49 protein-coding genes and 1 pseudogene (2 of these 50 running past the window's edge) are annotated in these 57,671 nt (G+C 58.9%); 25 read left to right on the forward strand and 25 right to left on the reverse strand.

Annotated features, from left to right (window positions below; translation table 11 throughout):
- The 3 genes from CUN63_RS07930 to pmbA form a co-directional block, all read right to left on the reverse strand.
- Nucleotides 1–1,046 carry the 5' portion of an aspartate ammonia-lyase gene (locus tag CUN63_RS07930; protein ID WP_129438488.1) on the reverse strand. Its footprint begins 337 nt before the window's first position, so the window shows 1,046 of its 1,383 coding nt (coding positions 1–1,046); the start codon lies at nt 1,044–1,046; the stop codon falls past the left edge of the window.
- Between the two features lie 252 nt (nt 1,047–1,298).
- Nucleotides 1,299–1,694, reverse strand: coding sequence for a FagA protein (locus CUN63_RS07935; RefSeq protein ID WP_129438490.1), 396 nt, complete (start codon nt 1,692–1,694; stop codon nt 1,299–1,301).
- Between the two features lie 180 nt (nt 1,695–1,874).
- Nucleotides 1,875–3,221 carry a metalloprotease PmbA gene (gene pmbA / locus CUN63_RS07940; RefSeq protein WP_129438492.1) on the reverse strand — a complete coding sequence of 449 codons (1,347 nt, stop codon included), beginning with the start codon at nt 3,219–3,221 and terminating at the stop codon, nt 1,875–1,877.
- A 108-nt stretch (nt 3,222–3,329) separates the two neighbouring features.
- Here pmbA and yjgA point away from each other — a divergent pair, with 108 nt between their 5' ends.
- The gene (gene yjgA / locus CUN63_RS07945; protein ID WP_033058015.1) at nt 3,330–3,854 is read left to right on the forward strand and encodes a ribosome biogenesis factor YjgA; all 525 of its coding nucleotides are present in this window, start codon (nt 3,330–3,332) and stop codon (nt 3,852–3,854) included.
- 48 nt (nt 3,855–3,902) lie between these two features.
- On the opposite strand, the gene tldD is transcribed toward yjgA, so the two are convergent.
- The 8 genes from tldD to mreB all read right to left on the reverse strand — a co-directional run bounded on the left by tldD (nt 3,903) and on the right by mreB (nt 15,254).
- Nucleotides 3,903–5,345: a metalloprotease TldD gene (tldD, locus tag CUN63_RS07950; RefSeq protein ID WP_129438494.1), complete on the reverse strand. Its 1,443-nt coding sequence runs from the start codon at nt 5,343–5,345 to the stop codon at nt 3,903–3,905.
- Between the two features lie 18 nt (nt 5,346–5,363).
- Nucleotides 5,364–6,212: a carbon-nitrogen hydrolase family protein gene (locus CUN63_RS07955; protein ID WP_129438496.1), complete on the reverse strand. Its 849-nt coding sequence runs from the start codon at nt 6,210–6,212 to the stop codon at nt 5,364–5,366.
- Nucleotides 6,213–6,390: 178 nt separating this feature from the next.
- Nucleotides 6,391–10,194 carry a YhdP family protein gene (locus tag CUN63_RS07960; protein WP_129438498.1) on the reverse strand — a complete coding sequence of 1,268 codons (3,804 nt, stop codon included), beginning with the start codon at nt 10,192–10,194 and terminating at the stop codon, nt 6,391–6,393.
- Between the two features lie 75 nt (nt 10,195–10,269).
- Nucleotides 10,270–11,727, reverse strand: coding sequence for a ribonuclease G (rng, locus tag CUN63_RS07965; RefSeq protein ID WP_033058026.1), 1,458 nt, complete (start codon nt 11,725–11,727; stop codon nt 10,270–10,272).
- A gap of 57 nt (nt 11,728–11,784) precedes the next feature.
- Nucleotides 11,785–12,381 (reverse strand): nucleoside triphosphate pyrophosphatase, encoded by a 597-nt coding sequence (locus tag CUN63_RS07970; protein ID WP_129438501.1) that lies wholly within the window; start codon nt 12,379–12,381, stop codon nt 11,785–11,787.
- Nucleotides 12,382–12,425: 44 nt separating this feature from the next.
- Nucleotides 12,426–12,917 (reverse strand): rod shape-determining protein MreD, encoded by a 492-nt coding sequence (gene mreD, locus CUN63_RS07975; protein ID WP_129438504.1) that lies wholly within the window; start codon nt 12,915–12,917, stop codon nt 12,426–12,428.
- A complete protein-coding gene (gene mreC / locus CUN63_RS07980; protein WP_129438506.1) occupies nt 12,917–14,074 on the reverse strand; it encodes a rod shape-determining protein MreC in 1,158 nt (385 codons plus the stop codon). The genes mreD and mreC overlap by 1 nt, the downstream gene beginning before the upstream one ends.
- A 142-nt stretch (nt 14,075–14,216) precedes the next feature.
- Nucleotides 14,217–15,254 (reverse strand): rod shape-determining protein MreB, encoded by a 1,038-nt coding sequence (gene mreB / locus CUN63_RS07985; RefSeq protein ID WP_002555108.1) that lies wholly within the window; start codon nt 15,252–15,254, stop codon nt 14,217–14,219.
- A 214-nt stretch (nt 15,255–15,468) separates the two neighbouring features.
- Here mreB and gatC point away from each other — a divergent pair, with 214 nt between their 5' ends.
- The 6 genes from gatC to CUN63_RS08015 all read left to right on the forward strand — a co-directional run bounded on the left by gatC (nt 15,469) and on the right by CUN63_RS08015 (nt 20,693).
- Nucleotides 15,469–15,756 (forward strand): Asp-tRNA(Asn)/Glu-tRNA(Gln) amidotransferase subunit GatC, encoded by a 288-nt coding sequence (gene gatC, locus CUN63_RS07990; RefSeq protein ID WP_008026876.1) that lies wholly within the window; start codon nt 15,469–15,471, stop codon nt 15,754–15,756.
- Between the two features lie 16 nt (nt 15,757–15,772).
- Complete coding sequence (gene gatA, locus CUN63_RS07995; RefSeq protein ID WP_129438508.1) at nt 15,773–17,224, forward strand: Asp-tRNA(Asn)/Glu-tRNA(Gln) amidotransferase subunit GatA; 1,452 nt, start codon at nt 15,773–15,775, stop codon at nt 17,222–17,224.
- Nucleotides 17,225–17,234: 10 nt separating this feature from the next.
- Nucleotides 17,235–18,680, forward strand: coding sequence for an Asp-tRNA(Asn)/Glu-tRNA(Gln) amidotransferase subunit GatB (gene gatB / locus CUN63_RS08000; RefSeq protein ID WP_095129458.1), 1,446 nt, complete (start codon nt 17,235–17,237; stop codon nt 18,678–18,680).
- Between the two features lie 149 nt (nt 18,681–18,829).
- Nucleotides 18,830–19,204, forward strand: coding sequence for a septal ring lytic transglycosylase RlpA family protein (locus tag CUN63_RS08005; protein ID WP_129438510.1), 375 nt, complete (start codon nt 18,830–18,832; stop codon nt 19,202–19,204).
- A 50-nt stretch (nt 19,205–19,254) separates the two neighbouring features.
- Nucleotides 19,255–20,316: a calcium/sodium antiporter gene (locus tag CUN63_RS08010; RefSeq protein ID WP_129438512.1), complete on the forward strand. Its 1,062-nt coding sequence runs from the start codon at nt 19,255–19,257 to the stop codon at nt 20,314–20,316.
- A complete protein-coding gene (locus CUN63_RS08015; RefSeq protein ID WP_123365263.1) occupies nt 20,313–20,693 on the forward strand; it encodes a carboxymuconolactone decarboxylase family protein in 381 nt (126 codons plus the stop codon). The genes CUN63_RS08010 and CUN63_RS08015 overlap by 4 nt, the downstream gene beginning before the upstream one ends.
- 95 nt (nt 20,694–20,788) lie before the next feature.
- Here CUN63_RS08015 and CUN63_RS08020 read toward each other — a convergent pair whose 3' ends face one another.
- The 5 genes from CUN63_RS08020 to kdgD form a co-directional block, all read right to left on the reverse strand.
- Nucleotides 20,789–21,730 (reverse strand): AEC family transporter, encoded by a 942-nt coding sequence (locus tag CUN63_RS08020; protein ID WP_129438515.1) that lies wholly within the window; start codon nt 21,728–21,730, stop codon nt 20,789–20,791.
- A gap of 159 nt (nt 21,731–21,889) precedes the next feature.
- Complete coding sequence (garD, locus tag CUN63_RS08025; protein ID WP_129438517.1) at nt 21,890–23,443, reverse strand: galactarate dehydratase; 1,554 nt, start codon at nt 23,441–23,443, stop codon at nt 21,890–21,892.
- Nucleotides 23,444–23,454: 11 nt separating this feature from the next.
- Nucleotides 23,455–24,822: an MFS transporter gene (locus tag CUN63_RS08030; protein WP_129438519.1), complete on the reverse strand. Its 1,368-nt coding sequence runs from the start codon at nt 24,820–24,822 to the stop codon at nt 23,455–23,457.
- Between the two features lie 182 nt (nt 24,823–25,004).
- Complete coding sequence (locus tag CUN63_RS08035; protein ID WP_129438521.1) at nt 25,005–26,450, reverse strand: aldehyde dehydrogenase family protein; 1,446 nt, start codon at nt 26,448–26,450, stop codon at nt 25,005–25,007.
- 61 nt (nt 26,451–26,511) lie between these two features.
- Complete coding sequence (gene kdgD / locus CUN63_RS08040) at nt 26,512–27,423, reverse strand: 5-dehydro-4-deoxyglucarate dehydratase (protein ID WP_046045831.1); 912 nt, start codon at nt 27,421–27,423, stop codon at nt 26,512–26,514.
- 238 nt (nt 27,424–27,661) lie between these two features.
- Here kdgD and CUN63_RS08045 point away from each other — a divergent pair, with 238 nt between their 5' ends.
- Nucleotides 27,662–28,978 (forward strand): phospholipase, encoded by a 1,317-nt coding sequence (locus CUN63_RS08045; protein ID WP_129438523.1) that lies wholly within the window; start codon nt 27,662–27,664, stop codon nt 28,976–28,978.
- 14 nt (nt 28,979–28,992) lie between these two features.
- On the forward strand, nt 28,993–29,184 hold the full coding sequence (locus CUN63_RS08050; protein WP_129438525.1) for a hypothetical protein: 192 nt from the start codon (nt 28,993–28,995) through the stop codon (nt 29,182–29,184).
- A gap of 166 nt (nt 29,185–29,350) precedes the next feature.
- Here CUN63_RS08050 and CUN63_RS08055 read toward each other — a convergent pair whose 3' ends face one another.
- Nucleotides 29,351–30,100 (reverse strand): FadR/GntR family transcriptional regulator, encoded by a 750-nt coding sequence (locus tag CUN63_RS08055; protein WP_046045828.1) that lies wholly within the window; start codon nt 30,098–30,100, stop codon nt 29,351–29,353.
- A gap of 188 nt (nt 30,101–30,288) precedes the next feature.
- On the reverse strand, nt 30,289–32,016 hold the full coding sequence (locus CUN63_RS08060) for an ABC transporter ATP-binding protein/permease (protein ID WP_129438527.1): 1,728 nt from the start codon (nt 32,014–32,016) through the stop codon (nt 30,289–30,291).
- Nucleotides 32,017–32,280: 264 nt separating this feature from the next.
- On the opposite strand from CUN63_RS08060, the gene CUN63_RS08065 reads away from it, so the two are divergent.
- Nucleotides 32,281–32,619, forward strand: coding sequence for a hypothetical protein (locus CUN63_RS08065; RefSeq protein WP_129438529.1), 339 nt, complete (start codon nt 32,281–32,283; stop codon nt 32,617–32,619).
- Nucleotides 32,620–32,689: 70 nt separating this feature from the next.
- Here CUN63_RS08065 and CUN63_RS08070 read toward each other — a convergent pair whose 3' ends face one another.
- Both CUN63_RS08070 and CUN63_RS08075 read right to left on the reverse strand, forming a co-directional pair.
- Nucleotides 32,690–33,256 (reverse strand): response regulator transcription factor, encoded by a 567-nt coding sequence (locus tag CUN63_RS08070; protein ID WP_008148925.1) that lies wholly within the window; start codon nt 33,254–33,256, stop codon nt 32,690–32,692.
- Nucleotides 33,249–34,511, reverse strand: coding sequence for an ATP-binding protein (locus CUN63_RS08075; RefSeq protein ID WP_046045825.1), 1,263 nt, complete (start codon nt 34,509–34,511; stop codon nt 33,249–33,251). Before CUN63_RS08075 ends, CUN63_RS08070 begins: the two co-directional genes overlap by 8 nt.
- Before the next feature lie 363 nt (nt 34,512–34,874).
- Between CUN63_RS08075 and CUN63_RS08080 the strand changes: the two genes are divergently transcribed.
- Entirely contained in the window at nt 34,875–35,591 is a 717-nt protein-coding gene (locus CUN63_RS08080; RefSeq protein ID WP_129438531.1) for an SIMPL domain-containing protein, read from the forward strand.
- 310 nt (nt 35,592–35,901) lie between these two features.
- On the opposite strand, the gene CUN63_RS08085 is transcribed toward CUN63_RS08080, so the two are convergent.
- Nucleotides 35,902–36,252: an NIPSNAP family protein gene (locus CUN63_RS08085; protein ID WP_129438533.1), complete on the reverse strand. Its 351-nt coding sequence runs from the start codon at nt 36,250–36,252 to the stop codon at nt 35,902–35,904.
- 145 nt (nt 36,253–36,397) lie between these two features.
- On the opposite strand from CUN63_RS08085, the pseudogene CUN63_RS08090 reads away from it, so the two are divergent.
- The 9 genes and pseudogenes from CUN63_RS08090 to CUN63_RS08130 form a co-directional block, all read left to right on the forward strand.
- A pseudogene (locus CUN63_RS08090) lies at nt 36,398–36,718 on the forward strand (ABC transporter substrate-binding protein); the annotation flags it as partial.
- A 259-nt stretch (nt 36,719–36,977) separates the two neighbouring features.
- A complete protein-coding gene (locus tag CUN63_RS08095; RefSeq protein ID WP_129438535.1) occupies nt 36,978–38,603 on the forward strand; it encodes an ABC transporter substrate-binding protein in 1,626 nt (541 codons plus the stop codon).
- 308 nt (nt 38,604–38,911) lie between these two features.
- The gene (locus tag CUN63_RS08100; RefSeq protein WP_129438537.1) at nt 38,912–40,513 is read left to right on the forward strand and encodes an ABC transporter substrate-binding protein; all 1,602 of its coding nucleotides are present in this window, start codon (nt 38,912–38,914) and stop codon (nt 40,511–40,513) included.
- A 174-nt stretch (nt 40,514–40,687) separates the two neighbouring features.
- Nucleotides 40,688–42,103, forward strand: a complete 1,416-nt coding sequence (locus CUN63_RS08105; RefSeq protein ID WP_129438539.1) for an OprD family porin — start codon at nt 40,688–40,690, stop codon at nt 42,101–42,103.
- 79 nt (nt 42,104–42,182) lie between these two features.
- The gene (locus tag CUN63_RS08110; protein ID WP_129438541.1) at nt 42,183–43,778 is read left to right on the forward strand and encodes an ABC transporter substrate-binding protein; all 1,596 of its coding nucleotides are present in this window, start codon (nt 42,183–42,185) and stop codon (nt 43,776–43,778) included.
- A gap of 72 nt (nt 43,779–43,850) precedes the next feature.
- A complete protein-coding gene (locus tag CUN63_RS08115) occupies nt 43,851–44,861 on the forward strand; it encodes an ABC transporter permease subunit (protein WP_129438543.1) in 1,011 nt (336 codons plus the stop codon).
- Between the two features lie 13 nt (nt 44,862–44,874).
- A complete protein-coding gene (locus CUN63_RS08120) occupies nt 44,875–45,786 on the forward strand; it encodes an ABC transporter permease subunit (RefSeq protein ID WP_046046053.1) in 912 nt (303 codons plus the stop codon).
- Between the two features lie 10 nt (nt 45,787–45,796).
- A complete protein-coding gene (locus CUN63_RS08125) occupies nt 45,797–46,765 on the forward strand; it encodes an ABC transporter ATP-binding protein (protein ID WP_129438545.1) in 969 nt (322 codons plus the stop codon).
- The gene (locus CUN63_RS08130; RefSeq protein ID WP_129438547.1) at nt 46,765–47,745 is read left to right on the forward strand and encodes a peptide ABC transporter ATP-binding protein; all 981 of its coding nucleotides are present in this window, start codon (nt 46,765–46,767) and stop codon (nt 47,743–47,745) included. Before CUN63_RS08125 ends, CUN63_RS08130 begins: the two co-directional genes overlap by 1 nt.
- Nucleotides 47,746–47,933: 188 nt before the next feature.
- Here the strand turns inward: CUN63_RS08130 and CUN63_RS08135 are convergent, their stop codons facing one another.
- Nucleotides 47,934–48,179 (reverse strand): hypothetical protein, encoded by a 246-nt coding sequence (locus CUN63_RS08135; RefSeq protein WP_129438549.1) that lies wholly within the window; start codon nt 48,177–48,179, stop codon nt 47,934–47,936.
- A 334-nt stretch (nt 48,180–48,513) separates the two neighbouring features.
- Nucleotides 48,514–50,097, reverse strand: a complete 1,584-nt coding sequence (locus tag CUN63_RS08145) for a peptide chain release factor 3 (protein ID WP_129438551.1) — start codon at nt 50,095–50,097, stop codon at nt 48,514–48,516.
- A 442-nt stretch (nt 50,098–50,539) separates the two neighbouring features.
- Here CUN63_RS08145 and CUN63_RS08155 point away from each other — a divergent pair, with 442 nt between their 5' ends.
- From CUN63_RS08155 to CUN63_RS08175, 5 genes are all read left to right on the forward strand, one after another.
- Entirely contained in the window at nt 50,540–51,256 is a 717-nt protein-coding gene (locus CUN63_RS08155) for an ABC transporter permease (protein ID WP_129438555.1), read from the forward strand.
- A 20-nt stretch (nt 51,257–51,276) separates the two neighbouring features.
- Nucleotides 51,277–52,185, forward strand: a complete 909-nt coding sequence (locus tag CUN63_RS08160) for a glycine betaine ABC transporter substrate-binding protein (RefSeq protein ID WP_129438557.1) — start codon at nt 51,277–51,279, stop codon at nt 52,183–52,185.
- A 12-nt stretch (nt 52,186–52,197) separates the two neighbouring features.
- A complete protein-coding gene (locus tag CUN63_RS08165; RefSeq protein WP_008148960.1) occupies nt 52,198–52,851 on the forward strand; it encodes an ABC transporter permease in 654 nt (217 codons plus the stop codon).
- Nucleotides 52,848–54,005, forward strand: a complete 1,158-nt coding sequence (locus CUN63_RS08170; RefSeq protein ID WP_008148962.1) for a betaine/proline/choline family ABC transporter ATP-binding protein — start codon at nt 52,848–52,850, stop codon at nt 54,003–54,005. Before CUN63_RS08165 ends, CUN63_RS08170 begins: the two co-directional genes overlap by 4 nt.
- 736 nt (nt 54,006–54,741) lie before the next feature.
- Nucleotides 54,742–55,905, forward strand: coding sequence for a type III PLP-dependent enzyme (locus tag CUN63_RS08175; RefSeq protein ID WP_033058084.1), 1,164 nt, complete (start codon nt 54,742–54,744; stop codon nt 55,903–55,905).
- 44 nt (nt 55,906–55,949) lie between these two features.
- Here the strand turns inward: CUN63_RS08175 and CUN63_RS08180 are convergent, their stop codons facing one another.
- The gene (locus CUN63_RS08180) at nt 55,950–56,828 is read right to left on the reverse strand and encodes a hypothetical protein (RefSeq protein ID WP_129438559.1); all 879 of its coding nucleotides are present in this window, start codon (nt 56,826–56,828) and stop codon (nt 55,950–55,952) included.
- 46 nt (nt 56,829–56,874) lie between these two features.
- Nucleotides 56,875–57,671, reverse strand: the 3' portion of a protein-coding gene (locus CUN63_RS08185) for an alpha-xenorhabdolysin family binary toxin subunit A (protein ID WP_256657676.1). 853 nt of this gene lie beyond the right edge of the window; only the last 797 of its 1,650 coding nucleotides appear in the window; the start codon falls outside the window, past its right edge — the gene reads right to left on this strand; it ends in the stop codon at nt 56,875–56,877.

Raw genomic sequence — 57,671 nt, forward strand, 5'->3', positions numbered from 1 at the left:
GACTGACCGGCAATGGTGATGACCGTGTCATTGCCGATGACCTGAGCGGCGACCATGGCGGTCGCTTCCGGGATCACCGGGTTGACCTTGCCTGGCATGATCGAAGAACCCGGCTGCAAGGCTTCGAGTTCGATTTCACCAAGACCGGCCAGCGGGCCGGAGTTCATCCAGCGCAGGTCGTTGGCGATTTTCATCAGCGAAACGGCCGTGGCCTTGAGCTGACCGGAAACACTGACCGCCGTGTCCTGAGAACCAATCAGCGCAAACAGATCCTCGCCCGGCTGGAATTGCACCTGAGTCAGCTTGCTCAGTTGCTCACTGAAACGCGCCGCGAATTGCGGATGAGCGTTGATTCCGGTGCCCACTGCCGTGCCGCCCTGAGCCAGGGATTGCAGACTCGGCAGCAGATCCTGCAGATGACCGATGTTGGCCTTGAGCTGCTGCGCCCAACCGTTGAGCACCTGGCTCATGCGCACCGGCATCGCGTCCATCAAGTGAGTGCGGCCGGTTTTGACGTGGTGATGAACCTCATCGGCCTTGCGCTCGATCACCTGAACCAGACGCACCAGCGCCGGCAACAATTGCTCGTGCAACGCCAACGCAGCACTGACGTGGATGGTGGTCGGGATGATGTCGTTGCTGCTTTGGCCGCAATTGACGTGATCGTTGGGGTTCACCGGCTCGCCGAGCAGGCGGCTCGCCAGGGTGGCGATCACTTCGTTGGCGTTCATGTTCGAACTGGTGCCGGAACCGGTCTGGAAGATATCCACCGGAAAATGCTGCATGAAGTCGCTTTGGAGCAGACCCAGCGCCGCATCGACGATGGCTGTGCCCTGGGACTCGCTGATTTGCTTGAGCTCGACATTGGCTCGGGCAGCGGCGGCCTTGGCCAGGATCAGCGCGCGGATAAACTGCACCGGCATCGGTTTGCCGCTGATGGGAAAGTTATCCACCGCGCGCTGGGTCTGCGCGCCATAGAGCGCATCCACTGGGACCTGAAGTTCGCCCATGCTGTCGCGTTCAATGCGTGTCTGAGGGTCTGTCATCAGTTATTTCCTATGCCGCGTTGTGTATGAAAGCGGGCCAGGCAAGGCGCAGTCCGCTGGTAATGTTTTTCCCTTGCCAAGGACTGCAACGCAGTCTGGCCCGCTTTCAGACACAACCCGGAGGGCCGGGCCTGCGGTGGCGCAGGGCTGCGTTGCTCGGAGCTTATTTGGAATGACCAAACCACGCTCCTCGCGCCTTGCCCTGCACCACAGCAGGCCCGGCGCGGCATAGGAAATAACTGATGACAGACCCTACTCATCAGAAAATCCTTGCACCTGTTCTATGAGAGGAATCGAGGGCTGCAACTCGCAGGTCGCCAGTTGCCAGGTGTAGCTCTGCCAGCGCTTGAGGCGGCACTTGCACAGAGAGAGGCGTTCCAGATCGCGCAACGGCCGCCAGGCCTGGTCCAGACAAAAGGTGCGCCAGTGCCAGGGCAGCGCGACATCGGCGGCGGTGTCGAGTAACAGGCGCAAAGAAGTTTCGGCGATGGTCCAGGGAGAGGTTGCCGTGCAACAGGCGAGATAACGACCTTCGGCCAGGTAATGTTCGATCAAGCGGGGCTCGTCAGGGTCCATCGCGCAACGGATCTGGCGACTCATCCAGCGCCAGCTTTCGAGGTAAGGCTGCTCGTGCAAGGCAGAACTCATGATCCGGGCCCATTCGGTAATGAGATTTATTATTAGATGATAATGAGAACCAAAACAACCCCGGCGAAATACATGCTGTTCAATGTGGGAGCAAGCTCACTCCCACAGGGGACTGCGCAAGGCGCATAAAAAAAGGCGCGCCACCCAATGGGTGGCGCGCCTCTTTTGTATCGGTTGGGTTTAGCTACCCGCCACCGTCATGCGTTCTATCAGCACAGAACCTGTACGGATGTTGCTGCGCAGTTCCAGGTCATTACCCACCGCAACGATCTGTTTGAACATGTCACGCATGTTGCCGGCGATGGTCACTTCCTGGACCGCAAACTGGATTTCGCCGTTCTCGACCCAGTAACCCGCCGCGCCACGGGAGTAATCGCCAGTGACCATGTTCAGACCCTGACCCATCAATTCAGTCACCAGCAGGCCGCGACCCATACGGCGCAGCAAGGCTGCCTGGTCTTCGTCGCCATGGGTGACGAACAGGTTGTGCACGCCGCCGGCGTTGGCGGTGCTCGGCATGCCGAGTTTGCGGCCGGAGTACGTGCCAAGGATGTACGACACCAACTCGCCTTTTTCGACGAACGGTTTGGCGTAAGTTGCCAGACCATCACCATCGAACGCCGAACTGCCCATGGCCCGCATCAAGTGCGGACGCTCATCGATGGTCAGCCATTCCGGGAACAGTTTCTGCCCCAGCGTGCCTTCAAGGAACGAGGATTTGCGATACAGGCTGCCGCCGGAGATCGCCGAGAGGAAACTGCCGAACAAACCACCGGCCAGCTCCGCGGAAAACAGCACCGGCACTTCGCAGGTCGGCACCGGGCGCGCGCCCAGACGGCTCGCCGCTCGTTGCGCGGCACGCTGGCCGATGCTCACCGGGTCGGCCAGCAAGTTGCCCTGACGGTTCACGTCGTACCAGTAATCGCGCTGCATCTGGCCGTCGGCCTCGGCGATCATCACGCAGCTCAGGCTGTGCCGGGTCGACGCGTAACCGCCGATAAAACCATGGCTGTTGCCATAAACACGGCAGCCCTGATGGGTGCTGAGGGTGGTGCCATCGGCGTTCTTGATCCGGCTGTCGGTGGCAAACGCCGCCGCTTCACAGGTCAGGGCCTGCTCGATGGCTTGCTCCGGGGTGATGTCCCATTCGTGGAACAGGTCAAAATCCTGCAGATCCTTGGCCATCAGCGCGGCGTCTGCCAAACCCGAAGCTTCGTCTTCAGACGTGTGCTTGGCGATGGCCAGTGCGGCGGCGACGGTTTCGCGAATCGCCTCCGGACCGCTGGCGGACGTGCTGGCCGAGCCCTTGCGCTGTCCGACGTACAAGGTGATGCCGAAGCCCTGATCGCGGTTGAATTCGACGGTTTCGACTTCACGCTGACGCACCGAGGTCGACAGGCCCTGCTCCAGGGACACCGCCACTTCACAGGCACTGGCGCCCTGACGCTTGGCTTCAGCGATGATCTGCTCGACTTGTTCTTGCAGTGCCGGCAACGCTTGTGGGCCGACGCTTTCAACTGCACTCATGCTGTTCTCCACTCAAATTCTGCTTTCGGCTGGGGCCTTCGAGCGACCGGGCCGGACAAGCGGCCCCCGACTGGTTATCATGGCGGCGTTTCTTTGCGGACGGCCACCATGGTTGATTCTTACGACGACTCCCTCGATACGGGAGAAAAAAGCAAATCCCAGGTTAAACGCGAGCTTCATGCTCTGGTTGACCTCGGCGAGCGCCTTACAACGCTCAAGCCTGACTTGCTGGCAAAACTGCCGTTGACCGACGCTATGCGCCGGGCACTGGCCGATGCGCCCAAGCACACCGCGAATATCGCGCGTAAACGGCACCTTATGTTCATCGGTAAACTGATGCGCGATCAGGACACTGACGCCATTCTGACTCTGCTCGATCAACTCGATGCCTCCACTCGGCAGTACAACGAACGTTTCCATGGCCTGGAACGCTGGCGTGATCGCTTGATCGCTGGCGACGATGCGGTCCTGGAGAAGTTCGTGGTCGACTACCCGGAGGCTGATCGTCAGCAATTGCGCTCCCTGATCCGTCAGGCCCAGCACGAACTGGCGACCAACAAGCCACCGGCATCGAGCCGTAAAATCTTCAAGTACATCCGTGAGCTGGACGAGACTCAACGCGGTCTGCGTTAAGTCCCGAATCGGGTGAGTCGCTACGCGGTTCACCCGAAGCTCCATCCCTCAAGATCCTGTGCCACCCACAGTGATCGCATCGATTTTCAGCGTTGGCTGGCCGACACCCACCGGCACCGACTGCCCATCCTTGCCACACGTCCCGACGCCGCTGTCCAGCGCCAGATCGTTACCGACCATCGACACCTTGCTCATGGCTTCAGGGCCATTGCCGATCAACGTCGCGCCTTTGACCGGGGCAGTGATTTTGCCGTCTTCGATCAGGTACGCCTCGCTGGTGGAGAACACGAATTTGCCGCTGGTGATGTCCACCTGACCGCCGCCGAGGTTGGCGCAGTAGATGCCGCGCTTCACCGAAGCGATGATTTCCGCCGGATCGCTTTCGCCCGCCAGCATGTAGGTGTTGGTCATGCGCGGCATCGGCAGGTGCGCGTAGGATTCGCGACGACCGTTACCGGTACGGGCCACGCCCATCAGACGGGCGTTGAGTTTGTCCTGCATATAGCCTTTGAGTACGCCGTTTTCGATCAGTGTCGTGCACTCGGTCGGGGTGCCTTCATCATCGACGCTCAGGGAACCGCGACGCCCGGCCAGCGTGCCGTCATCGACGATGGTGCAAAGCTTGGACGCAACCATCTCGCCCATGCGCCCGCTGTAGGCGGAACTGCCCTTGCGGTTGAAGTCGCCTTCCAGACCGTGGCCGACTGCTTCGTGCAGCAACACGCCGGACCAACCCGAACCCAGCACCACCGGTAACGTACCGGCCGGCGCAGGGATGGCTTCCAGATTCACCAACGCCTGACGCAACGCTTCACGGGCGTAGCTCATGGCGCGGTCATCGCTGAGGAAATAACGGTAATCGGTACGACCGCCACCGCCATGACCGCCGCGCTCACGGCGACCGTTCTGCTCGACGATCACGCTGACGTTAAAGCGCACCAACGGCCGTACATCGGCAGCCAGGCCGCCATCGGTGGAAGCCACGAGGATTCGTTCCCAGACACCGGCCATGCTCACGGTGACTTGCTGGATACGCGGGTCGAGGGCGCGAGTCGCGACGTCGATACGCTTGAGCAGTTCGACCTTCTCGGCACGGGTCATCACTTCCAACGGGTTGTCCGGCCCGTACAACTGGGCGACATCCTGGGTCGTGAACGCTTGCACCGTGCCGTTCTGACCGGTGCGGGAGATCGAACGCGCCGCACGGGCCGCGGCGCCGAGGGCTTCGAGAGTAATGGCATTGCTGTAGGCAAAACCGGTTTTCTCACCCGATTGCGCTCGCACGCCGACACCTTGGTCGAGATTGAAGCTGCCTTCCTTGACGATCCCGTCTTCCAGCGCCCAGGACTCGGAAATCTGCCCCTGGAAATACAGGTCGGCAGCATCGATGCCCGGGCCGGCCAGATCGCCGAGCACCCCTTGCAGGCTCTCGATTGTTACGCCGCCGGGCGCCAGGAGGTGTTCACTGACTGAGGACAACAACTCGCTCATATGCTTTACGCCTTAAATTCATCGTTCTGAGGCAGGTCGCCGGGCGCCCTGCGAGAAAAAGCGCCGGTGACTGGACACCGGCATCCGCGCCCTGATGGACGCCTGTTCGCTGCTATCGCGTTCGGCCAGCAGCACGGCCTCGCCTTGATCCTGTTGCGCCAGCACACGTCCCCACGGGTCGACAATCGCGGCATGGCCAAAGGTTTCCCGCGGCCCCGGATGCGTCCCACCCTGGGCAGCCGCGAGCACATAACATTGAGTTTCGATGGCCCGCGCGCGAATCAACACCTCCCAATGCGCCGCGCCGGTCACCGCGGTAAAGGCCGACGGCGCGGTAATCAACTCCGCACCAGCCGCGCGTAACTCGCTGTACAGCTCCGGGAAGCGCAGGTCGTAACACACTGTCAGCCCGACTCGACCGACAGGCGTGTCCGCCACGACAACCCCACTGCCATAAGCATAGTCATCGGATTCGCGATAACGCCCGCGATTGTCCGCCACATCGACGTCGAAAAGGTGCAACTTGTCATACCGTGCAACGGTTTCGCCGTGGTCATCCACCAGCAGCGAGCAGGCATGCACTTTGGCCGTCGGTTGATCCACCGGCGGCAACGGCAATGTGCCGGCCACTATCCATAACTTGAGGTCGCGGGCGGTCTGTTTCAACCAGGGCAGGATTGGGCCTTCGCCCAATGCCTCGGCGCGGCCAATGTCGGCGATGTCGCGACGGCCCATGGCGGCGAAGTTTTCCGGCAGTACGGCAAGCTGCGCACCACTGGTCGCCGCTTGCTCGAGCAGCCGACGGGCCTGGGCCAGATTGGCCAGCACATCGCTCTGGCTGACCATTTGAATCACCGCTACAGACATGGCCTTTTCCTGATCTGGAATCAACACATACCTGTAGGAGCTGACGAGTGAAACGAGGCTGCGATTTTTTGATCTTGATCTTAAAAGGAAAAATCAAAAGATCGCAGCCTCGTTTCACTCGTCAGCTCCTACAGGGACTTACGGCCATGCTACTCCATCGGCCTTAGGCGTGGCGTTGTCAAAAAGGCTTGTCGAAGGTGATTTTCGGCTCTTTCCACGGCCCCTTGACGGTGTATTGGACGCTGGCGAAACGCGCCACACGGTCACCGATCAGCTTATCGATCAGGAACAGCGCGCCGCCGATAGCCGGTGCACCGACGATCAGCGCGGCAATCGGCAGGTTGTTGGTCACAGGTAACGTCACCAGCAACTTGGCATCGACCTTATCGCCCACCAGGTCCAGCGTCCCGTTGAGTTCGATGTTGCTCGACGGACCGGTCAACAGGATCGGCTCACGCGTCACGTATACGCCGTTGTTCGCGACCAGCAGGCCTTTGACCCGGTCGTAACTCAAGCCTTTGCCGAACAGGTCGGAGAAGTCCAGGCGCAGCCGGCGGCCGATGGAGTTGAAGTTCAGCAAGCCAAACACGCGCAATGCCTGGGCGCTGCCCTCAACTTCAACGAACTGGCCTTTATTCAGCGAAGCATCGAGGGTTCCAGAGAAGCGCTTGGTGGCCAGCCAGGCCGGCGAACCGGGCCAGCGACCATCGACATTCATATGAAAATCTTCACTGGTGACACTCGGCGCAAATCCCCAGCCCTTCAGCACATCGGCGAGATTCTTGCCGCTGATCCGGCCTTTGTACCAGCTGCTGCTGGAACCGGGCATACCTTCCCAACCGCCGCTGCCCTGCAGGAGAATGCCCTTGAGGCCCAGATCCAGCGTGGTAAACGCAATGCCCTTGGCGCTCGGACGAACTTTCAGATACCAGGCCCCGACGAGGTCGTTGCCCTGGAACAGCTGATTGATGGTGATATCCAGTGCAGGGATCTTCGTCGGATCCACCGAGGCCAGCGGATCTGGCGAGTTTTCGTCGGCCAGGACCGTCGGGTCTGGCGCCGGCAAACGCACGTATTGCAGATTGATCGCAATCGGCGTGGCTTTCGCATCGGGGATGCTGGCGCTGCCCTTGACCTGCTGACTGTCGAGTTGCAAGGCCCATGTGGCAGGTTTGCGGTTCAACTGCACCGACGCCTGATCGAGCGTAGTGCCGACACCGCTGAGCTTGCCAATCTTGAAATCCGCGCTGCTGAGCAACTGTTTGGCGTTGCCGCCCGGATTCTTGCCTGCGTACTTGTCTACCAGGTCCTTCCAGGGGCGGACGTCCAGTTCCGACAGCACACCGCGCACCCGCAGGCCTTTGGCGCCGGGCAGCACGGCATTGCCGCCCCCCAGGAACAACTCGCCACGACCGTCGGCAAAATTGCCGGGCGGTGCCGCAAACGTGAAGTTAGCCAGCTCACCGTAATTGACCCAGTAGCGTCGCTCCGGCCCCTGCAGCGTCATGCGGAACGTGGTGTCGCGACCGACGTTGGCTGCCATGCCGAACGGCGCCGGCAAATCGATTGCTACGCCCTTGAGGTTGGAGCTGACCATCAATTGACTGTCGGCCCCATCAAGGTTCAGTTGCAGCTGATAAGGGATCACACCGGACACTGGCAACGGCTGAGTAACACTCAGCCAGTCCGTCAGTCTCTTGACCTCGACCTGGCCCGAGGCAGCGACGCGAGTCTTGAGGTTGCCGGGGCCGCCATCGGCGAAAATCTGTGCGGTGACAGGTTTATCAAAAGCGCGCGCGGTGATGTTTTGCCCACTCAAACCCTTGGTGCTGTCGAAACGGAAATCGCCCTTGAGCTGAGTCAGCTCCAGGGTTGGCTCGGCCAGTTTCAGACGGGCCTTGGCGGTCTTGAAGTCGACGAGGATCTTCGGCTGCTCGCCTTTGACCAGCGGAATATCCAGTTTCAGTTTGCCTTGCAGATCGCCTTCACCTTCCCAATCGGCAAAGGTGGCTGCGGTGCCGATCGGCGCTTCCTGGAGAATCTTCAGGCCATCGCCCAACCCGCCCGCGAATCCGCCGTCGAGGAACAGATGGACGTTTTGCCCTGCTGGCACATGGGGAATATTGACGTAAATGTCGCTGACCTCGGTATTGAGCAATTGACCCTTGCTGGCCAGTATCCGCACACCGCTGTCTTCAACAAACACGTCACCCGTGACCTTGCTGACATGTGGCCAGCCTGGCTGGAAGGCCAGTTCCGCATCGTGAACCTTGAAGAACAGACTGATGCTGCGGGCAGTCTCGGCGGCCCCGTGGTTCAGCGAACCCTGGTACTGGAAGAAGCCTTCGTCCACCGCACCTTTGAGAATCGCCGTACGCAGCCATTCGTCCAGCCCCGGGCTGAGCATTGTCGGCAAGTACTTGGCGGTGTAACGACCGTCGCCGTCCACCAGACCGACCCGCAGGTCCATGTAGTCTTCCTGGGTGTGGTCGAAATGCAGGCGGATCAGGAAGTCGCCAGCAATCTTGCCCTCCTCGCCCAGCACCTTCAGGTATGGCGCGATCAAGGTGAAAGCTTCTTTGTCGAGCTTCCAGGTCAGTCGGGCATTGGCCTGAATGTACTGCCATGGCTTGGCGAAGATCGGGTCCAAGTGCAGGGAAAAATCCTTGCTGTCCATGCGCAGCTCGCCACCGCCCAGATCACCGCTGATGCTGCCACTGACATTTCGTGCCGCCGGAGCGCCGTGATAGGCATCGAAGCCGACCCGATCCAGGTTAGCGGCAAAGCTGAATTTGCTGTCGTCGGTGGCATTGGGCCGGAAGTCGATCAGCACGTTGCGCAGGCCGCCGGTCACTTTGAGTCGCTCGACGGCGGTGGCGATGCCTTCGGGCAGCGGCCCCAAGGCATTCAGTAGCGGGGTGATCGGGGTGAGGTCGAGGCGGTCGGCTTGCAGATGCCAAAGCTCTTCAGTCTTGTCGGTCGCCTCGTTTTGCTTGAGTTGCAGATGCGATTCCCAACGGGTCTCGCCAAGGTTCATGGCCAGCGAATCCAGGGTAACCAGCACGCCTTCGGAGCTGCGCTGAAAATAGCCATTGAGCGCCAGATTGTTGATCTGGATCGGCTTGCGCTCGGCGTACGCGCCCTTGAGTTGCGGCGCGTTCAAGCGAATCGCAGCACTTTGCAGGGCGCCCTTGTTCCAGTTCACCCAAAGCTCGCCGCCGGCCTTGAACTCGGAAAAATTCCATTGTTGGGTCAGGCGCTCAGGCAACCATTTCGACCAGTCGCTTTGCGGCAGGCTCAAATAAGCTTCGGCCTCGCCGTCTTTCCATTCGCTGGCGCGCAGACGGGTACGCAGACTGATGGCCACCGGTTGTCCGTCGGGCAGGGTCAAACGGGCGTCGAGTCGCTGGCGGGAGACGCCGGTTTTCAGATTCAGCCCGACGTAAGTCAGGGTCAGCGGCTGCTCTTGCAGTGGCTGCAAAGTGACTTGGCTATCGAGCACCGACAGCTGCTGAACCCTCTGCATGCGATTGAGCATTTGTTCAGGATCCAGCGGCTGATCCTGCTGCACCGGCAAACCTTCCAGCGCCCAAGTCCCGTCCTCGCTTTCCTTGAGGCTGATCTTCAGGCCGCTGAGTTCCAGGTGAGCGATGCGCACTTCACGAGCCAGCAGACTGGCCCACAGATCCGGCACCGCGCGCACCTGATCCAGCCGCAGGGCATTGGCGCCCTCGCCGACCATCACATCGTGAGCCAGCATGATCGGCGCAAAGCCGCTCCAGTTGCCTTCCAATTCGCCGATAGTCAGCGGCATGCCCAAGGCAGCGCTGGCTTTGGCTTCGACTTCGGCACGGTACTCGGCCACCAGCGGCGTCAGCTCTCGGCCGAGGCTGACGTATAACGCCATCAACACCAATGCCAACGCACACAGCCCCAGCCCCCAGCGGGTCAGTGCGGCCAAAATGCGTGTCAGACGTTCCATGTCAGTTGGCTCCCATGGCAAAAATACTGCAAAAAGCTGAGGCCAGCCGTTCTAGCAGGGTTGAAATACAGCGATTCAGAGCAGCACCACGTCGTATTGTTCCTGGGAATACATGGTTTCCACCTGGAACCGGATGGTGCGTCCGATAAAACCTTCGAGCTCGGCGACATTGCCCGATTCTTCATCGAGCAAACGGTCGACCACTTTCTGGTTTGCCAATACACGATAGCCTTCCGCCTGATAGGCGCGAGCCTCTCGGAGGATTTCGCGGAAAATCTCGTAGCAAACGGTTTCCGGCGTCTTGAGCTTGCCGCGACCCTGACAGCTGCTGCACGGCTCGCACAGCACTTGTTCAAGACTTTCGCGGGTACGCTTGCGGGTCATCTGCACCAGGCCCAACTCGGTGATGCCGATGATGTTGGTCTTGGCGTGATCGCGCTCCAGTTGCTTCTCGAGGGTGCGCAGCACCTGACGCTGGTGCTCTTCATCTTCCATGTCGATGAAGTCGATGATGATGATCCCGCCCAGGTTGCGCAGGCGCAGCTGGCGAGCAATGGCGGTCGCGGCTTCGAGGTTGGTCTTGAAAATGGTTTCTTCGAGGTTGCGATGACCGACGAACGCCCCGGTGTTGACGTCGATGGTGCTCATGGCTTCCGCCGGATCGACCACCAGGTAACCGCCGGACTTCAGCGGGACTTTGCGCTCCAGGGCCTTCTGGATTTCGTCTTCGACGCCGTACAGGTCGAAGATCGGCCGCTCACCCGGGTAATGCTCAAGACGATCGGCGATTTCCGGCATCAGCTCGGCGACGAACTGTGTGGTTTTCTGGAAGGTTTCCCGGGAGTCGATCCGGATCTTCTCGATCTTCGGGCTCACCAGATCACGCAAGGTGCGCAGCGCCAGGCCGAGGTCTTCGTAGATCACACTCGGTGCGCTGATGGTTTTGATCTGCTCGTTGATCTGATCCCAGAGCCGACGCAGGTAGCGGATGTCCATGAGGATTTCATCGGCACCGGCACCTTCGGCAGCGGTACGCAGGATGAAGCCACCGGCCTCTTGGATGCCTTCTTTGGCCACGCAATCAGTGACCACTTGTTTGAGACGTTCACGCTCGGCTTCGTCTTCAATCTTCAACGAAATGCCAACGTGTGCAGTGCGCGGCATGTACACCAGATAACGCGATGGAATCGACAACTGAGTCGTCAGGCGTGCGCCTTTGGAGCCGATCGGGTCCTTGGTCACTTGCACCACCAGGCTCTGACCCTCATGAACCAGAGCGCTGATGCTCTCGACCGCCGGGCCTTCGCGCAGGGAGATTTCCGAGGCGTGAATGAACGCGGCGCGGTCCAGTCCGATGTCGACGAATGCCGCCTGCATGCCGGGTAATACCCGCACGACCTTGCCTTTATAGATGTTGCCGACGATCCCGCGCTTTTGCGTGCGCTCGACGTGGACCTCTTGCAAAACACCGTTTTCAACCACCGCCACGCGCGATTCCATCGGCGTGATGTTGATCAGGATCTCTTCACTCATGGCAGGGTCTCGTTCAGGCATGTTCACGATAATGGCCGCATCTTGTCAGTACGACGCTCAACGCGCGTTAAGGGTTTGCCAACAGGGTATGCCGAAATGGCCAAGCAGCTCAGCGGTTTCGCACAGAGGTAGTCCGACCACCGCCGAGTAACTGCCATTGAGCCCGGCGACAAATACCGCGCCGAGCCCTTGAATGCCGTAGCCGCCGGCCTTGTCCTGCGGCTCGCCGCTGGCCCAGTAGGTCACCGCTTCATCACGACTGATGTTGCGAAAACGCACCAGACTGCTCACCACCCGAGACTCGCAACGCTCACCCTCTCGCACCGCAATCGCCGTCAGGACTTCATGCTCACACCCGGACAACATCATAAGCATGGCGCACGCCTCGGCTTCATCAACCGGCTTGCCGAGAATTTTTCCGTCCAGCACCACGGCGGTGTCGGCGCCCAGCACGCAAAAATCTGCGGCGGACACGACAGTCCCGCGCCCGGCCTCGGCTTTGCCGCACGCCAGGCGCTCGACATAGGCCGAAGGGGATTCATTTTCTAAAGGGGTTTCATCGATGTCCGCGCTGATGGCGGAGAACGGCACGCCGATCTGCGTGAGCAGTTCACGCCGACGCGGCGAGCCTGAGGCGAGGTACAACAACTTCATCAAGACATCTCCCTTGTCGAGGTGCGGGCAAATGCCTGACCGAATTAATTGATTTTGTAGCGTCGACGCAAACCGCGCAAACCGTAGCTGATCCACGGCCAGAGCAATGCGCTGACCAGTGCCGGCAAGACCAGCGCCAGCGTCGGCTGACGATTGCCGGTCAGGGCGCTGAGCCATAGTTGAACAAGCTGCGCGAGGCCGAAGATCACCAGGATCACCAGGCTCTGTTGCCACATCGGGAACATGCGCAGACGCTGTTGCAGCGCCAGCACCAGGTACGTGATCAGCGTCAGGATCAATGCGTTCTGGCCCAGCAGCGTGCCATAAAGCACGTCTTCGGCCAGGCCCAGGCACCACGCGGTGACCATCCCGACTTTCTGCGGCATGGCTAACGCCCAGAATGCCAGCAGCAAGGCCAGCCACAGTGGACGGAGGATTTCCATGAATTGTGGCAGCGGCGAAACGCTGAGCAGCATACCTATGGCGAATGTCAGCCAGACCATCCAGTCGTTTCGGGAGGCAGTAGCACCAACCATTATTCTCGTCCCCCAGTGGTAGCCGGCGCAGAGACAGGCGGTTTGGCTGCAGGCTTCACGGCAGCGGGTGGCGTGGCCGGCGGTTTAGCAGCCGCAGGCTGCGTCGCGGGAGGCTTGCTGGCGGCAGGTTTCGCAGGAGCAGGATGAGTTGCCGCAGGTTTGGGCAGGGTTGTAGCCGCTGGGGTAGCCGTCGGCGCAACCGGAGTCACGGGTGCAGCGACAGCAGCCGGGACGATGGCAGGTTTCGGCACTGTCGCTGGAATGATTGGTCCACCACCGTGCTGGTCCAAGGCTTCTTGAGCCTGGGCAGCTTCGTTGGCGCGCTCTTCGGCCGTGCGGCCGTCGGTGAACACCAGCAACAGGTAACGGCTGCGGTTCAAGGCGGCGGTCGGCACGGCACGCACAATAGCGAACGGCTGACCGGAATCGTGAATCACTTCCTTGACCGTCGCTACCGGATAACCCGCCGGGAACCGCTGACCCAGACCAGAGCTGACCAGCAGATCGCCTTCTTTAATGTCGGCGGTATCGGCCACGTGACGCAGCTCCAGGCGTTCCGGGTTACCGGTGCCGCTGGCAATCGCCCGCAGACCGTTGCGGTTCACCTGCACCGGAATGCTGTGAGTGGTGTCGGTCAGCAACAGCACACGAGAGGTGTATGGCATCAACTCGACCACCTGGCCCATCAAGCCACGGGCATCGAGCACCGGCTGACCGAGGACCACACCGTCACGCTCACCTTTATTGATGATGATGCGATGGGTGAAGGGATTGGGGTCCATGCCGATCAGCTCGGCCACTTCGACCTTCTCGTTGACCAGCGCGGAGGAGTTGAGCAACTCGCGCAGCCGAACGTTCTGCTCGGTGAGGGCGGCAAGCTTTTGCATGCGGCCTTGCAACAGCAGGTTTTCGGTTTTGAGTTTTTCGTTTTCGGCGACGAGTTCGGTACGGCTGCCAAACTGGCTGGCCACACCCTGCCATAACCGCTGTGGCAGGTCGGTGATCCAGTAAGACTGCATCAGCACCAGCGACATTTGGCTACGCACTGGCTTGAGCAGTGTGAAGCGGGCATCGACCACCATCAGCGCGACCGATAGCACGACCAGCACCAACAAGCGCACGCCCAGTGAAGGCCCTTTGGTGAAAAGCGGTTTAATAAGCCGCTCCTCCCAGGCAAATGTTCTCTTTATTCATACGGCATCAAACCGGCCTGGATGCAGACTGACAGAAGATAAACGCCAACAGGCAGCACTGCAAAGTGCTGCCTGCGCGCCAACAGCATAGATGCGTCGGGCGAGATCACTCGCTCGACAGCAGGTCCATGGTGTGTTTATCCATCATTTCCAATGCACGGCCACCGCCGCGAGCAACGCAGGTCAGCGGATCTTCCGCGACGATTACCGGCAGACCGGTTTCCTGGGCCAGCAACTTGTCGAGGTCACGCAGCAAGGCGCCACCACCGGTCAGTACCAGACCACGCTCGGCGATATCGGAAGCCAGTTCCGGAGGCGATTGCTCCAGTGCACTTTTCACAGCCTGAACGATGGTGGCCAGGGACTCTTGCAGAGCTTCCAGCACTTCATTGGAGTTCAGGGTGAATGCGCGTGGAACGCCTTCGGCCAGGTTACGGCCACGAACGTCGACTTCGCGAACTTCGCCGCCCGGGTAGGCAGTACCGATTTCCTGCTTTATGCGCTCGGCAGTGGATTCGCCGATCAGGCTACCGTAGTTGCGACGCACGTAAGTGATGATCGCTTCGTCGAAGCGGTCGCCGCCAACCCGTACGGACTCGGCGTAAACCACACCGTTCAGGGAGATCAGCGCGATTTCAGTGGTACCGCCACCGATATCGACAACCATCGAGCCGCGAGCTTCTTCAACCGGCAGGCCGGCACCGATCGCGGCAGCCATTGGCTCTTCGATCAGGAACACTTCACGGGCACCGGCACCGAGGGCCGATTCACGGATGGCACGACGCTCAACCTGGGTGGATTTGCACGGAACGCAGATCAACACACGAGGGCTAGGCTGCAGGAAGCTGTTTTCGTGAACCTTGTTGATAAAGTATTGCAGCATCTTTTCGCAGACGCTGAAGTCGGCAATCACGCCGTCCTTCATCGGACGAATGGCAGCAATGTTGCCCGGCGTACGGCCGAGCATGCGCTTGGCCTCGGTGCCGACAGCAACGACACTTTTCTGGTTACCGTGTGTCCGAATAGCCACAACCGAGGGCTCATTCAGGACGATACCGCGCTCGCGCACGTAAATAAGGGTGTTGGCAGTGCCCAGGTCAATGGAAAGATCGCTGGAAAACATGCCACGCAGTTTCTTGAACATGGGAAAGGGACCCTAGGCAACGCGTGGGTAAAAAAGTGCGGCAAACTCTAACAACGACAGGGATTTTGGGCAAGGCGCCAATATGTTAAATTGGCCGCTTTTCTGTGCACCAACCCCCACAATCGCGGCCTTATGACCGTAGAAATGCGGTAGTGTTCCGACAATCTAACACACGGATAGCATCCGTTCTGTTTTCCTTCCACTGGAGAATCCCATGACGCTTGAACGCTCCGACGTGGAAAAAATCGCTCATCTGGCCTGTCTTGGCCTTAATGATGCCGATCTTCCACACATCACTTCGGCCCTGAACAGCATTCTGGGACTGGTCGACGAAATGCAGGCGGTCAATACCGACGGTATCGAGCCGCTCGCCCACCCACTGGAAGCCAGCCAGCGCCTGCGTGCAGACGTCGTGACCGAGACCAATCATCGCGAGGCCTATCAGTCCATCGCACCAGCGGTCGAAAACGGCCTGTACCTGGTTCCGAAAGTCATCGACTAAAGGGAAAGAGCCTGCAATGCATCAATTGACTCTGGCCGAGATCGCCCGCGGACTCGCCGATAAAAAGTTTTCTTCCGAAGAGCTGACCAAAACCCTGCTGGCGCGTATCGCCCAGCTCGACCCTCAGCTCAACAGTTTCATCAGCCTCACCGAAGACCTGGCGCTCCAGCAGGCGAAAGCCGCTGACGCACGCCGGGCCAATGGTGAGAGCGGCGCCCTGCTCGGTGCGCCGATCGCCCATAAAGACCTGTTCTGCACCCAGGGCATCCGCACCAGCTGCGGATCGAAGATGCTCGACAACTTTAAAGCCCCATACGACGCCACCGTGGTCGCCAAGCTGGCCGCCGCTGGTGCCGTGACGCTAGGCAAGACCAACATGGACGAATTCGCCATGGGTTCGGCCAACGAGTCGAGCTACTACGGCGCAGTGAAAAACCCGTGGAACCTGGAACACGTGCCCGGCGGTTCGTCCGGTGGTTCGGCCGCAGCCGTTGCCGCTCGTCTGTTGCCGGCCGCCACTGCCACCGACACCGGCGGCTCGATCCGCCAGCCGGCCGCGTTTACCAACCTGACCGGTCTGAAACCGACGTACGGTCGCGTTTCGCGCTGGGGCATGATCGCTTACGCCTCCAGTCTCGATCAGGGCGGCCCATTGGCGCGCACAGCCGAAGACTGCGCCATCCTGCTGCAAGGCATGGCCGGTTTCGACCCGCAAGACTCCACCAGCATCGACGAGCCCGTGCCGGATTACAGCGCCGGCCTCAACGGTTCGCTGCAAGGCCTGCGCATTGGCGTTCCTAAAGAGTATTTCAGCGCCGGTCTCGACCCGCGCATCGCCGAGCTGATCCACAACAGCGTCAAGGAGCTGGAAAAGCTCGGTGCTGTGGTCAAGGAAATCAGCCTGCCGAACATGCAGCACGCGATCCCTGCGTACTACGTGATCGCCCCGGCAGAAGCGTCTTCCAACCTGTCGCGTTTCGACGGCGTGCGTTTCGGCTATCGCTGCGAAGACCCGAAAAACCTGGAAGACCTCTACAAGCGTTCCCGTGGCGAAGGTTTCGGCCCGGAAGTGCAGCGCCGGATCATGGTCGGTGCCTACGCGCTGTCCGCCGGTTACTACGACGCTTACTACCTGAAGGCGCAGAAGATTCGCCGTTTGGTGAAGAACGACTTCATGGCTGCCTTCAATGAGGTCGACATCATCCTCGGCCCAACCACGCCTAACCCGGCCTGGAAGCTTGGCGCCAAGAGCAGCGACCCGGTTGCTGCGTACCTGGAAGACGTCTACACCATCACCGCCAACCTCGCCGGTTTGCCGGGCTTGTCCATGCCAGCCGGTTTTGTCGACGGCCTGCCGGTCGGCGTGCAATTGCTCGCCCCGTATTTCCAGGAAGGTCGCCTGTTGAACGTTGCCCACCAGTATCAGCTGAACACTGACTGGCACACCCGCACCCCAACCGGCTTCTGAGGAGAAACACATGCAATGGGAAGTCGTGATCGGGCTGGAGATTCACACCCAGCTCACCACCCGGTCGAAAATCTTTTCCGGTAGCTCCACCACTTTCGGTTCCGAGCCGAACACCCAGGCCAGCCTGGTTGACCTCGGTATGCCCGGCGTATTGCCGGTGCTGAACCAGGAAGCGGTGCGCATGGCGGTGATGTTCGGTCTGGCCATCGATGCCGAGATCGGCCAGCACAACGTGTTCGCCCGTAAAAACTATTTCTACCCGGACCTGCCCAAGGGCTACCAGATCAGCCAGATGGAATTGCCGATCGTTGGCAAAGGCCACCTGGACATCGCGCTGGAAGACGGCACGGTCAAGCGCGTCGGCATCACCCGCGCGCACCTGGAAGAAGACGCCGGTAAAAGCCTGCACGAAGAATTCAGCGGTGCCACCGGTATCGACCTGAACCGTGCCGGCACGCCGCTGCTGGAAATCGTTTCCGAGCCGGACATGCGCAGCGCCAAGGAAGCCGTGGCTTACGTCAAGGCTGTCCACGCGATGGTCCGTTACCTGGGCATTTGCGACGGCAACATGGCCGAAGGCTCGCTGCGTTGCGACTGCAACGTGTCGATCCGTCCAAAAGGCCAGGTTGAATTCGGCACTCGCTGCGAGATCAAGAACGTCAACTCGTTCCGTTTCATCGAGAAGGCGATCAACACCGAAGTGCAGCGTCAGATCGAACTGATCGAAGACGGCGGCAGGGTGATCCAGCAGACCCGCCTGTACGATCCGAACAAGGACGAAACCCGCCCGATGCGCAGCAAAGAGGAAGCCAACGACTACCGTTACTTCCCCGATCCGGACCTGCTGCCGGTGGTCATCGAAGACTCGTTCCTCGACGACGTGCGCGCCACCCTGCCGGAATTGCCACCGCAGAAACGCGAGCGCTTCCAGGCGCAGTTCGGTCTGTCGGTCTACGACGCCAGCGTCCTGGCCACCAGCCGCGAGCAAGCCGATTACTTCGAGAAAGTCGTGAGCATCGGCGGCGACGCCAAGCTGGCGGCCAACTGGGTGATGGTTGAACTGGGTAGCCTGTTGAACAAACAGGGCCTGGACATCGACCAGTCACCGGTCTCGGCCGAGCAACTGGGCGGCATGCTCCTGCGCATCACCGACAACACCATCTCCGGCAAGATCGCCAAAGTGGTGTTTGAAGCCATGGCCAACGGCGAAGGCAGCGCGGACGAGATCATCGACAAGCGCGGTTTGAAGCAAGTGACCGACACCGGCGCGATCTCGGCAGTGTTGGACGAAATGCTCGCGGCCAATGCCGAACAAGTTGAACAGTATCGCGCGGCAGACGAAGCCAAACGCGGCAAGATGTTCGGCTTCTTCGTCGGGCAGGCCATGAAAGCCTCCAAAGGCAAGGCCAACCCGCAACAGGTCAACGAACTGCTGAAAAGCAAGCTCGAAGGCTGATGAGAATGGAGCCAGATTTAAAGCCTGGCTCTAATCCCTGTGGGAGCGGGCTTGCTCGCGAAAGCGGTGTATCAGTCAACATTGATGTTGGATGTGATGCCCCCTTCGCGAGCAAGCCCGCTCCCACATTTGTATGTGGAAACCTTCGAATGAAACGCTTCCTCAGTACCTGTGCCCTGCTCTCTCTGCTGGCCGGTTGCGCCAGCACCGACACCATCGATCCACACGGCTATGACAAGACCGGTGTTGCCTCGTATTACGGCGCCAAACACCAAGGTAAACGCACCGCCAGTGGCGAGCGTTTCAACAAGAATTCCCTGACCTCCGCCCATCGCCAGTTGCCCTTTGGCACGCGAGTGAAGGTCACCAATCTGAACAACGACAAGTCCTGCGTGGTTCGCATCAACGATCGCGGGCCGCACACCCGTGGGCGTCTGATCGATGTTTCACATGAAGCGGCCGAACAACTGGGTATGCTCAGTAGCGGCACCGCGAAGGTTCGCGTGCAAGCCCTCGACGACTGATAGACGGAGCGCTGACCATTTTCGGACTTGCCGATTTACCCCTGATCAGCGTGATTGAATTGCTCAGCGGCTTGCTGTTGCTGATCGCCGGCGCCGAGTTGATGGTGCGCGCCGCCGTGCGCCTCGCCGCGCGCCTGCATGTACGGCCGCTGATTATCGGCCTGACCATCGTCGCCCTCGGCAGCAGCGCACCGCAGATGGCAGTCAGCCTGCAAGCCACCCTGGCGCAGAACGCCGACATCGCCGTCGGCAGCGTGATCGGCAGTAGCATCTTTAACATTCTCGTCACCCTCGGACTCTCGGCGCTGATCATCCCGCTGCGGGTTTCACGGCAACTGGTGCGCCTGGATATTCCGCTGATGATCGGCGCCAGCCTGCTGGTGTTCGTATTGGCGTGGAACGAAGAACTGACCCGCGTCGATGGCGTGATGCTGCTCTCGGCACTGGTGCTGTATCTGGGCCTGCTGCTGCGCCAGTCGCGACACTCGACCCGTCCGCAATCGACGACCCACGAAGTCCCGCAAGCGCCATGGCTCAGCAGTCTGCTGATGATCGTCGTGGGTTTGGCGATGCTGGTCTACGCCGGGCACTTGCTGTTGGGCGCGGCGGTTTCGGTCGCGACCGATCTGGGATTGTCGGAGCGGATCATCGGCCTGACCATCGTCGCCGTCAGCACCTCCCTGCCGGAACTGGCCACCTCGTTGATCGCCGCGTTGCGCGGTCAGCGCGACATCGCCGTGGGCAACGTGATCGGCAGCAACCTGTTCAACCTCTTGGGCGTGCTGGGCTTCACCGCGTTGATCGCGCCGTCGCCGCTGTCGGTATCGCCCAACGCCCTGGACTTCGACTTGCCAGTGATGCTCGGCGTCGCGGTGTTGTGCCTGCCGGTGTTCTATTCCGGTTACCGGGTGACCCGCGCCGAAGGTCTGATGTTTTTGGGTTTGTATCTGGCTTACGGTCTGCACGTGGTGTCGTTCACCACCGGCATGCCGCTGGCCGGCAAGCTTGAACACCTGATGCTGTTTTTTGCCCTGCCGGCGCTGGTGGCGTTTTTGCTGTTCACGTCGCTGCGCGCCTGGCGTCGCCAACACCACAATAAGGAATTGCCATGACCGATGATAAAAAACCTGGGGTTGAAGTACGCCGCCAAGTGATGGGCGACGCCTTCGTCGACCGCGCGCTGGGCAATGCCACCGAGTTCACTCAACCGCTGCAGGATTTCGTCAACGAGCACGCCTGGGGCAGCGTCTGGAACCGCGAAGGTTTGCCATTGAAAACCCGCAGCCTGATCACCCTCGCCGCGCTGACCGCGTTGAAGTGCCCGCAGGAATTGAAAGGTCACGTGCGCGGTGCGCTGAACAATGGCTGCACCGTGGAAGAGATTCGTGAAGCGCTGCTGCATTGCGCGGTGTATGCCGGTGTACCGGCGGCCATCGATGCGTTTCGCGCGGCGCAGGAAGTGATTGATACCTACCAAAAACCTGAATAATTTGTAGGAGCTGCCGAAGGCTGCGATCTTTTGATCTTCAACACTTTCGAACACCCCGAAAAATAAGATCAAAAGATCGCAGCCTTCGGCAGCTCCTACATCCATCCGCCCAATTGCAATACGAAGATCCCGAGGTTGGTGGTAACCGCCGCCATCAACGTGGTGATCACGATGATCGCTGCCGCCAGTTCATGATTGCCATTGGCCTGACGGGCCATGACAAAACTGGCCGCGGCGGTCGGGCTGCCGAAGTACAGAAACAGAATCCCCAACTCCGCACCACGAAAGCCCCAGAGCCACGCCCCCAGTGTCGCCAGCACCGGCAGGCCGATCATCTTCACCAGGCTTGAACTCAGCGCCATGTTGCCGCTTTTGCGCAGGGCCGCCAGCGACAGCGTGCCGCCAATGCAGATCAGCGCCAATGGCAGGGTGGTTTGCGCCAGGTATTGACCGGACGTCTCCAGCCATCCCGGCAAGCTGATCTTGAAGTAGGCAAACGGCGCCGCCGCAAACACGCTGATGATCAGCGGATTGACCATCACACTTTTGCAGATACTCCAGGGGTCGGACTTGATCACCGGGCTGTACACCGCCAGCACAATGGTCGAGAGCGTGTTGTAAAACAGGATGACCAACGCCGCGAGAATCGCACCGAGGGAAATCCCGTAGTCGCCGTACATGCTCGCCGCCAATGCGAGGCCGATCACCCCGTTGTTGCCGCGAAAGGCGCCTTGGGTATAAATCCCCCGATCTTCCCGCGGGCACTTCCAGATCGCCCAGCCCCAGGCGATGGCAAAACACACCAGCGTCGCCAGCGAGAAATAGATCAGCAGCGCCGGTTGCAACGCGGCGTGCAGGTCGGCATGCAAGATGCCCAGAAACAGCAACGCCGGCATGGTGACGTTAAACACCAGGGCCGACGCGGTGTGGATGAAGTTGTCGTTGATCCAGTCGATGCGCTTGAGCAGCGCCCCCAGAAACAGCATGGCAAACACCGGCGCGGTGATGTTCAGGGTTTCGAGGAAGATAGCCAGCATGCCGGGGATAACCTTGGGTGAGCGTCGTTAGGGGGCTAATGATAAGCCACTAGGGACTCCGCCGTCTGATAGACCGCTTTCGCGAGCAAGCCCGCTCCCACAGGGGAATGCATTTCAAATGTGGGAGCGGGCTTGCTCGCGAAGAACGATAACGCGGTTTCAGGTGATTGGCGCCGGGTTAAACAGGGTGATGTCGTTATGCAGCTTGTGCTTCTCCGCCCAGGTTTGCTTCTTGCCGCTGGCCACATCCAGGTAGTAGTGGAACAACTCCCAGCCGAGGTCTTCGATCGACGCCCGCCCGGTCGCAATCCGCCCGGCATCGATGTCGATCAAATCCGGCCAGCGCTGCGCCAGCTCGGTCCGGGTCGACACTTTCACCACCGGCGCCATCGCCAAACCATACGGCGTGCCACGCCCGGTGGTGAATACGTGCAGGTTCATCCCCGCCGCCAATTGCAACGTCCCGCAGACAAAATCACTGGCCGGGGTCGCACAGAAGATCAGGCCTTTGCGCTTGAAGCGCTCGCCAGGACCCAGCACCCCGTTGATCGCGCTGCTGCCGGATTTGACGATCGAGCCCAAGGACTTCTCGACAATGTTCGACAACCCGCCCTTCTTGTTGCCCGGCGTGGTGTTGGCGCTGCGATCCGCTTCGCCTTTGGCCAGGTAACGGTCGTACCAGTCCATCTCGCGCACCAGTTCCTGAGCGACTTCCTCGGTTTCCGCACGTGAAGTCAGCAGGTAAATCGCATCGCGCACTTCGGTGACTTCGGAAAACATCACCGTCGCGCCGGCCCGCAACAACAGGTCCGAGGCATAACCCAGCGCCGGGTTGGCGGTGATGCCGGAAAACGCATCGCTGCCGCCGCACTGCATGCCGAGAATCAGCTCGGACGCCGGCACGGTTTCCCGGCGACGCTGATCGAGCTTCTTCAAACGGGTCTCGGCCAGCGCCATGATCTGCTCAATCATCTCGGTGAAACCGTGACTCGAATCCTGCAAGCGGTACAACCACGGATCGCTCAAATCCACCGAGCTGTCGTTCTCGTGCATCACCTGCCCGGCCTGCAATTTCTCGCAGCCCAGGCTGATGACCAAGGCCTCGCCACCCAGGTTCGGGTTGCGCGCGAGGTTGCGCACCGTGCGGATCGGGATGTACGCGTCAGTCGCGGTAATCGCTACACCACAGCCGTAACTGTGGGTCAGCGCGACCACGTCATCAACGTGCGGATACTTGGGCAGCAACTCGTCCTTGATGCGTTTGACTGCATGATCCAGCACGCCGGTGACGCACTGAACCGTTGTGGTAATCCCCAGAATGTTGCGCGTGCCGACGGTGCCGTCGGCGTTGCGATAACCCTCGAACGTGAAGCCTTCCAGCGGTGCCTGCGGCGCCGGCACTTCGGTGGACAGCGGCAAGCTGTCCAGCGGTGGCGCGGTGGGCATGCGCAGTTGATCTTCCTTGACCCAGCTGCCGCGCGGAATCGGCTGCAATGCGTAGCCGATGGTCTGCCCGTAACGAATCACCTGGCCACCCACAGGAATGTCTTCCAGGGTGACCTTGTGGCTCTGTGGCACGAAATCCACGGTGACCAGGCCGTCCGGAAACTCGGTGCCGGCCGGCACGCCTTGGTCATTGACCACGATCACTACGTTGTCCCGCTCGTGCAGGCGGATATAGCGCGGCGAGTCGGAATGTTCAATCAACTGCATGACGCCGCTCCTCAGGAATGCGCTTGAGACAATTTGTTATTGGTTTCAGGACCGCTGACGGGCGGCTCCTTGAGCACCACACGTTTGATCGGACCAACGATTACCAGGTAGCTGAACACCGCGACCAGGGCGTTGCAGCCGACAAACACCAGCGCCCATTTGAACGACCCGGTGGAGCTGATGATGTAGCCGATGACGATCGGGGTGGTGATGGAGGCGATGTTGCCGAACATGTTGAACAGGCCGCCACTCAAACCCGCGATCTGTTTTGGCGAGGTGTCGGACACCACCGCCCAGCCCAGTGCGCCAACGCCTTTACCGAAGAATGCCAGGGCCATGAAGCCGACGACCATCCATTCGATGTCCACGTAGTTGCAGGCCACGATGCTGCTGGAGACCAGCAAGCCAGCAATTATCGGCGCCTTGCGGGCGAAGGTCAGGGAATGGCCCTTGCGCAGCAGGTAGTCGGAAATCACGCCGCCGAGCACGCCACCAATGAAGCCGCAGATCGCCGGCAACGAGGCAATGAAACCGGCCTTGAGGATGGTCATGCCGCGTTCTTGCACCAGGTACACCGGGAACCAGGTCAGGAAGAAGTAGGTGATGCCGTTGATGCAGTATTGGCCAAGGTACACGCCGAGCATCATGCGGTTGGTCAACAACTGGCGGATGTAGTCCCACTTCGGACCGTCGACCTTTTTGCCTTTGCCTTTGTCCTGGTCCATGTCGACCATGCCGCCGTTGTCGGCGATGTGTTTGAACTCGGCGTCATTGATCATCGGATGCTGACGCGGGCTGTGGATAACCTTCAGCCAGATCCCCGAGAAGATGATGCCGATCACGCCCATGACGATAAACACGTGCTGCCAGCCGAAGCTGTAAACGATCCAGCCCATCAGCGGCGCAAACAACACGGTGGCGAAGTATTGCGCCGAGTTGAAAATCGCAGACGCCGTACCGCGTTCAGCGGTCGGAAACCAGGCCGCAACGATGCGTGCGTTACCGGGGAAGGATGGCGCTTCGGCCAGGCCCACCAGGAAGCGCAGCATGAACAGCGCAACCACCGCCGTGGACATGCCGAACTCACCGACATAGCCCTGCAACACGGTGAACAGCGACCAGGTGAAGATGCTGAGCGCGTAGATTTTTTTCGAGCCGAAACGGTCCAGCAGCCAGCCACCGGGAATTTGCCCGGCCACGTAGGCCCAACCGAATGCGGAGAAGATATAACCGAGAGTGACCGCGTCGATGCCGAGGTCTTTTTGCAGGCTGGAGCCCGCGATGGCGATGGTAGCCCGGTCGGCATAGTTGATCGTGGTCACCAGAAAAAGCATGAGCAAAATCAAATAGCGGACGTGGGTCGGCTTGGTCGCTTGCATTTAGATGTACTCCCACTGATTATTTTTATGCGCGGGTGAAACGGGTGCATTCCCTGTAGGAGCTGTCGAGTGCAACGAGGCTGCGATCTTTTGATCTTTAAAAGCAAAGATCGCAGCCTCGTTGCACTCGACAGCTCCTACAGGGGGTTGCGGTGTTCGGTTGAGCCGGACACCGTGATGTATCAGGAGCCGATGTAGCTGGTCTTCACCACGGTGTAAAACTCTTGCGCGTAGCGACCTTGCTCGCGGGAGCCATAGGATGAACCTTTACGCCCACCGAATGGAACGTGGTAATCCACGCCCGCCGTCGGCAGGTTGACCATCACCATCCCGGCCTGGGAGTGGCGTTTGAAGTGGTTGGCGTACTTCAACGACGTGGTGGCGATGCCCGCCGACAGACCGAACTCGGTGTCGTTGGCCATGGCCAGCGCGGCCTCGTAATCCGCTACGCGAACCACGTTGGCCACCGGGCCGAAGATCTCTTCGCGGCTGATACGCATCGCAGCTTCGCTGTCGGCAAACAGGGTTGGCGCGAGGTAATAGCCTTCGGTATCGCAGGTCACCAGACCGCCGCCGCTGACCAGACGTGCACCTTCGGACTGGCCGATGTCGATGTACTTCATGTCCTGTTCAAGCTGCGCTTGCGAGACGACCGGACCAATGTCGGTGCCGGTTTTCAACGCATGACCGACCTTGATCGACTTCATGCGCTCAGCCACGGCTTCGACGAACTTGTCGTGAATACCGGCAGTGACGATGAAGCGGCTCGAAGCCGTGCAACGCTGGCCGGTGGAGTAGAACGCGCTCTGTACCGACAGCTCGACCGCTTGCTTGAGGTCGGCGTCGTCGAGAATGATCTGCGGGTTCTTGCCGCCCATTTCGAGCTGAACCTTGGCCTGGCGCGACACGCAGCTGACCGCGATCTGACGACCGACACCCACGGAACCGGTGAAGCTGATGCCGTCGACTTTCGGGCTCTGAACCAGCGCATCGCCAACCACACGACCGCTGCCCATCACCAGGTTGAACACGCCGGCCGGGAAGCCTGCGCGGGAGATGATTTCGGACAGCGCCCAGGCGCAACCCGGCACCAGATCGGCCGGTTTCAGGACGACGCAGTTGCCGTAGGCCAGGGCCGGGGCGATTTTCCACGCTGGGATCGCGATCGGGAAGTTCCATGGCGTGATCAGACCGACCACGCCCAGCGCTTCGCGAGTCACTTCGACGTTCACACCCGGACGCACCGACGGCAGATAGTCGCCGGACAGACGCAGGCATTCACCGGCGAAGAACTTAAAGATGTTACCGGCGCGAGTCACTTCGCCGATGGCTTCGGGCAGGGTCTTGCCCTCTTCCCGAGCCAGCAAGGTGCCGAGCTCTTCGCGGCGAGCGAGGATTTCAGTGCCGACTTTATCCAGCGAATCGTGGCGGGCCTGAATGCCCGACGTGGACCAGGCCGGGAACGCGGCGCGAGCGGCGTCGATGGCGGCGTGGACCTGCGCCAGATCGGCTTTGGCGTATTCGCCAATGGTGTCGGTCAACTCCGACGGGTTGATGTTGGTGGAGTAATCGCTACCCGCAACCCATTCACCGTTGATGTAGTTATCAAAGCGTTTTGCATCTGCCACTGGATATTCTCCTCACGCAAAAGGCCGCTGATTACTCAGCGGCCTTGTTTAATCGGATGTGTTACTGCGCACCTTGCTTGTCGATCAGCGCGGCGAGCATTTCGTACTCTTCGCCCGTCAGATCGGTCAGCGGCGCACGCACAGGACCTGCGTCATAGCCGACAATTTTTGCCCCGGCCTTGACGATGCTCACCGCGTAACCGGCTTTGCGGTTACGGATGTCCAGGTACGGCAGGAAGAAGTCGTCGATGATCTTGCCGACAGTGGCGTGATCTTCGCGGGCAATCGCGTGGTAGAAATCCATCGCGGTTTTCGGGATGAAGTTGAACACCGCCGAGGAGTAAACCGGTACGCCCAATGCCTTGTAGGCTGCGGCGTAGACTTCGGCGGTCGGCAAACCGCCCAGGTAGCTGAAGCGATCACCGAGGCGACGACGGATCGACACCATCAACTCGATATCGCCCAGGCCATCCTTGTAGCCGATCAGGTTCGGGCAGCGCTCAGCCAGACGTTCCAGCAGCGGCGCGGTCAGGCGGCAGACGTTGCGGTTGTAAACCACCACGCCGATTTTTACCGATTTGCACACGGCTTCAACGTGGGCGGCAACGCCGTCCTGGCTGGCTTCGGTCAGGTAGTGCGGCAGCAGCAACAGGCCTTTGGCGCCCAGACGCTCGGCTTCTTGTGCGTATTCGATGGCTTGACGAGTCGAACCGCCAACGCCGGCCAGAATCGGCACGCTGGTTTCGCAGGTGTCGACAGCAGTCTTGATGATTTCCGAATATTCGCTGGCCGCCAGAGAGAAGAACTCACCGGTGCCGCCCGCGGCGAACAATGCCGAGGCGCCGTATGGGGCCAGCCATTCGAGACGTTTGATGTAGCCCGCGCGATGGAAGTCGCCCTGAGCATTGAAATCGGTAACCGGGAAAGACAGCAGACCGGAAGAGAGGATGGACTTCAGTTCTTGTGGATTCATTATTCGAACACCCTGGATAGCGACGTATGTGTGTGAGAAAACCGTTCAGCCTTCGCCGAAGTTGTAGGTCATCGTACAACTTAAATAATAACCGTCAACTGCATTTCATCGCCAACCGCAGAATTTGAGTCGGAAAGGTATTTTCTTGACGTAGGAAATTTCTCATCTATGATCCAGATGACTGTATGCATATACAGTTATTTTTTGATCGTACCGACGACATATCAAGGAGATAGAAATGTCAGGTCTACACGCACAATCGAAGGAAAAACCGAAACAGGTCATTGCCGAACTGGATGATCTTTTTACCGAGCATGGCATCCCTCTCATCGGGAATAACCCACATGTGATCTTGCAGATTGCTGATCATCACAGCTCTACGCCTCCCCCTCCCGCGCCTCTGCCCACAGCCTCCGGCAATGCCCTGAAAGGCAAGCCACAGCTGAGGTTCGAGGGTGGCGAACACACCGCCATCGGCGACAGCACACTGCTGCGCTTCATCAAGGACGCACCGGCTATCCCCGCTTCGCAGGTGGAACTGCATCTACCCAATGGGCTGGCGCTAACCTATGGCCAGGTCATTGCGCTGGGGGGTGATTTCTATGGAATTCCCGATCAACCGATCAGCGAAGGCGCGACAGGCGCTGACCGAATCCAGCGTTTTACCAACGCCTTCAACTCGCTGGCCGTGCTGCCTGCTGCTAACGCTGAAGCCAAGCTGATCCTCGGCGTGATGCAAAAGGAAATCGCCGCGATCAAGCAGGCGATCAAGGACGGTAAACAACCTCACGAAGCCTATGACGCCCTCGGTGATACGTTGTCGGAAGAGTGGAACAAGATCACCGGCGGCGGCAGTGTCGTTTCGGCGCTGTTCCCATTTGGCCGCTACCTGAAACTGGCCGCCAACAATGCCGATCACTTCGCCGAATGGGCGCTGCTGGCCTATATCGCCGGGCACACCGCAGCGGTGCAACAAGCGGTGCTGGCCCACACCAGCGGCGATGAAAAGCAGCTGGAGCTGGCCTATGCGATGAACGCTTTTGCCGATCACTACCTGACCGACCTGTTTTCCACCGGCCACCTGCGAGTGCCGCGCAAACAATTGGCAGCGGTGGTCACGCCGAGCGATCTGGGTTCGTTGATCACGCGTTTCATGCACGACGAAGACAGCAAGTTCGGCCTCAATGTGCGCAATGGCAACGGCGATCAATGGCACGCGTATGGGGACAAGCGCTACTTCGACGACCTCTCCAGCGCCAATCGCATCCAGGTGAATCAGGCGGTTCAGGTGTCTGCGGATGAAGTGTTCGCGGCTTATCTCAGCGGAATCGCCCCATCGGCCGGCCAATTCGGCGCCTTGAAAAAGATGCCTGATCTGCAAGCCGTACTGAACCTGGCGACCAACTTCTCGCCGCTGTTCAGGGTCGAGGGCAACAAGGTGCTGCGACGCAAGGACGTCAACAACCTGAACGACACCGCCACCGTCGATGACTGGTGGGGCTGGAGCACTTATTTGCTGCTCAAGGATTACAAACCCACTGGCAACGTTGCCTGATAAGGAGATCGATGATGACTATCAAATTGAAACTGGAATTGGCTTCGGGGCAATCGCTGAAGGGTGCGCCGTTGGAGTTGTTGGCCAAGGGAGTGCCGATTGCTCAGGCGGTGCTGGGTGAACAAGGCGAGGTGATGTTCGATGCCAGGCCCGGAACCGCACAACTGGCGGTGCGGGTGGATCGGACGATACTGAAGACTCGCTGATGTTATAGCGAGAAGGCTGCCGGCCCCATCGTCGGAACGCCGCCCGGACCAAGCTCGCTCCCACAGGAATCTGTGTGCGACGCAAAACACTGTGGGAGCGAGCTTGGTCCGGGCGGCGTTCCGACGATAGCGTCCTGTCAGGCAATGCATTACTCGACAGCAGAAACTACCCCCGCTGAGCTTCTGCCTCTTCATGGGCATGGCGCAACCGCTCACGGCTATTCGTCAAATGCAACCGCATCGCCGCCCGCGCCGCATCCGAATCCTGACGGGCAATCGCATCGTAAATTTCTTCGTGCTCTCGGCTCAGACGATTCATGTAGTGCTGTTGGTCGTCATGGGCCAGACGCGCGGAGTTGAGCCGTGTACGCGGAATGATGCTAGTGCCCAGGTGGGTCATGATGTCGGTGAAATAGCGGTTGCCCGTCGCCAGGGCGATTTGCAGGTGGAACTGGAAGTCGGACGCCACGGCATCGCTGGCATGGGAGACACTTTCATTCAACGCATCCAGCGCAGCTCGCATCAATGCCAGCTGCTCGGGGCTGCGGCGTTGCGCAGCAAGGCCGGCGGATTCCACTTCGAGGCTGATGCGCAGTTCCAGAATCGCCAGCACGTCACGTAGCGTGACCACGGTCGCCGGGTCGATACGGAAACCGCTCGGGCTTGGGGTGTCGAGCACAAAAGTACCGATGCCGTGGCGGGTTTCAACCTGCCCGGCCGCCTGCAAACGGGAAATCGCTTCGCGCACCACGGTGCGGCTGACGCCATGGGCATCCATGATCGCCGACTCGGTGGGCAACTTGTCGCCACGCTTGAGGTGACCGTCGCGGATCTGCTCGGACAGCACCGTCACCAGTTCCTGAGCGAGGCTGCGGCGCTTGCGAGGGAGGCGTGGTGCGTCGATCGGGTTTTCCATGGTGAACGTCTTTCTCGAAAGTTGCGGCTGAAACCGCATCATAGCTCAACGCGGTTGTACGATCACCGTCGGCGAACGCCGGCCCCTGTGGGAGCGAGCTTGCTCGCGATGGCGGAGTGTCAGACACCTTCATTCTGAATGTCAGACCGCCATCGCGAGCAAGCTCGCTCCCACAAGGGTTGTGGTGTTTATGCGGTCACGGTCTGGTCCACCAGATGCCCATTCTCGATACGAACATGCCGTGGATGGAAGCGCTTCAGGCTGCTGCGATGCCCGACGCTGACAATGCTCAACCCCGGAATCTCATCGATCAAGGCCTGATACAGCGACGCTTCGTCCTCCTCGTCCATCGCCGAGGTCGCTTCGTCCATGTACAGCCATTGCGGTGCATACAGCAGCGCACGAGCGAAGGCCAGGCGTTGCTGCTCACCCGGCGACAACATGCGCTGCCAGTGATTGGCTTCGTCCAGACGGGCAACGAGATGCGGTAAACGGCAGGCTTCCAGCACATGAACGTAGCGTTCGTGCGGATATGTATCGCCAGACTGTGGATAACTCAGCGCTTCACGCAACGTGCCGATCGGCAGATAGGGTTTTTGCGGCAGGAACAAATAACGCGCCGCCGGCAGACGAATGCTGCCGTGGCCAGCCGGCCACAGATGCCCCATCGCCCGCAGCAAGGTCGACTTGCCGCTGCCGGAACGGCCGCTGAGCATGACGCGCTCGCCCTCTTCCACAGTCATGTCGGCGCTGGTCAGCAGATGACGACCATCCGCCAGGTCGAGGCCGAGGTTGTGCATCTTCAACGCTGAACCTGAATTCTGCACGTCGATGGCCGGCGCCCGCTCTTCGTTGTCGGTCATGGCCTGGCGGAAACTCAGCAGTCGATCACAGGTGGCGCGCCACGCGGCGAGATTCTGATACGCACTGATAAACCAGCTGAAACTCTCCTGCACGTTGCCGAACGCCGAACTGATTTGCATCAGATCGCCGAGTTCGATCTTGCCAGCGAAGTAACGCGGTGCCGCGACCATGAACGGAAAGATGATAGCGGCCTGGCTATAACCGGCGGTGAAGAACGTCAGACGCTTGGACACCTTCATGATGTCCCAGAAGTTGTGCCAGACCATCCCGAAACGGTAGCTCAAGCGACGGTTTTCATTGGGCTCGCCGTTGTACAGCGCAATGCTTTCGGCGTTTTCGCGAATCCGCACCATGGAAAAACGCAGGTCGGCTTCGAAACGTTGTTGTTGGTTGTTCAAACCGATCAAGCGACGACCAATCAAATGCGTCAGCCAGCTGCCGATCACGGCATAGACCAGCACACACCAGAACATGTAGCCGGGAACGGTGAAACCGAACACTTCGATACTGCCCGACACGCCCCACAGAATGATCGAGAACGACACCAGGCTGACAATGTTGCGAAGCAAACCAATGCCCAGTTCCAGGGTGTTCGAGGTGAAGTTGTTGAGGTCTTCGGAAATCCGCTGGTCCGGGTTATCGGTGTAACCGCCCTGTTCCAGCTGGTAGTAATTCTTGTTGCCGAGCCAGCGGGCAAAATGCTTTTCGGTGAGCCAGGCTCGCCAGCGGATGGTCAGCATCTGGGTCAGATAGAGCCGGTAGACGGCACCGATGATTGCCACCGCCGCAATCCCGCAGAAATACAGGATCAGCCGCCAGAAGGCCGCCTCGTCCTTTTGTTGCAGGGCGTTGTAAAAATCCTTGTACCAGGTGTTGAACCACACCGAGATCCCCACGCTGACCAGCGACAGCGCGATCACAGCGATCAGCAACGTCCAGGCCTTGCCCTTCTCTTCACTGCGCCAGTAAGGCGTGATCATCGCCCAGACTTTGCGAAAAAACTGCCCGCGCACAGCATCGTTGACCGCGGAATATTCAGCGTTCTGATTCATGGATAAGGCTCGATAAAGAAAAGAACACACACGAACCGATCATAGATGATCGGCTTGTGTTGTACCGCTGTGTGACAACAATTGTTCAGGGGCGGTTCAGCGTTGAGGTCATTTTGACAAGTAATCCCCAATCGGTTGCCGCCGGTCGCCACTGTCAGATATGACAGTAGAGAGGTAGCGATATCTCGGGCCTACTGATCGCAACCCGTCGCCATGACGTGCGCAGGGCAATCTGGTTAAAACGCATACAAAGGAGCTATTTCGATGAACAATAAAACCAAGCCTACATACCCGATTCCAGAGGCGCCAGCCGTAAAAAATGGAGCGTTCTTCCTCAGTGGATTAGGTGAAACCACTGAGATCAGAATTGGCTCCGGGGGTGTATGGCCACCAGGTGCTGAATACAAGTTTCAAGCCGTTTTTCTAGGGACTGACAAGAAGTGGGACAGTGGCTACACATCATCAGCGAATGCATTAAAGGCCGACTTGCCTGTCAACGAAATGCGCCCGCACATCCATCGAGAAGTCGAAATCAAGTTCTACATGAAATCCGAAGGTGTTGAACACCTCTCTGATCCATTGACCGTCCGGATCTTGCCGTAGAGGCATAAAGGGGCGAATAAACGACACTCCATGAGCATGGTTTATTCCCCTCCCTCAAAAAAACTACAAGTCAACGACGAACCGGGCGCTTCTGCAGTTTGCGCTGCAGCGTGCGGCGGTGCATGCCCAGGGCGCGGGCCGTGGCGGAGATGTTGCCTTCGTGTTCGGTCAGCACGCGCTGGATGTGCTCCCACTGCAGGCGATCCACCGACATCGGGTTTTCCGGCACCAGCGTGTCGAGGTCGGCGTGCTCGGAGAGCAGCGCGGCCAACACGTCATCGGCGTCCGCCGGTTTGCACAGGTAATTGCAGGCGCCGCGCTTGATCGCCTCGACGGCGGTGGCGATGCTCGAATAACCGGTGAGGATTACCACGCGCATTTCCGGGTCCAGTTCAAGGAGCTTGGGCAACAGCACCAGGCCGGAATCGCCGTCCATTTTCAGGTCCAGCGCGGCGTAGTCCGGCAGGTCGGCCTGAGCGATGGTCAGGCCTTCTTCGGCGGAACCGGCGGTGCTGACGCGAAAGCCGCGGCGGGCCATGGCACGGGCCATCACCCGGGTAAACGTTGCGTCGTCGTCGACCAGCAGCAAATGCGGCAGTTCTTCGCCTTCGCCTTCGACTTGGATCTCGTCACTCATGTTCGTCTCCTCGGGCGACACGGGGCAGGCGCAGCTCGGTGAGCGTGCCGCCTTCCTCATGACTGTAGAGTTTCACTGAGCCGCCGGCGCGTGTCACGCTGGCCTTGCTCAAAAACAGGCCCAGGCCGAAACCTTTGCCCTTGGTGGTAAAAAACGGCTTGCCGATCTGCTCGGCGATGGCCAGCGGCACACCGGCGCCGTGGTCGCGAATGCTGATGGTCAAATCCTCGGCATTCCAGTCCAGCGTCACTTGCAGCCCTTCGGGGCAAGCGTCGGCGGCGTTGTTGAGCAAATTCAGCAGCGCCTGGGTCAGATCCGGTGGCGGCGCCATGCGCGGCACGGTGCCTTGGCCCAGTCGCTGGAAGCGATAACTGGCTTCCGGGCGCATCAGGTGCCAGCGGTTCAGCGCTTCGTCGAGCCAATCAGTGACGTCCTGCATCTCCACTGCCAAGCGGCGATTGGCCTCGGCGGCGCGCACCAGTTGCTGCAAGGTTTCCTTGCAGAGTTTGACCTGATCCTGCAGCACGCTCAGGTCGTCCTGCAACATCGGGTCGTGATGGTCCTGACGCATTTCCTTGAGCAACACGCTCATGGTCGCCAGCGGCGTGCCCAGTTCATGGGCCGCACCGGCGGCCTGGGTGGCGACGGCCAGCAGTTGCTGATCACGCAGGCCCTCTTCGCGACGGATGGCGCGCAGTTCTTCCTGACGGCGCAGCTCTTCGGCCATGCGTGCGGCGAAGAAGGTGATGACCGCCGCGGCCAGGGCGAAACTCAGCCACATCCCGTAAACCTGCAGGTTTTCCCGAGCGATCGGGAAGGTTTGCAGCGGATAGAAGCGGGCCAGCAGCAGGGTGTACATCGTCAACGCGATACCGGACAGAATCACCGAATAACGCCACGGCAAGGTCACGGCGGCGATGGTCAGCGGCACCAGGTAATAAGAGACGAAAGGGTTGGTCGAGCCGCCGGAGAAATACAGCAAGGCACTGTGGATAAACAGGTCGCAAGCCAGTTGCACGGCGTATTCGAGTTCGGTAACCGGCCATGAGGTGCGCAGGCGAATCGCCGTGAACGCACACAGCAACATCGAGCAACCCAGGGTCGCGGCCAGTTGGAACCAAGGCAGCGGCAGCAAGTTGAGCCAGTAGGCCAGGCCCACGGAACCGGCCTGAGCGGCCAACACCAATGTACGGATGAACGTCAGCCGCCAGAGATTCTGGCGAGTTGCGGAAGTGATTTGAACGGGGGCGAGCATGAGCTCTCCTGATGAGCGCTCCAGGCGGATCGCACGGAGTATAACCAAGCACGGGGGCTGGCAGGCAAAAGTGCGGCAAACGGCCACAGCCTATTGGCCGACACGCATCCCTTGTAGCAGCTGCCGAAGGCTGCGTTCGAGCGCGAAGCGCTCGTAAAACCTGAGACCTCATTCCTTCAGGTAAAACGCGTCAGCCCAATGGCGACCGCTTCGCGCTCGAACGCAGCCTTCGGCAGCTGCTACAAGAGATCGCGTCGATCTGTATAGAAGTTGTAACTGTGCGAACCGGATCATAAAAGCTAGAGTCTGATGGTTTCACGCAGGCTCGGACCCTAACCCCTGCGCATCGTCCAAGGAGTTTTCATGCACAGTTTCCGCCGCAGCGCCGCCCTTCTTGCCCTTAGCGTTGGTACCGTCGCCAGCCTCCCGGCCCTGGCCGACGACGAACTTCATTACAACCAGATCGCCCTGCGCGCCGAAGTCAGTCAGGAAGTGGCCCGCGACCTGATGATCGTGACCCTCTACACCGAAGAACAAAACACCGACCCGGCCAAACTCGCCGCCGACGTCAGCACCACCATGAACAAAGCGCTGGCCCAGGCCAAACAGGTCAAAGACATCACCCTGCGCCAGGGCAGCCGCAACAGCTACCCGATCTACGACACCAAGGGCCAGAAAATCACCGGCTGGCGCGAACGCGCCGAACTGCGCCTGGAAAGCTCCGACTTCGCGGCACTGTCGAAGTTGACCGGCGAACTGCTCACCGACCTGAAAATGGGCGGCATGGATTTCGCCATCGCCACACCAACCCGCAAGGCCAGCGAAGATGCGCTGCTTAAAGAAGCCGTGACAGCCTTCAAGGCCCGTGCTCAATTGGCGACCGACGCGTTGGGTGGCAAGGGTTATAAGATCGTTAACCTGAACTTGAACAGCAACGGTTATCCACAGCCGTACATGCGTGGGCCGATGATGATGAAAGCCGCCGCCATGGACTCCGCACCAGTGACCCCGGAAGTTGAAGCCGGCACCAGCCAGGTCAGCATGACGGCGGATGGAGCGATTGAAGTGTTGATGCAGTGATTCGATAACACGGACACAGAAACGGCGATCACCGAAGTGATCGCCGTTTTTTATTGCCTGGCGGAAGCTGGGGTGGGTCTGATGACTTTGTGGTGATTGATCCGCCGTCATCGCGAGCAGGCTCGCTCCCACATTTGATCTGTATCGTGCACACAATCCATGTACACACTCGATCCCTGTGGGGGCGAGCCTGCTTCGGGCGGCGTTGCGACGATGAACGCTAACGCGGTCTATACCGGATCGATGGTGTCCAGCACACGGTTCACCGACTACCCCGTGATTGTTAGTGAATGGCTACGCTGATTGAGCATCAGCCCTGGTTAGATTTACGGGAAGCTCTGATGGTATCAATCGCATCTTGAGTGAGCGCCATAACTGTCTTTGTACTGACTTCAATTCGGCTGATGATGCCTGCTCTCGGACCTTGCTTCCACTCAGTACTTGAGTAAAAAAGATCTTGAGAAGCTTGGCGATGGCTCTCGCTCTCATAGGAGCGAATCAAATGATAGCTATCATCGTCATGCAAAGAGCCGCCATAAGAAACGACATCCACACCCGCCTTTAAATGAAGCGGAACGCTTACTTCCTGCATTATTCGATGGAAATCCAGTCCTGATCCCGGTTTCAAGGTGTACATCAGGATTTCAACAACTCGAGTCATTCCAAATCTTCCATGTGGGATTTCAAGCTCCTGCCTTACGAGCATGCATCCCTCGCCTATATCTAATGAGGGATTTGTGCTCACTTACCTGCCGCCGACATGGACCTGAACAAAACGATCAAGAGCGTAGACAAAATCGACGACCATAGATGGCTGGACGGGCGACAACGGCGACCCGGATAACTGGCTCGGCGTGCTCTACAGCTGCGCCGCGGTGAAAGGTAGCAACTACGCCAAGTGGTGCGACCCGGCGTACGACAAATTGATTCAGCAAGCCAAAGTGTCCACTGACAAACAGCAACGGGTCAATTTGTACCAACAGGCACAACAAATCCTTAAACAACAAGTACCTATCACACCGATTGCGAACTCGACGGTGTTCCAGCCGCTGCGCAAGGAAGTCACCGACTTCAAGATCAGCCCGTTCGGCCTCACACCCTTCTATGGCGTGGGTATAAATAAGTAACACCTCGCTCCAACCGGGTGCGCCAGGCGCCCCGGCCGCCCTCTGTAGGTGCGCGATTTGCACTGGAAAAAACCTGCGCAAACGGTCAAATGCTCCTGAATTTATACATATGCGACATTAAGGTACGTTCGTGCCACTGTTTAAGACTTGTGGCCGCTCCGGATCTTGCAATGGGTATGGCCCCTGCATAAGTATCCGCAGGCACGACTCACGAGGTCGTCCTCTAATTCCAAAAATGACAACAAATCATGAGGCCACCATGCTTAAACACGCGGTCATTCCGTTTTTAGTCGGCGCAAGTTTGTTAGCTAGCGCACCTTTCGCCCAAGCGGCGACTAACCTGGTGTTTTGCTCCGAAGGGAGCCCGGCCGGTTTTGATCCTGGTCAGTACACCACCGGAACCGACTTCGACGCCTCTGCAGAAACCATGTTCAACCGTTTGACTCAGTTCGAACGTGGCGGCACCGCTGTCATTCCTGGTCTGGCGACCAAGTGGGACATTTCCCCGGACGGCCTGACGTACACCTTCCACCTGCGTGAAGGCGTCAAGTTCCACACCACCCCGTACTTCAAGCCGACTCGTGAGTTCAACGCCGACGACGTGCTGTTCACCTTTAATCGCATGATTAACAAGGATGATCCGTTCCGTAAGGCGTACCCAACCGAATTCCCGTACTTCACCGACATGGGGATGGATACCAACATCACCAAGATCGATAAAGTCGACGACAAAACTGTCAAGTTCACCCTGAAAGACGTCGACGCCGCGTTCATCCAGAACATGGCCATGAGTTTCGCTTCCGTCCAGTCCGCCGAGTACGCCGCCCAGCTGCTGAAAGAAGGCAAAGCCGCCGACATCAACCAGAAGCCGGTCGGCACTGGCCCGTTCGTGTTCAAGAGCTACCAGAAAGACTCCAACATCCGTTACACCGGGAACAAGGACTACTGGAAGCCTGACGACGTCAAGATCGACAACCTGATCTTCGCCATCACCACCGACCCGTCGGTACGCATCCAGAAGCTGAAGAAGAACGAGTGCCAGATCACTCTGTTCCCACGTCCAGCCGACCTGAAGGCGCTGCAAGAAGACAAGACTCTGAAAGTGCCTAACCAAGCTGGTTTCAACTTGGGTTACATCGCCTACAACGTGATGGACAAGATCAAGGGCAGCGATCAGCCGAACCCGATGGCTCAACTGAAAGTGCGTCAGGCACTGGACATGGCCGTCAACAAGCAGCAGATCATCGACTCGGTTTACCAGGGTGCAGGTCAACTGGCGGTCAACGCCATGCCGCCAACCCAGTGGTCTTACGACACCACCATCAAAGATGCGCCGTACAACCCTGAGAAAGCCAAGGAGCTGCTCAAGGAAGCCGGCGTCAAGGAAGGCACCGAGATCAACCTGTGGGCGATGCCGGTGCAGCGTCCGTACAACCCGAACGCCAAGCTGATGGCTGAAATGCTGCAGTCCGACTGGGCCAAGGTTGGTATCAAGGCCAAGATCGTGACCTACGAGTGGGGCGAGTACATCAAGCGCTCCAAAGGCGGTGAAAACGGCGCGATGCTGATTGGCTGGAGCGGCGACAACGGTGACCCGGACAACTGGCTGAACGTGCTGTTCGGCTGCGATTCTCTGGAAGGCAACAACTTCTCCAAGTGGTGCGACAAGAAGTTCGACGGCATCGTGAAAGAAGCCAAGCACACGACCGATCAGTCCAAGCGCACCGAACTGTACAAGCAGGCGCAACACGTCCTCAAAGACGCCGTTCCAATGACACCTATCGCTCACTCGACGGTGTTCCAACCCATGCGCGACAACGTGCAGGACTTCAAGATCAGCCCGTTTGGCTTGAACTCCTTCTACGGCGTCAGCGTCAGCAAATAAGGTTTTGCAGCGGCGACGTTTTTGACGTCGCCGTTGTTTTATCTGCCGAGAAAGTAGGAAACCACCTACATCCAATTCCGCTGAGTATTACAGCAGCGGCGTCGGACGCGTTGCCATTTCCTACGAGTCTTTAGGACTCTACGCATTTACTGCCAGGTCCGCGGCTCATACCGTCGGGATCTGACCCGTTCGTGCGTGGGCTCTCGGTTATTGCTGCCTGTCATGGCTTGTGATCAGTGATGCCTCCACGTCCCCGGACGGGACGGCAGTTCATTGAAAACACTTAGAGAAAGAGAAAAGGGAGCGTCATGCGCCATACCTTGGTTTTATCCGCATTGCTGGGCACCGGCCTGTTGGCCGCCACTTCCATCAGCCAGGCCGCCAATAACAGCCTGGTGTTCTGCTCCGAAGGCAGCCCTGCTGGCTTCGACACCGCGCAGTACACGACCGCGACCGACAATGACGCCGCCGAGCCGTTGTACAACCGACTGGCAGAGTTCGAAAAAGGCGCCACCAACGTCGTACCAGGCCTGGCCACTCGCTGGGATATTTCCGAGGACGGCCTCAAGTACACTTTTCACCTGCGCGAAGGGGTGAAATTTCACACAACCAAATACTTCACGCCCACCCGTGATTTCAACGCCGATGACGTGTTGTTCACGTTCAATCGCATGCTCGATCCACAGCAACCTTTCCGTAAGGCTTATCCGACCGAGTTCCCGTATTTCAACGGGATGAGCCTGAACAAGAACATCGCCAAGGTCGAGAAGACCGGGCCTTTGACCGTGGTCATGACGCTCAACAGCGTAGACGCCGCGTTCATCCAGAACATCGCCATGAGTTTCGCCGCCATCCTGTCCGCCGAATACGCCGACAAACTGCTGGCGGTCGGCAAGCCGAGCGACATCAACCAGAAGCCGATCGGCACCGGGCCGTTCGTGTTCAAGAGCTACCAGAAAGACTCCAACATCCGTTACACCGGCAACAAGCAGTACTGGGACCCGAGCCGGGTCAAGCTTGAAAACCTGATTTTCGCCATCAACACCGACGCCTCGGTGCGGGTGCAGAAGCTCAAGGCCAACGAGTGCCAGATCACCCTGCACCCGCGCCCTGCCGACGTGACTGCGTTGAAAAACGACCCGACACTCAAGCTCATCGAGAAGCCCGGTTTCAACCTCGGTTACATCGCCTACAACGTGCGCCACAAGCCTTTCGACCAGCTCGAAGTGCGCCAGGCGCTGGACATGGCGGTGAACAAGCAAGGGATTCTCAACGCGGTCTATCAAGGGGCCGGTCAACTGGCGGTCAACGCCATGCCGCCGACCCAATGGTCCTACGACGAGACCATTAAAGACGCCGCCTACAACCCGGAAAAAGCCAAGGAACTGCTCAAGGCTGCCGGCGTGAAGGAAGGTACAGAAATCACCCTCTGGGCCATGCCGGTCCAGCGCCCGTACAACCCCAACGCCAAATTGATGGCCGAAATGCTCCAGGCTGACTGGGCGAAAATCGGCCTCAAAGTGAAGATCGTCAGCTACGAATGGGGCGAGTACATCAAGCGCACCAAGAATGGCGAACACGACATCAGCCTGATTGGCTGGACCGGTGACAACGGGGACCCGGACAACTGGCTCGGCACGCTTTATAGCTGCGACGCCATTGGCGGCAACAACTACTCCATGTGGTGTGATCCGGCTTACGACAAGCTGATCAAACAGGCCAAGGTCGTCACCGACCGCGACCAGCGCACCGTGCTTTACAAACAGGCGCAACAGTACCTCAAGCAGCAGGTGCCGATTACGCCAGTCGCCCACTCGACGGTTAACCAGCCGTTGAGCGCCAAAATCGAAGGATTCAAGGTGAGTCCTTTCGGTCGTAACGTGTTCTCGGGCGTCAGCATAGAAAAATAACCGATTAGCCAAAAACGCTGGGGGCGGATTCCGCCCTCACGCAAGCGTATTGCCGTAATTCGTCAATCCGGCCTACAGCAACCGTTTGCGATGCCTTGAATGAGTTCTAAACCAAATAGCCGGACCACCAAAAAAGACCGGCATTAAAAAAAAGAAAGAAAGGAGCTTCACCCCATGAAACTGAGTAGCACCGCGTTACTGGCCTTGGCCATCAGCAGCGTAACCGCCTCGGCGTACGCAGAAACCCAGAGCCAGGCGTACACCCCGGTTACCGTGAAAGAGAAAAGTGCTCAGAGTGAAGCCACTGGCTTTGTCGAAGGCCAGTCGCTCACTGGCACCACACGTAACTGGTATGCCAACGAGCAACTGAAGCGCGAAGGCAAGTTCCGCTACAACAAAGACGGTGCGTTGCAGACGACTGACCGTCGTATCAACTGGGTTCAAGGCACCATCCTGAAGTACAACTCGGGCTTCACCGAGGGTACCGTCGGCTTCAGCACTGAAGTCGCGGCATACAACGCTATTGCCCTGGAACGTGATCGCAAGAGTCTGGCCTCTGCCGATGGCGGTGTACCCTTCGATAGGGAGCGGCCTGGCAATAACCGTACCTTGACCAAAGAAGGCGGCGACGCCCAAGGCCAATGGAGCAAACTGGGTCTGGCCAACGTCAAGGCACGTTTCTCCAACACCACCCTGACCGCCGGCCGCATGAACTTCAGCAGCCCGCAGGTCGATGTAATCGGCAACCGTGCACTGCCTTCGAGCTTCGAAGGTGTGGCGATCCACAGCGAAGAGCTGGAGAACCTGTCGTTCGACCTGGCCACCTTCGATCGCAACTCACCGCGTACCGAAGAAAGCCAGCGTAAATTCCGCGCGGAATACGCCGACCACCTCGTTGAAATCGATCACGTATACACCGGTGGCATCACCTACCAGCCGTTCGCCAGCCTGACCACCAGCCTGTGGGGCACCCAGGCCGAAGACATGTGGAACCAGTACTACTTCGGCGCCACTCACGTATTGGGTGACAGCTCGGTACTGAGCCTGACCACTGGCCTGAACTACTACAAAACCGTCGACGAAGGCAAAGCCGTACTGGGCGAGATCGACAACGACACCTACTCCCTGTCGCTCGGCCTGACCCACCAGGCCCACAGCCTGACTTTCTCCTACCAGGAAGTGAACGGTAACGAGTACTTCGACTATCTGCACGAAACCAACGGCATTTACCTGGCCAACTCCCTGCTGTCGGACTTCAACGGCCCGAACGAGAAATCCTTCCAGATCGCCTACGGCTTGAACATGGCCGAATACGGCGTGCCAGGCCTGAAGTTCAATATCTACCAGGCTCGCGGCTGGGGCATCGACGGTACTCATAACAAAGGCGGCGAGTACGCCAGCGTGCAGACGATGGACGGCGAACACCATTACGAATACGGCATCGGTACTTCGTACGCCGTACAAAGCGGCCCACTCAAGGCCACCACTGTTCGCGCGACCTACACCACGCACCGCGCCAGTGAAAACCAGTCGGACGGCAACATCAACGAGTTCCGTCTCGTGACCACCATCCCGTTCAACATTCTGTAAAAACGCACGCCTGCGGCTGACTCATGACGAGTCGGCCGTTTGGTTTTCTTCAGTTCAACCGATTGCAGAGGGTTCTTTGATGAAAATGCTTCCCCTACGTGCGGCCATCGCGGCCGCGTTGCTGAGTGTCGCTGTTGGCGTCTCGGCCAAACCCCTGGTGGTCTGCACCGAAGCCAGTCCGGAAGGCTTCGATATGGTCCAGTACACGACTGCAGTCACCGCCGATGCAGTGGCCGAAACCATCTTCAATCGTCTGGCGGACTTCAAGCCCGGCACCACTGAAGTGATTCCGGCACTGGCCGATTCCTGGGACATCAGCGAGGACGGTCTGACCTACACGTTCCACCTGCGCAAAGGCGTCAAGTTCCACACCACCGAATACTTCAAGCCGACCCGCGACATGAACGCCGACGACGTGGTCTGGAGCTTCCAGCGTCAGCTGGACCCGAATCACCCGTGGCACAAACTGTCGAGCGTGGGCTTCCCTTACTTTGAAAGCATGGGCTTCAAGGAACTGCTCAAAAGTGTCGAGAAGATCGACGACAACACGGTCACCTTCACCCTGACCCGCCGCGAAGCGCCGTTCCTGGCCGACATCGCCATGGCCTTCTCCTCGATCTACTCCGCCGAGTATGCCGACCAACTGCTCAAGGCCGACAAGACCGGCGACCTGAATAACAAACCGGTCGGTACCGGCCCGTTCATCTTCCAGCGTTATGCCAAGGATGCTCAGGTCCGCTTCAAGGCCAACCCGGATTACTTCCGTGGCAAGCCACCGGCTGATTCGTTGATTCTGGCCATCGCCACCGACAACAACGTACGCCTGCAAAAACTGAAAGCCAACGAATGCCAGATTGCGCTGTATCCCAAGCCAGATGACATTCCGAGCATCAAGAAAGACGCCAAACTGAGTGTCGATGAACTGAACGCGATGACCGTCTCGTACATCGCCATGAACACCTCGCACAAGTACATGAGCGATGTTCGCGTACGTAAAGCCATCGATATCGCCTTCGACAAGGCCGCATACGTCAACGCGCTGTTTGGCAAAGGCAATGCGACCGTGGCAGTCAATCCGTACCCGGACACCTTGCTGGGCTACAACCACGACCTGAAGAATCCGCCACGTGATCTGGACAAGGCTCGCGCCCTGCTCAAGGAAGCCGGCGTACCAGAAGGCACCACGTTCACCCTGTTCACCCGTAACGGCGGCGGTCCAACCAACCCGAACCCGATGCTCGGCGCGCAGATGATGCAGGCTGACCTGGCCAAGGTCGGGATCAAGGTCGATATTCGCGTCATGGAATGGGGCGAAATGCTCAAACGCGCGAAAAACGGCGAGCACGACATGGTGTCTGCCGGATGGGCCGGCGATAACGGCGACCCGGATAACTTCCTGACGCCTATGCTCAGTTGCGAGGCCGCCAAAAACGGCGAAAACTACGCACGCTGGTGCAATGAAAAGTTCCAGGCGCTGATCGACGAAGCAAGGGCTAAAGTAAACCCGGCGGAACGTGCAGCGCTCTATGAGCAAGCCCAAGAAGTCTTTAACCAGGACCAACCTTGGATCAGCATGGCCCACACCCGTATGTTCACCGCAATGCGCAACAACGTAGAGGGCTATCACATTAGCCCGCTCACCACTAATAACTTCGCCACCACCCAGGTGAAGTAGATAAGAAACTACCGGCATTCCTGACCCAGGAATGCCGGGCACGCCTAACCGGCTGATGAGGTACACCACAAGATGTTTAGTTTTATTGCCCGCCGATTGGGGTTATTGATCCCCACGTTCTTCGGCATTACCTTGCTGACTTTCGCGTTGATTCGCATGATTCCAGGCGACCCCGTGGAAGTGATGATGGGCGAACGTCGAGTCGACCCCGAAATGCACGCTCAGGCAATGGAACGCCTAGGTCTGAACAAACCCCTGTATGCCCAATACCTGGATTACGTTGGCAAACTGGCCCACGGCGATCTCGGCGAATCCCTGCGTACCCGTGAAAGCGTCTGGACCGAATTCACGTCTCTATTCCCCGCGACCCTGGAACTGTCCATGGCCGCCCTGTTGTTCGCTGGCGTCCTGGGCCTGCTGGCCGGGGTGATTGCGGCACTCAAGCGAGGATCCCTGTTCGACCACGGGGTGATGGGCATCTCCCTGGCGGGATACTCGATGCCGATCTTCTGGTGGGGCCTGATCCTGATCATGTTCTTCTCGGTGTCCCTGGGCTGGACACCAGTGTCCGGGCGGATCGACCTGCTCTACGACATCGAGCCGCGGACCGGTTTCATGCTCATCGACACGCTGCTGGCCGATGACGTCGGTGCGTTCTTCGATGCCCTGCATCACCTGATCCTGCCGGCCATTGTGCTCGGCACCATTCCGCTGGCGGTAATCGCGCGGATGACCCGATCTTCGATGCTCGAAGTGCTGCGTGAAGACTACATCCGTACCGCCCGCGCCAAAGGCCTGTCGCCGTCGCGCGTGGTGTTCGTTCACGGCCTGCGTAACGCGCTGATTCCGGTACTGACCGTGGTCGGCCTGCAAGTCGGCACATTGCTGGCCGGTGCGGTCCTGACCGAAACCATCTTCTCCTGGCCCGGCATCGGCAAATGGCTGATCGAAGCCATTGGCGCACGGGATTATCCCGTGGTGCAGAACGGCATCCTGTTAATCGCCTGCCTGGTGATTCTGGTCAACTTCGTGGTGGACATCCTCTACGGCTTTGCCAACCCACGCATTCGTCACCAGCGCTGAGATCATTATGACCATGACCACTTCAATTCCAGCGGTAGCAGTCGATCAAAGCCTGCTGTATCCGTCTCCATACAAAGAATTCTGGCAAGCGTTCTCCAAGAACAAAGGCGCCGTCGCCGGCCTGCTGTTCATGCTGCTGGTGATTTTCTGCGCACTGTTCGCCCCGTGGGTAGCACCGCATAACCCGAGCGAGCAGTACCGCGACTTCCTGCTGACCCCGCCGTCCTGGCTGGAAGGTGGGCAAATCCAGTTCCTGCTCGGCACCGATGAACTGGGTCGCGACCTGCTGTCGCGGCTGATCCACGGTTCGCGCCTGTCCCTGCTGATCGGCTTGTCGTCGGTGGTGATGTCGCTGATTCCGGGCATCCTTTTGGGTCTGTTCGCCGGGTTCTTCCCGCGCTTGCTCGGTCCGACCATCATGCGTCTGATGGACATCATGCTGGCCCTGCCGTCCCTGCTGCTGGCGGTGGCGATTGTCGCCATCCTCGGCCCTGGCCTGATCAACACCATTATTGCCATCGCCGTGGTTTCGTTGCCGTCCTATGTTCGTCTGACCCGCGCCGCGGTGATGGGCGAACTGAACCGCGACTACGTGACCGCCGCGCGCCTGGCCGGTGCCAATCTGCCACGCCTGATGTTCGTCACCGTGCTGCCCAACTGCATGGCGCCGCTGATCGTTCAGGCCACCCTGAGCTTCTCCTCGGCGATTCTCGATGCCGCCGCACTGGGCTTCCTCGGCCTTGGCGTTCAACCGCCAACCCCTGAGTGGGGCACCATGCTGGCTTCTGCTCGTGACTACATCGAACGCGCCTGGTGGGTGGTAAGTCTGCCTGGTTTGACCATTTTGCTCAGCGTGCTGGCAATCAACTTGATGGGCGACGGCCTGCGCGATGCGCTGGACCCGAAACTCAAGAACGCCGCCTGAGGAGATTTAAATGTCATTGTTAGAAATCAAGAATCTCAACGTTCGCTTCGGCGACAAGAACGCCGTTCCGGTGGTCGACGGTCTCGACATTACCGTGGACAAGGGCGAAGTTCTGGCCATCGTTGGCGAATCGGGTTCCGGCAAGTCCGTGACCATGATGGCGCTGATGGGCCTGATCGAACATCCGGGGATCGTCACCGCCGACGCCCTGAATTTCGACGGCAAGAACATGCTCAAACTGAGCAACCGTCAGCGTCGGCAGATTGTCGGCAAAGACCTGGCGATGGTCTTCCAGGACCCGATGACCGCGCTGAACCCGAGCTACACCGTCGGTTTCCAGATCGAAGAAGTGCTGCGCCTGCACCTGAAAATGTCCGGCAAGCAAGCCCGCGCACGCGCCATCGAACTGCTGGAAAAAGTTGAAATCCCGGGTGCCGCCAGCCGTATGGATGCTTACCCGCATCAACTGTCCGGTGGTATGAGCCAGCGTGTTGCAATCGCCATGGCGATTGCCGGCGAACCGAAATTGCTGATCGCCGACGAACCGACCACGGCACTGGACGTCACGATTCAGGCCCAGATCATGGACCTGCTGTTGGCACTGCAGAAAGAACAGAACATGGGCCTGGTGCTGATCACTCACGACCTTGCGGTCGTGGCCGAAACCGCACAACGCGTGTGCGTGATGTACGCCGGCCAAGCGGTCGAAGTGGGTCAGGTGCCTCAGCTGTTCGACATTCCGGCGCACCCGTACAGCGAAGCGCTGCTCAAGGCGATTCCGGAACACAGCCTGGGCGCCACGCGCCTGGCGACGCTGCCGGGCATCGTTCCCGGTCGTTATGACCGTCCGCAGGGTTGCCTGCTGTCGCCGCGTTGCCCGTACGTGCAGGATACCTGCCGTCAGCAACGTCCAACCCTTGACCCGAAAAGCAACAGCCTCGCCCGCTGCTTCTACCCGCTGAATCAGGAGGTGGCGTAATGGCCGTCGTACTTACCGCCCGCGACCTGACCCGTCACTACGAAGTGTCCCGCGGCCTGTTCAAGGGCCATGCGACCGTTCGCGCCCTGAACGGTGTGTCGTTCGAACTGGAAGCCGGCAAGACCCTCGCCGTTGTAGGCGAATCGGGCTGCGGCAAATCCACTCTGGCCCGCGCCCTGACGCTGATCGAAGAGCCATCCTCCGGCTCCTTGAAAATCGCCGGGCAGGAAGTCACCGGCGCTGACAAGGCCCAGCGCAAGCAACTGCGCAAAGACGTGCAGATGGTGTTCCAGAGCCCGTACGCATCGTTGAACCCACGGCAAAAAGTCGGTGATCAACTGGCCGAGCCGCTGCTGATCAACACCAACCTGTCGGCTGCTGAACGTCGCGAGAAAGTCCAGGCGATGATGAAGCAGGTGGGCTTGCGTCCTGAGCACTACCAGCGTTATCCGCACATGTTCTCCGGTGGTCAGCGCCAGCGGATCGCCCTGGCCCGCGCGATGATGTTGCAGCCTAAAGTGCTGGTCGCGGATGAACCGACTTCGGCGCTGGACGTGTCCATTCAGGCGCAGGTGCTGAACCTGTTCATGGACTTGCAGCAAGAGTTCAACACCGCTTACGTGTTCATCTCCCACAACCTGGCGGTGGTGCAACACGTCGCCGATGACGTGATGGTGATGTACCTTGGTCGCCCGGTAGAAATGGGCCCGAAGAACGACATCTACGAGCGTCCTCTGCACCCGTACACCCAGGCGTTGCTGTCGGCCACCCCAACCATTCACCCGGACCCGAACAAGCCGAAAATCAAGATCGTCGGCGAATTGCCCAACCCGCTGAACCCGCCGTCCGGCTGCGCATTCCACAAGCGCTGCCCGTACGCGACCGAGCGCTGCAGCACTGAAGAGCCGGCCCTGCGCCTGCTCGACAGCCGCCAGGTGGCTTGCCACTACGCCGAGCAGTTTCTCGACGGCGTGGCATAAAAATGTGGGAGCGGCGGTGCGGCGATCCGACTTGCTCGCGAAGAGGGAGTGTCAGTCACCATTAATGTGCCAGACATACCGCTTTCGCGAGCAAGCCCGCTCCCACAGGGATACATGACCTGTTCAATAGCCCCTTCTGCTTCGATTGCGCATCAATCGGTCAGAAGGGGTTTTCTTTTGGCTGTTATTTAAGCCCCTTCATCCTCGTCGGGGTCCGGTTCGTCGGTGGTCGAGTCGTCATCGCCCGCGCTGCCACCCTGATCTTGATCGCCCGGCTCCGATTCGGATTTGGCGATCATCAGGGCAGTGTGCGTCACCCGCCCGCTCGAGGCCTGCTCACCGTGGTCCGGGCACTCCGCCCACGCTGCCGACATGCCAACCGACAGCATCACCAAAACCTTAAGCAACAGCACAATGCGTTGAAAAATGCTCATAGCCGAATCCATCCTGCATAAGTGAAGCGTGGGTGTCTGTGTGGCACTGAATGAAATTTAGTTCCGATCAGCGCGGTTCTCCAGATAGGACGCTAACGAATGGACGGAATGCCATTGGCAGGGAGATTGGTTTTGAATAAGGGTTATCTCCAAACCAACTAACAGCGATGATCCCTGTGGGAGCGGGCTTGCTCGCGAAGGCGGTCTATCAGCCAACATTGATGTCGACTGACACTCCGCCTTCGCGAGCAAGCCCGCTCCCACATGAGACCGAGTTGGCAATAAAAAACCCCGGGGCTCACGCATCGGGGTTTCCGGTTTCTCAGCTCAGAGCTTAGTGATGCTCACGCGTCGCACGGAATTTCACGTCCGGCCAGCGCTCTTCCATCAGTGCCAGGTTGACCCGCGTCGGGGCCAGGTAGGTCAGGTGACCACCGCCGTCGATGGCGAGGTTTTCCACAGCCTTGATCTGGAATTCTTCGAGCTTCTTCTTATCGCTGCAATCGATCCAGCGCGCGGAATAGACCGTAATCGGCTCATAAGAGCACTCGACCTTGTATTCCTCTTTCAAACGGCTGGCGACCACATCGAACTGCAGCACACCGACGGCGCCGAGGATGATGTCGTTGCTGCGCGTCGGGAAGAACACTTGGGTCGCGCCCTCTTCCGCCAATTGCTGCAGACCCTGGCGCAGTTGCTTGGATTTCAGCGGATCGCGCAGGCGCACGCGACGGAACAGTTCCGGGGCGAAGTGCGGGATACCGGTGAAGCCCAGGACTTCGCCTTCGGTGAAGGTGTCGCCGATCTGGATGGTGCCGTGGTTATGCAAACCGATGATGTCGCCGGCAAACGCTTCTTCCAGTTGCTCACGCTCGGAGGAGAAGAAGGTCAGCGCATCGCCGATCCGCACGTCTTTGCCGGTGCGCACGTGGCGCATCTTCATGCCTTTTTCGTACTTGCCGGAGCAGATACGCATGAAGGCAATGCGGTCGCGGTGTTTCGGGTCCATGTTCGCCTGGATCTTGAACACGAAGCCGGCGAACTTCTCTTCAACCGGCTCCACGGTGCGCTCGTTGGCGACACGGGCCAACGGTTTCGGCGCCCAGTTGACCACGGCGTCGAGCACGTGATCGACACCGAAGTTGCCCAGTGCAGTACCGAAGAACACCGGGGTCAGTTGGCCGTCGAGGAATTCCTGTTGATTGAATTCGTGACAGGCGCCCTGCACCAGTTCCAGCTGATCGACGAAGCGATCGTACTCGTCGCCCAAGTGTGCGCGAGCTTCATCGGAGTCGAGCTTCTCGATGATTTTCACATCGGTGCGCTCGTGGCCGTGGCCCGCGGTGTACACGATGATGTAGTCGTCGGCGAGGTGATAAACGCCCTTGAAGTCGCGGTAGCAACCGATCGGCCAGGTGATCGGCGCTGCCTTGATCTTCAGGACCGCTTCGATTTCGTCGAGCAGTTCAATCGGGTCGCGGATGTCACGGTCGAGTTTGTTGATGAAGCTGACAATCGGCGTGTCACGCAGACGGCAGACGTCCATCAGCGCGATGGTGCGTGGCTCTACACCCTTACCGCCGTCGAGGACCATCAAGGCCGAGTCCACCGCCGTCAGGGTGCGGTAGGTATCTTCGGAGAAGTCTTCGTGGCCCGGGGTGTCGAGCAGGTTGATCATGTGCTCGCGATACGGGAACTGCATGACCGACGTGGTAATGGAAATACCCCGTTGTTTTTCCATTTCCATCCAGTCGGAGGTGGCATGGCGGTCAGACTTGCGAGATTTCACCGTGCCAGCAATCGCAATCGCCTTGCCCATCAGCAAGAGCTTCTCGGTGATGGTGGTTTTACCGGCATCGGGGTGGGAAATGATGGCGAAAGTGCGGCGTTTCGCGACTTCGGCGGCCTGTTTGGTCATGGGAAATCGCCTGGCAGGTGATTCAAAAAAGGGCGGCGAGTATAGCTTAAAAAGTGACCTACGGACCACCGTCCGTAGGGCTTCCCGAACACCGCATCCCCTGTAGGAGCTGCCGAAGGCTGCGATCTTTTGATCTTGTTTTTTTTAAGACCACCGAAGATCAAGATCAAAAGATCGCAGCCTTCGGCAGCTCCTACGGTGGCTATTTGCTGTTAATTATGGAACCTTTTAAAAGGTGCAGACGTCCACTCCCCTGTTACGGCACTCGTATCAGGGGCTGAAAAATCAGCAAGTTGGCCTGACGAGGCTGCGCTTATGGCTCGATCTCATGCGGTTTCATCAGCATGAAGAGCTGCTTCTCGCGAACGTTGTTATCCCGGCAGCCAGGAATGGCATTGCCACACGGGACTGCGTTCGCCGACAAAGAAAAAGGAGTCCGCCTGTGGCTATTCGCTATGGCAAGGGGCTGATAGGAGGTGCGGTTGTCGTCGCCCTTCTGGCCCTGCTGGTCCACTGGATTGGCATCAACACGATCGAACATTACCGCGACGATTTGTTGTTTTACCTGCAAGCCCATTTGATTCTTGTCCTTGTTTCCATGCTGGCCGCCCTCATTGTGGGCATTCCCGCCGGCATCTTCCTCAGCCGCCCGACCATGGTGGGCCGCGCTGAACGCTTCATGCAGATCTTCAACATCGGCAACACCGTGCCGCCTCTCGCCGTACTGGCCATCGCCCTGGGCATCCTCGGCATCGGCAGCGGCCCCGCGATCTTCGCCCTGTTCCTCGCCTCGCTGTTGCCGATCGTGCGCAACACCTACGAAGGCCTGAAAAACGTTCAGGGTTCGCTCAAGGAAGCGGCCGTCGGCATCGGCATGACACCGACTCAGGTGCTGTGGCGGGTCGAACTGCCAAACGCCGTGCCGATCATCATCGGTGGCGTGCGCGTGGCGCTGGCGATCAACGTCGGTACCGCACCGCTGGCGTTCCTGATTGGCGCCAACAGTCTGGGCAGCCTGATTTTCCCTGGCATCGCCCTGAATAATCAGCCGCAACTGCTGCTCGGCGCGGCCTGCACCGCCCTGCTGGCCTTGCTGCTCGACGGCCTGGTGACACTCGCCAGCCGCCTCTGGCTCGAACGCGGCTTGCGCCCGTCTTAAGCCTCGGCAAAGGAATCTCTATGAAAGCTCTTTTTTTAAAAGGCAGTAGCTTAATTTTAGGCTGCGCCCTGCTGTTCGCAGGATTTGCCCAAGCCGCTGAAAAACCCGTGATCCGCATCGGCGCCCGGGTGTTCACCGAACAAACCCTGCTGGCGGAAATCACCTCCCAATACCTGCGCACCAAGGGTTACGACACTCAGGTGACCGGCGGTCTGGGCAGCAACCTGGCCCGCAGCGCCCACGAAAGTGGTCAGCTTGATTTGATGTGGGAATACACCGGCGTTTCGCTGGTGGCTTACAACCACATCACTGACAAGCTCGACAGCGCTCAGTCCTACGCCAAGGTGAAAGAACTCGACGCGAAAAAAGGCCTGATCTGGCTCACCCCGTCGAAATTCAGCAACACCTACGCCCTCGCCCTGCCAGAAAGCACCGCGAAAGCGTATCCGCAGATCAACACCATCAGCGAGCTGAACACGGTGATGCAGGCTGAGGCGAAGACCAATCACCTCGTCGCCCTGGACACCGAGTTCGCCAACCGCTCCGACGGTCTGGACGGCATGGTCGACCTCTACGGCATGAACCTGACCCGCAAAAACATCCGCCAGATGGACGCCGGGCTGGTCTACACCGCCCTGCGCAATGGTCAGGTGTTTGCCGGTCTGGTCTACACCACGGACGGTCGTTTGAACGCCTTCAAGCTGAAACTGCTGGAAGACGACAAGCATTACTTCCCGGACTACACCGCTGCGCCGGTGGTGCGTCAGGTTTACCTCGATGCCCATCCGAAACTCGCCGAAGAACTCAAGCCGCTGGCCGAACTGTTCGACGACGTCACCATGCGCCAGCTCAACGCGCGGGTCGATGTCGATCACGAAAGCCCTTCATCCGTTGCCGCCGATTTCCTGCGCCAGCATCCCATCAAATAAGGAGGAAAAGACATGGAATTTCTGAACGCCTTTTCCCATCTCGACTGGCCGCTGGTCCTGCAACTGACCGGGCAGCACATCACCCTCGTCGGTATTGCCGTGACCCTGGCGATTCTGGTCGGCGTGCCGCTGGGCATCCTGATGACGCGCTTCCCGACCCTCGCCGGCCCCTTGCAAGCCAGCGCCACGGTACTGCTGACCGTGCCGTCGATTGCGCTGTTCGGCCTGCTGCTGCCGTTCTACTCCAAGTTCGGCCAGGGCCTGGGCCCGATGCCGGCGATCACCGCGGTGTTTTTGTACTCGCTGCTGCCGATCATGCGTAACACCTACCTCGCTCTGACCGGCGTCGATCCCGGCATTCGCGAAGCCGCCCGTGGCATCGGCATGACCTTCGGCCAGCGCCTGCGCATGGTCGAGCTGCCGATCGCGGTGCCGGTGATCCTCGCCGGTGTGCGCACCGCCGTGGTCATGAACATTGGTGTCATGACCATCGCCGCCACCATCGGCGCCGGTGGCCTCGGTGTACTCATTCTCGCTTCCATCAGCCGCAGCGACATGTCGATGCTGATCGTCGGCGCCGTGCTGGTCAGTCTCCTGGCCATCTTCGCCGACCTGCTTCTGCAATGGCTGCAACGCACGCTGACTCCAAAAGGACTCCTGAAATGATCGAACTTCAAAACCTCAGCAAGACCTTCCAAAGCAACGGCAAAGATGTGAAAGCCGTGGACTCGGTAAGCCTGACCGTCAATGAAGGCGAGATCTGTGTGTTCCTCGGGCCATCGGGTTGCGGCAAAAGCACCACGCTGAAAATGATCAATCGCCTGATCAAGCCGACCTCCGGCAAGATTCTGATCAACGGCGAAGACACCACTGATCTCGACGCGGTGACCCTGCGTCGCAACATCGGTTATGTGATCCAGCAGATCGGTCTGTTCCCGAACATGACCATCGAGGAAAACATCACCATCGTTCCGCGTCTGCTGGGCTGGGACAAACAGAAATGCCACGACCGCGCCCGCGAGTTGATGAGCATGATCAAGCTGGAACCCAAGCAGTACCTGAATCGCTACCCGCGTGAATTGTCCGGTGGCCAGCAGCAGCGGATCGGCGTGATTCGCGCGCTGGCGGCGGATGCGCCGTTGTTGTTGATGGATGAACCGTTTGGCGCGGTTGACCCGATCAACCGCGAAATGATCCAGAACGAGTTCTTCGAGATGCAGCGCGCGCTGAACAAGACCGTGATCATGGTCAGCCATGACATCGACGAAGCGATCAAGCTCGGCGACAAGATTGCGATCTTCCGCGCCGGCAAGCTGCTGCAGATCGATCATCCGGACACGTTGCTGGCACACCCGGCGGATGATTTCGTCAGCAACTTCGTGGGTCAGGACAGCACGCTCAAGCGTTTGTTGCTGGTGAAAGCCGAGGACGCGGCGGACAACGCACCGTCGGTGAGCCCGGAAACCCCGGTGGCCGAGGCCCTGGAGTTGATGGACGAACTGGACCGTCGTTATGTCGTGGTGACTTGCGCCGACAACAAGGCGCTGGGTTACGTACGACGTCGCGACCTGCACCGTCAGACCGGCACCTGCGCGCAATACCTGCGCGAGTTCAACGCCACGGCGGCGTTTGACGAGCATTTGCGCATCCTGCTGTCGCGCATGTACGAGTTCAACCGCTCGTGGCTGCCGGTGATGGATGCCGAGCGGGTGTTCCTCGGGGAAGTGACCCAGGAATCGATTGCCGAGTACTTGAGCTCCGGCAAGTCCCGTGGTGGCAAGACCAGCATTGTGTCGCCGGCTGAGACTGCGGTGGCCTGACCGACGCCTTCGCGAGCAAGCCCGCTCCCACATTGGACCTGTGATCTGCATGCAATCCATGCATCAACACAAATCCCCTGTGGGAGCGGGCTTGCTCGCGAATGGCAGCACCACATATCCCGCCTGAAACACCTCAAATATCCCCTCTACGGGAACATCACACTGTCATGCAGGTCGGTTACATCAGTAGCTGTCCGGGACCGCACGACGGATGCGTGTAAAAACGCGACATTTTTTGTTGATCTCAAGCCCCTCACGCCCTAAAGTTCGCGCCGAACGTCCGTGCTGGAAACGATCCATCCGGCTCAAGTACTGACGACGAGACAGCAAGGCCAAGGGAAAGCACCGCTTCCCATGGCCTTTTTGCTTTCGGCGACATGCCTTGGGAAGTAGGCGAACCAAAGTGGGGATACGGAGGACGTTCAGGAGGGTGTGTCATCAATGAAATCACGAGTGCGCCGGAGCCTGCTTTTGCGCAGGGCAAGGCGCGAGGCCCGCGGTTTGGTTGTTCCAAATAAGGGACGAGCAACGCAGCCCTGCGCAAAAGCAGGCCCGGCCCTTCGAGTTGTGCCTGAGCGCGCGCCATGCTGCGTTGCAGGCCTTGCGAAGGGAATGACCATGAGCGGCGGCCTGCGCCTTGCCTGGCACGCGCTCAGGCGCAACGCACTCGCGATTTCATTGATGACACACCCTCGCACCCATTGATTAATCTAGTTTGCCAGTAGGAGTTCCCAGCATGTCGATCAACGTCGAAGACTATTTCGCGCGCGATACCTTCAACAAGATGAAGGCCTTCGCCGACAAACAAGAAACCCCGTTCGTGGTGATCGACACCGCGATGATCAGCCAGGCCTATGACGACCTGCGCGCCGGTTTCGAATTCGCCAAGGTCTACTACGCGGTCAAGGCCAACCCGGCCGTCGAAATCATCGACCTGCTCAAAGAGAAAGGCTCGAACTTCGACATCGCTTCGATCTACGAGCTCGACAAAGTGATGAACCAGGGCGTCGGCCCGGATCGCATCAGCTACGGCAACACCATCAAGAAATCCAAAGACATTCGCTACTTCTACGAGAAGGGCGTGCGTCTGTATGCCACCGACTCCGAAGCCGACCTGCGCAACATCGCCAAGGCTGCACCGGGTTCGAAAGTCTACGTGCGCATCCTCACCGAAGGCTCGACCACCGCTGACTGGCCTTTGTCGCGTAAATTCGGCTGCCAGACCGACATGGCCATGGACCTGCTGATCCTCGCTCGCGACCTGGGCCTGGTGCCTTACGGCATCTCGTTCCACGTCGGCTCGCAACAGCGCGACATCAGCGTCTGGGACGCGGCGATCGCCAAGGTCAAAGTGATCTTCGAACGCCTGAAAGAAGAAGACGGCATTCACCTGAAGCTGATCAACATGGGCGGCGGCTTCCCGGCCAACTACATCACCCGCACCAACAGCCTGGAAACCTACGCTGAAGAAATCATCCGTTTCCTCAAGGAAGACTTCGGTGACGAACTGCCGGAAATCATCCTGGAACCGGGTCGTTCGCTGATCGCCAACGCCGGCATCCTGGTCAGTGAAGTGGTGCTGGTCGCCCGTAAATCCCGTACCGCTGTAGAGCGATGGGTGTACACGGATGTGGGCAAGTTCTCCGGCCTGATCGAAACCATGGACGAAGCCATCAAGTTCCCGATCTGGACCGAGAAGAAAGGCGAGATGGAAGAAGTGGTCATCGCCGGCCCGACCTGCGACAGCGCCGACATCATGTACGAAAACTACAAGTACGGTTTGCCGCTGAACCTGGCGATTGGTGATCGTTTGTACTGGTTGTCGACCGGTGCTTACACCACCAGCTATAGCGCGGTTGAGTTCAATGGCTTCCCGCCGCTGAAGTCGTTTTACGTGTAAGCGATATTACAAGATAGAAGGTCCATGAAAACATGGACCTTTTTTTATTTCCGCAGCCATGACTCAACGTGGTCCATCATCGCCATACATTCATTAGCGCCCTCAATAGTCGCGCCCAATTTGAAATTCAACTCCCCTAGTCTGGACACACTCTTTGCCCGCAACAGCTCGTTGATCGCGCCCTCTATACGTTGATACATTTCCTCGATGAACAGCCCCATCTGCGAGTTAACAGAAGCGAACCCATCAAATAACACTGCAATATCGGCCTTATATTCTGCTGCCCTGACCACAGCGTCCCTGGAAGAATAAGCGAAGTCCCAGACAGGTGCAGTGTTATTCTCGCGAAACAACTCTTCCGCAACAGTCGGTTGTGGATGGCAATTACAGGATCGATGGTCCATCGCCCGCGTGAATACTGACTTCAGTCCAAACGACTCAACATACAGCTCCGTAATCGTATATTTCAGTTGTCGTATCGCAGCTTTTAGCTCATCAAATCGAAGAAACAACTCGTGAACCAAGTCTCGTACATCCTTTGGCGGAAATAACTTCCAGGTCGGGGACCTGGACAAACTGTACAACCTGAAATCCACTTGACCAACAGGTTCGTTCCTGGAAGTTTGCTTGGTAATTTCTAAAGATTCGCGGGCAAACGTTACGAGGTCTTCAATATAAGTTCTGCATAAACGCTTGGCTTCTTCAGTGCGCCCCCAAAACTCTTGTAGATATCGCGCATTAAACGGTGCATTGTTCAAGCGCGAATCCTTGGCCAGAACCGCCAGTTGATGGCCGCTGTTTCTACGGCGCTCAAATGCAACCGGTATACTGTTGAATGTCGGCTGCAGGGAACCAAGGAAATTGGTGTAACGATCTAATACACGCCGCTGCGCCGCGGTAAATTCATTGGCAAGTCTATTCATCTTTCATTTTAGAAGGGGTGGGCGTACGGCCCACCCCCTCGACTCCTTATGACTGCTGAATAGTCTTCATGTATTTAACAACGTCTGAGATCCGGGCAATTGCGGTATCCGCTCGCAACTCGACGGGCAGCGACTTATCTTGCTTGAATTCGCGAGAGAACTTTTCAACGTCGGCAACCAGATTCGAAAATTCATTCACGTATTCCCAGCGCCCATCGTCCAGCTTGTCCAGCGTCTTTACCAATTCAATCTTCCCATCAATCTGGGCGATATCTTTAGTGTGTTTTTGCGACTGCACTCTCAGATCGCCCGCTTTATCCTTGAGCCTGTTGTACGCCGCCAGCATGTTGAGATACGAAATGGCCTCGCCAATACCAGAGATCAATTTTTTAATCGTATCAACGGCCAACAATGCGACTTGAATCTGTGGCGGCGCCATACCCAGTGCTTTTAGATTTTCCAGTGATAGCTGCGCCTCTTTACCAATTTTTTCGACTCCTGCTTTCCCGATCAAGTCAATCGCCTCGGACACGGACTTCATCTGCGCTGTCAGCTCCGCCAATTTTTCTTCGGATTTGGTTTTTAGCTCTTCAGCGAATGCCCGATCCTGCTGCAGCGAAACAACCCATTTTTCCGAGGCAGTTCTGTCATAGGGAGAGCTGATACTTGCATGAAAACTTTTTAAATCTTCAGTTTGTGCGGACATTGCATTGAATACAATTTTGAGTTCCGCCTCCATATCCTCACGAACCTCGTCCACATCGTCCGGATACTCAAGCTCTGCCTGATAGGCTTTCAGTTTTTTCTCCGCACGTTCCAATTTGATACTGTTTGTCTGCGCCT

This window comes from Pseudomonas sp. ACM7 (assembly GCF_004136015.1).
Classification (GTDB): domain Bacteria; phylum Pseudomonadota; class Gammaproteobacteria; order Pseudomonadales; family Pseudomonadaceae; genus Aquipseudomonas; species Aquipseudomonas frigoris.

Bases quoted from the DNA above. Each gene is read 5' to 3' on its own strand.
- CUN63_RS08120 (WP_046046053.1), top strand. From the start codon at position 44,875: ATGACCACTTCAATTCCAGCGGTAGCAGTCGATCAAAGCCTGCTGTAT.
- CUN63_RS08060 (WP_129438527.1), bottom strand. From the start codon at position 32,016: ATGAATCAGAACGCTGAATATTCCGCGGTCAACGATGCTGTGCGCGGG.
- CUN63_RS08180 (WP_129438559.1), bottom strand. From the start codon at position 56,828: ATGAATAGACTTGCCAATGAATTTACCGCGGCGCAGCGGCGTGTATTA.
- CUN63_RS07960 (WP_129438498.1), bottom strand. From the start codon at position 10,194: ATGGAACGTCTGACACGCATTTTGGCCGCACTGACCCGCTGGGGGCTG.
- CUN63_RS08020 (WP_129438515.1), bottom strand. From the start codon at position 21,730: ATGCTGGCTATCTTCCTCGAAACCCTGAACATCACCGCGCCGGTGTTT.
- CUN63_RS08130 (WP_129438547.1), top strand. From the start codon at position 46,765: ATGGCCGTCGTACTTACCGCCCGCGACCTGACCCGTCACTACGAAGTG.
- CUN63_RS08055 (WP_046045828.1), bottom strand. From the start codon at position 30,100: ATGGAAAACCCGATCGACGCACCACGCCTCCCTCGCAAGCGCCGCAGC.
- mreD (WP_129438504.1), bottom strand. From the start codon at position 12,917: ATGGTTGGTGCTACTGCCTCCCGAAACGACTGGATGGTCTGGCTGACA.
- gatB (WP_095129458.1), top strand. From the start codon at position 17,235: ATGCAATGGGAAGTCGTGATCGGGCTGGAGATTCACACCCAGCTCACC.
- CUN63_RS08145 (WP_129438551.1), bottom strand. From the start codon at position 50,097: ATGACCAAACAGGCCGCCGAAGTCGCGAAACGCCGCACTTTCGCCATC.
- CUN63_RS08115 (WP_129438543.1), top strand. From the start codon at position 43,851: ATGTTTAGTTTTATTGCCCGCCGATTGGGGTTATTGATCCCCACGTTC.
- CUN63_RS08125 (WP_129438545.1), top strand. From the start codon at position 45,797: ATGTCATTGTTAGAAATCAAGAATCTCAACGTTCGCTTCGGCGACAAG.
- gatA (WP_129438508.1), top strand. From the start codon at position 15,773: ATGCATCAATTGACTCTGGCCGAGATCGCCCGCGGACTCGCCGATAAA.
- CUN63_RS07970 (WP_129438501.1), bottom strand. From the start codon at position 12,381: ATGAAGTTGTTGTACCTCGCCTCAGGCTCGCCGCGTCGGCGTGAACTG.
- CUN63_RS08135 (WP_129438549.1), bottom strand. From the start codon at position 48,179: ATGAGCATTTTTCAACGCATTGTGCTGTTGCTTAAGGTTTTGGTGATG.
- gatC (WP_008026876.1), top strand. From the start codon at position 15,469: ATGACGCTTGAACGCTCCGACGTGGAAAAAATCGCTCATCTGGCCTGT.
- CUN63_RS08175 (WP_033058084.1), top strand. From the start codon at position 54,742: ATGTCGATCAACGTCGAAGACTATTTCGCGCGCGATACCTTCAACAAG.
- CUN63_RS08015 (WP_123365263.1), top strand. From the start codon at position 20,313: ATGACCGATGATAAAAAACCTGGGGTTGAAGTACGCCGCCAAGTGATG.
- CUN63_RS08100 (WP_129438537.1), top strand. From the start codon at position 38,912: ATGCGCCATACCTTGGTTTTATCCGCATTGCTGGGCACCGGCCTGTTG.
- CUN63_RS08070 (WP_008148925.1), bottom strand. From the start codon at position 33,256: ATGAGTGACGAGATCCAAGTCGAAGGCGAAGGCGAAGAACTGCCGCAT.
- kdgD (WP_046045831.1), bottom strand. From the start codon at position 27,423: ATGAATCCACAAGAACTGAAGTCCATCCTCTCTTCCGGTCTGCTGTCT.
- mreB (WP_002555108.1), bottom strand. From the start codon at position 15,254: ATGTTCAAGAAACTGCGTGGCATGTTTTCCAGCGATCTTTCCATTGAC.
- rng (WP_033058026.1), bottom strand. From the start codon at position 11,727: ATGAGTGAAGAGATCCTGATCAACATCACGCCGATGGAATCGCGCGTG.
- CUN63_RS08095 (WP_129438535.1), top strand. From the start codon at position 36,978: ATGCTTAAACACGCGGTCATTCCGTTTTTAGTCGGCGCAAGTTTGTTA.
- CUN63_RS08110 (WP_129438541.1), top strand. From the start codon at position 42,183: ATGAAAATGCTTCCCCTACGTGCGGCCATCGCGGCCGCGTTGCTGAGT.
- pmbA (WP_129438492.1), bottom strand. From the start codon at position 3,221: ATGAGTGCAGTTGAAAGCGTCGGCCCACAAGCGTTGCCGGCACTGCAA.
- CUN63_RS08165 (WP_008148960.1), top strand. From the start codon at position 52,198: ATGGAATTTCTGAACGCCTTTTCCCATCTCGACTGGCCGCTGGTCCTG.
- CUN63_RS07955 (WP_129438496.1), bottom strand. From the start codon at position 6,212: ATGTCTGTAGCGGTGATTCAAATGGTCAGCCAGAGCGATGTGCTGGCC.
- CUN63_RS08065 (WP_129438529.1), top strand. From the start codon at position 32,281: ATGAACAATAAAACCAAGCCTACATACCCGATTCCAGAGGCGCCAGCC.
- CUN63_RS08170 (WP_008148962.1), top strand. From the start codon at position 52,848: ATGATCGAACTTCAAAACCTCAGCAAGACCTTCCAAAGCAACGGCAAA.
- CUN63_RS08005 (WP_129438510.1), top strand. From the start codon at position 18,830: ATGAAACGCTTCCTCAGTACCTGTGCCCTGCTCTCTCTGCTGGCCGGT.
- CUN63_RS08050 (WP_129438525.1), top strand. From the start codon at position 28,993: ATGACTATCAAATTGAAACTGGAATTGGCTTCGGGGCAATCGCTGAAG.
- CUN63_RS08080 (WP_129438531.1), top strand. From the start codon at position 34,875: ATGCACAGTTTCCGCCGCAGCGCCGCCCTTCTTGCCCTTAGCGTTGGT.
- CUN63_RS08160 (WP_129438557.1), top strand. From the start codon at position 51,277: ATGAAAGCTCTTTTTTTAAAAGGCAGTAGCTTAATTTTAGGCTGCGCC.
- garD (WP_129438517.1), bottom strand. From the start codon at position 23,443: ATGCAGTTGATTGAACATTCCGACTCGCCGCGCTATATCCGCCTGCAC.
- CUN63_RS08045 (WP_129438523.1), top strand. From the start codon at position 27,662: ATGTCAGGTCTACACGCACAATCGAAGGAAAAACCGAAACAGGTCATT.
- CUN63_RS07935 (WP_129438490.1), bottom strand. From the start codon at position 1,694: ATGAGTTCTGCCTTGCACGAGCAGCCTTACCTCGAAAGCTGGCGCTGG.
- CUN63_RS08075 (WP_046045825.1), bottom strand. From the start codon at position 34,511: ATGCTCGCCCCCGTTCAAATCACTTCCGCAACTCGCCAGAATCTCTGG.
- yjgA (WP_033058015.1), top strand. From the start codon at position 3,330: ATGGTTGATTCTTACGACGACTCCCTCGATACGGGAGAAAAAAGCAAA.
- CUN63_RS08085 (WP_129438533.1), bottom strand. From the start codon at position 36,252: ATGACTCGAGTTGTTGAAATCCTGATGTACACCTTGAAACCGGGATCA.
- CUN63_RS08105 (WP_129438539.1), top strand. From the start codon at position 40,688: ATGAAACTGAGTAGCACCGCGTTACTGGCCTTGGCCATCAGCAGCGTA.
- CUN63_RS08030 (WP_129438519.1), bottom strand. From the start codon at position 24,822: ATGCAAGCGACCAAGCCGACCCACGTCCGCTATTTGATTTTGCTCATG.
- tldD (WP_129438494.1), bottom strand. From the start codon at position 5,345: ATGAGCGAGTTGTTGTCCTCAGTCAGTGAACACCTCCTGGCGCCCGGC.